This is a genomic window from Gallicola sp. Sow4_E12, from assembly GCF_052116305.1.
Classification (GTDB): Bacteria; Bacillota; Clostridia; order Tissierellales; family Peptoniphilaceae; genus JBQKLI01.
On record NZ_JBQKLI010000016.1, the window covers coordinates 1 to 47,337 of the forward strand.

Here is a 47,337-nt window from a genome sequence, read left to right on the forward strand (position 1 = left end):
GAATCTTTAAAAGTTATGAAGAATTAAAAAGGGAAATAGAAAAGTATATACGCTATTACAATTACGAACGAATAAAAGAAAAACTGGGCTGGAAAAGCCCAGTAGAATATAGAGAGCAATTAATGGCTGCCTAAAGATTTTCTCCTTTCGGATTTTATCCGTCAAGAGTCGCTACGCTTCTGCTCTTGACAGCCAAAACCAGAAAGGAGTTAAATAAAATAGCAGCAAACTAATTTAATTGTTTTCGAAAACCAAGTCCAACTTTTGGGGGTCACTATACTTCCGTATTTTCACTCTCTCACTCTACTTCTCAAATATCTTCCACTTTTTCTTTAAAGCTCTCCAACAAAAGAACATCTTTAAAATCTGCATGAATGAACAAACGAACTCCTGACCCTCTATTTAAATGAGAACAGAGAAATTACAGTAGAAACATAAAAATTGTTTCTTTTATAAAAAAATCTCCGATATTCCGATATCTCGTTTCTTGCCTCCAAAAAATAGCCTTATATTCTATGAAGAAAAATGAATGTAGTTTTTCATTTTTTCTCCATAACTCCACTCTCCCACTCTCTCACTCTCCACACTTCTTTTTATAAGGGAGCGTGGATTTTCTAAAATAATTTTCGGAAACAGAAGTTTAATCATTATCCGTCGCCCTTGCTCCTTTATTCTTAAGCATTTGATCCATGCCCGGAGTTGAAACTGTACTATTATCTTTTAAATACCATAATACGTCTATCCCAGCTTTTTCAGCCAAGGCTTTTCCTTCTTCCATGGGAAGGAGAAACAGAGTTGTGGATATAAAATCAGCTGTCCCGCTATCATCTGCCACGACAGTAACTGCTCTATAATAATCTCCAGGCATTAAGGTATCTGGATCGATTATATGATGATACCGCTGACCATCTACCGTATAGTATCTTTGATAATCTCCGCTGGTTACAACTGCCTTATTGTTTGCAAACACCACATCAAAAAGTTTTTCCGCAGTTTCATCTTCAACAGCAATCGGATTTTGAAGTCCGATTCCCCACTTCTCTCTATCACTATCTAAAGGCTTGCCTATAGCTTCGACATTTCCTCCTGCTGATATAATTGCAGAGTCAACACCTTCTTTTTTTAAATGGTCTACAACAATTTGTGTTGCATACCCTTTCGCAGTAGCTCCCAAATCTAGGGACATTTCTTTCTCTTCTAAATAGACCGTCTTTTTGTCTTCATCGATAATCACCTTCGATAAATCTGTATGCTTTTTCGCTTCTTCTAAAGCTTCCATAGAAGGAAGCACTGCTTTTTCCGGTTCTTTGATCCCTTCTGTTCTTGTTTCATGCCACAGTTTTAATACAGGACCCATGGCTATATTTGTCTTATTTGAATATTTTTCCGCTTCCTCTTTTGAGAATTTAATCAAATCGATGATTTCTTGATCGACTTCCACAGGTGCAATGCCCGCTTGGTCATTAATAGTTTTAATATTATTTACACCTTCATAATCATTGTATAGGTCATATAATTTGTGAAGTCTTGTAAAATCATCTTTTACTATTTTAAAATAATTCTTAAACTCATCCTCTGATTTTGTGTAGGCACTAAAAATTATATGAGTATCAAAAGTATCGTAAAATTCACCGTCTCTTTTTGTATATTCTTCTTGTCCGCAAGATGAGACGAGAATCATAACTGCTGCTAATACTATATAGAATAAGGATTTCTTTTTCATATTTTTCCCCCTTTTTCTGCTAGTATAAAGTTTTAAGAAATAAAAAGCAAATAAAAAAGACCAGTCAGCTGATCTTTTTTATTCTATCTTGGAACTAGATTCTTTCTTCTTCTGTAACAACTTCTCTTTTAACGGCTTCAGTGCTTGCCCCCTCATTATAGAAAAGCTTATACAGTCCAACTGCAATTGCTGCCCCTATGAAAGGCCCTACAATAAACACCCATACCTGATTTAAAGCAGCTGCTCCCTGAAATACAGCAGGTGCTAGAGATCTGGCAGGATTTACAGAAGTCCCTGTTAAAGGAATTCCTAAAATATGAACTGCCGTCAATGCAAACCCGATGATTAATCCATGATTCGGCTTGATTTTCTCATCCTTCGTTACTACTAGAATCGTCAGAATAAATACTGCTGTCAAAATAATTTCAACGACTAGCGCGCCGGCTAATGAAATAAATACAGCACTGCCAGCATCAAAACCGTTCGCTCCAAAACCTGTTATTACTGAACTTTGATTCAAGAAATACACTACTGCCTTTCCTAGAAAAGCTCCGATCACCTGAGATACAAGGTATTTCCCAACTCAGCCCCTTCCATTCTTCCATCCAAAAGCATTGCCAGAGAAACAGCAGGGTTTACCTGGCATCCAGAAACATTGCCGATTGTATAAACCATTAACGTAAGAATAAATCTAAAGGCAAATGCCACCCCTAAAGTATCAGGAGCTGTTGCACCAAAAGCCGCTGCTGTTCCTGTTCCGAACAATACCAAACAAAATGTACCAAAAATTTCTGCAATATATTTTTTCATAAAAACACCTCCTTCATTTACTCCTACCCTTTCTTAAAAAGAAAACCAACTTTAATAACCAATTTACAGAAAAACAACTTTTATGAAAAGGTTTTTCATAATAGGGATTGGGTATAAATTCACTGTCGGAATTATAAATTCACTCCAAAAATACAATCTGAACAAGGAGGTTAAAATGGGAAAATTTACTGAAGACAGTAGAAAACTATTAGAATATATCGGAGGCAAAGAGAATATTCAAGCTGTCACCCATTGTGTGACAAGGATGCGTTTTGTCCTTCACGATCAAAGCAAAGCAGATGTGGAAAAGATTGAAGCTTTGCCATCTGTAAAGGGATCCTTTACTCAAGCCGGTCAGTTTCAAGTGATTATCGGCAATGATGTAGCGGATTTCTATAACGAATTTTCAGCAATATCGGGAATAGAAGGGGTCAGCAAAGACAAAGTAAAAAGCGAGGCGAAAGCCCAGCAGAACCCTCTCCAAAGAGCCATGACAAATCTAGCAGAGATCTTCGCTCCTCTTATTCCTGCAATCGTAGTCGGAGGTTTGATCCTTGGATTTAGAAACATCATCGGCGAAATAAATTTCTTAGAAAATGGTACCATGACCTTAGCCGAATCTTCCCAGTTTTGGCAAGGAACCTTTGATTTTCTTTGGCTGATCGGCGAAGCGATCTTCCATTTCCTTCCAGTAGGGATTACCTGGTCTGTTACAAGAAAAATGGGAACCACCCAAATTCTTGGAATCGTATTAGGTCTTACACTAGTTTCTCCCCAACTTTTAAATGCTTATGGGGTTGCGGAAACAGCTGCAGCAGATATTCCTTTTTGGGATTTCGGATTTTTCCGCATGGAAATGATTGGTTATCAGGCACAGGTTCTTCCAGCAATCTTCGCAGGATTTACCCTTGTCTATCTGGAGAAATTCTTTAAAAAGATTATACCAACCGTTGTACAAATGATCTTTGTACCATTCTTCTCCTTGATTTTAGCCGTTATCGTGGCCCATGCAATTCTTGGACCTATCGGCTGGGTAATCGGATCTTGGATTGGAAACATTGTCTATGCAGGACTTACTTCTGCATTCAGCTGGTTGTTCTCAGCAGTATTCGGATTCTTGTATGCTCCCCTTGTTATTACAGGGCTGCATCATATGTCCAATGCAATTGATCTTCAGCTGATAGCTGAATTTAACGGAACAAATTTATGGCCTATGATCGCCCTTTCTAATATTGCGCAAGGTTCTGCAGTATTGGGCATGATAATTCTTCAAAGAAAAAACGAAAGAGCACAACAGGTTAATATTCCTGCATGCATATCTTGTTATCTAGGTGTTACAGAACCGGCGATGTTCGGGGTCAATATTAAATACGGCTTCCCCTTCATCTGTGCAATGATCGGTTCAGCGATTGCAGCAGTATTTTCTAATCTAATGGGTGTTATGGCAAACTCTATCGGTGTAGGAGGGCTTCCTGGTTTCTTATCTATCCAAACCCGATATATCCTTCCATTTATTATCGCAATGGGAATCGCTATAGCTGTCCCATTGGTATTAACACTTATTGTAGGCAAGAAGAGAGGTATCAACAATGAAATTTAAAGATATGGCAATTTATCAAATCTATCCAAAATCTTTTCAAGACACGGATGGAGATGGTATAGGAGACCTGAACGGAATCCGAAAGCATTTGTCATATTTAGAAAAATTAGGGGTGGATTGTCTTTGGATCACCCCTTTTTTTCCATCTCATCAATATGACAACGGCTACGACGTAGACGATTACTGCGCAGTCAATCCGGATTTTGGCACCATGGAGATCTTCGAAGATCTCGTAAAGGAAGCAGAAGAACATAATCTGTCTATTATGCTGGATATGGTCTTTAACCACACCTCCGTTTTCCATGAATGGTTTCAAAAAGCTCTGGCAGGCGATAAATACTATCAGGATTTCTACTATTTTAGAAAAGGAAAAGAGGGAGGTCCTCCTACAAATTGGATCTCAAAATTCGGAGGAAATGCATGGGAATATGTAGAAGATCTAGATCTTTATTATCTTCATCTTTTCCATAAAAACCAAGCAGATTTAAACTGGCATAATCCCAATGTCCGAAACGTACTCAAAAAAGTCATCGAATTTTGGATCGATAAAGGAGTCAAAGGATTCCGCTTCGATGTCATCAACTTAATTGGAAAACCAAAAGGAGAATTCCAAGACGACTTCGAAGGAGACGGACGCAGATTTTACACAGACGGACCTTATGTCAACGATTTTCTAAAAGAACTTGTACGAGATACAAGACTGCCCGAAATGATCACTGTAGGTGAAATGTCTTCTACCAGTCCCGAAGCCTGCATCCAGTATACCAATCCTTCAGAAGGAGAACTGAATATGGTTTTCAGTTTTCATCATCTTAAAGTCGATTATCCTGGCGGTGCTAAATGGAGGCTTATGGATCCGGATATTAAAAAACTCGAAGAAATTTTTACCGAATGGCAGGTAAAACTTCAGGATGGCGGCGGGTGGTCCGCATGGTTTTGGAATAACCACGACCAGCCTCGTGCTGTATCCAGGTTTGGCGATGACCAAAAATTCCATAACCGTTCCGGAAAAATGCTTGCCAATGTGGTCCATTTCCTTCGAGGAACCCCCTATATCTATCAGGGAGAAGAGTTCGGTATGACCAATGGCGATTTTCAAAGTATAGAAGACTTTAACGATGTAGAAAGTATTAACTATTATGACATCCTCCAAGAGGAAGGAATCTCCCCTGATGAAGCCCTTCATATCATAAAGGAACGCTCTCGAGACAACGGCCGGACACCTGTCCAGTGGAACGGAGATAAGAACGCAGGTTTTACCACAGGAAAACCTTGGGTCAAGGTAAACGAAAACTATAGAGAAATCAATGCAGAAAAAGCATTGGAAGATCCGGATTCTCTCTTTTATCATTATCAAAAATTAATCCGTCTTCGAAAAAAATATCCTGTGATTTCGGAAGGATTGTATATCCCAGCAGACACTAAAACGAAAAATATATTTACTCATAGAAGAAAATATAAAGAACAAGAAATACTAGCTATTCACAATTTTAGCAAAGAACAATTAGAAATAGAATTCGACGAGGAAAACAGCACCCTTTTTAAAGATGCAAAAGTCCTTATTTCAAATATCGATCGAAAATTCTTTGAGAAAAAATTTGTCCTAGAACCCTTTGAATCTAGTATTTTTATAAAAGCACATTAATCAAAAAGCTTCTGGAAAATCCCAGAAGCTTTTTTTCAGCAAGACCTTCTACTATTGGTTTATTTCTTTTAAAAAAATGCTTTGTTCAAAAAACAGAGGAACGAACAAAACGAACACCTGACCCCATTCTAATGAGGAAACACGTTCCATGTTTCCACCTCAACTCCCCTCTCCCCTCTTTCACATTCCACCCTTCTTTTAAGCACTATTTCCCTTGTTTTCTAAATTGATATTTTTAATAGGTTATGGTATCATTTATAACTGAGGTGAGGAAAATGAAAGTGTCTACAAAGGGACGTTATGCCCTTAGAATGCTGGTTGATCTCTGCGAGCATGAATGCGAAGGCTATATTCCACTTAAGGAAGTAGCAGATCGTCAAGAGATATCGAAAAAATACTTAGAACAAATCATTCCCCTTTTCAATAGCACGGATATCCTCATTTCAGCAAGAGGAAATCAAGGCGGCTATCGATTGGGACGTCTTCCAAAAGATGTATCCGTCGGCGAAGTCTTAACCATCGCAGAAGGAAGCATCAGTCCTGTGTCCTGTGTTGATGAGGAAATGGACTGCGAGAGGCTTAAAAACTGCCCTACAAGAAAAGTCTGGCAGAATTTAGATACTGTAATCAAAGATTATCTCTATCATGTAAGTCTTCAAGATATTCTAAACGATAAAACAAAATAACAAGCTCTGATAAAAGCTTCTATATTATAAAAAAACCCATGAAGGAAACATCCTTTCATGGGTTTTTGTGTTATAAGTCTACTGTTTCATTTGTATTTTCGCCGGATTTTACAGAATCATTGCCCACCACTTTTTTAAAGAAATTTGCAATAGATTTTGTCGTATTTCCTGTCTCCCAATATTCGGCAGTATCTGCTTCTACTTTAATCAATACAAGAATCGGATCATCATAGCTTAAGTCGAACATTTTTTCATAAGCCTTATTCCAAAATTCTTTTTTTCTTTCCTTATCATCGATAAAAACGGCCTTGCCGCTGATAGACGCATAGGAATCTCCTGCTACAGCAACATTTACCATCGGATTTGCTTTGATTTCTTCGTACTTCTCCGTATCTTTTCTTGTAATAAACCATAAATCGCCGTCAAATTCTATTTCTTGAGCCTGCATCGGTCGTGTTACAATCTTTCCTTCTTTTGATAGAGTATTCAACATCATTACTTTTGCGTCTTTTAAAATATCAACTAATACTTCTTGAGTTTTTTCATTCTGATTCTTCTTTAGATTCGTCATAATACCACTCTCCTTTTTTTAGTTGCTCTGATTATAACAGAATTCAAAAAACTTATCAAATGATAAGTTTTTTCTGAAATGTTTTGGAAAATAGTTATCTATATGTTTACTTTTTATTTACGATATCTCTACAATTTAACTACAATTCTGCTTTAGTTCTAGGAAAACCTCTTTATTCCCTAAACTATCTTTATCCCGTGCACTATGCATCTCTTGACTAATATACATAAATATATATATGATAAGTACATCCTTTTGCTGCTTGTGAAAGTGTTTACGATCTTTTTAATATAAAGTATTGTTACATCCCTGAAGATATCTCGTTTTGAAATTTATCCTATACATAGAGAAAATATAAAAATTTAATACAAAAGGAAATGAAATATGATCATTCTTAAAAATAATCATGGTTTTCCATGGACAAAACGAAACAACATTTACATAAAGGGATATTTCTATAATGAGAATCGCGAAATTCCTGTAGAAGAAATTTTTTCTCTTATCGAAAAGAATATAGATTCTTTAGAAGATCTTTACCCTAAAATTCGAGGAAATTTTCTCATCGTCGTAGAAAAAGAGGAAAAGGAATATACAATTCTTGCAGATAAACTTCGTTCTTTTCCTCTACTCTATTCTTTTGACAAAGAATGGATTCTTTCTGATACAGCACTCTCTTTAAAAGAAGAACTCGAGAGCAGAGAAATCCTCCTGACTGTAAATCAAGAAGCTTTGAGAGAGTTTAAAATGTGCAGCTTTACCTTGGGCCATCACACCCTTTATGAAAATATCAGCGGTATAAACTCCTGTTCTGTATTGAACTTAAAAGAAGACGGATCTTCTAAAGAAAAGCGATTCAGAGAAATTTTTGATTTGTGCGAAGATCATAAGTGTCTTGAAGAAGAAATCGATGAAATTCCTAAGATTTTGGAAAAGATTTTAAAAAGGATTATCGCTACTGCAAAATCCCGCAACAAACAATTAATCGTCCCCTTAAGCGGGGGACAGGATTCCCGTCTTATTATTCATACATTAGCGCAGTTACAGGCAGAAAATATCCTCTGCTATACTTATGGAACGAAATCCTCCCCTGAAGTGCAGATTTCGAAAAAGATCGCTGAATTCTATAACTATCCATGGAAATTTGTGGAATACACACCTGATAAATGGAAAAACTTTATCGCAAGGGATGATTTTAAAGAACTCTTAGCTGCAGCAAATCAGTTTATATCCACTCCCCATATTCAAGAATATATGGCGTTAAAAGAACTTCTTCGTCAAGGATATTTGGAAAAAGGAGGCATTATTCTTCCAGGTTTTTCCGGAGATTTTCTTCAAGACAGCAATATCCCGCCTTATTTTATCGTAGAAGAAAATATTTCATGGAAGAATTTTTACGAAGAAGTCAAAGGCCAATATTTCAGCCATATCCTTTGGGACGAAGATATGAAATCCCATGAGGATGAAATAAGAGAACGTATTCGAAAAAAGTCTGAGTTTATCACTTCTTCTCTTCCTTGGCGGGAAGCCTTAAACCGCTATGAACGATTCGGTTTTGAAGACCGTAAACCTAAATTTATCGTCAACAGCTGCCGAGTCTATGAACTGTTTGGTTTAGAATGGAGAACACCTCTTTGGAACGAAGAATATTTTCACTTCTGGAAAGGCGTTCCTGAAAAAAGATACGCCAGAGAGCTTCATTATTTATATACACAAAAATATCAAAAAGAATTACAAGAATACTTAGGATCAGCACCTAAACATCCAGCTTTGCCAAAAGCTGATCTTACCCACTTTATCAGGAAATATTTCCCTAATGTTTTCCAAAATATAAAACGCAAAAAGAACCACAGAGAACTCCTTAAAAAATATAAAGCAGATCCCTACGGCTGGTTCTCGATTTGTGATGATAGAGAATGGGAAAAATATAAAAATAAAGTATATTCCGTAAATTCTATTGTCAGCTTAAAGACATTGGATACCTTAGGTATCCAATATTAGTTTTTAATATCCTTTGTTTCTCAAAATCAGCAAAGAAAAGGCCCCTTGAAAAGAGATCAAGTTCTCTTTTCAAGGGGCCTTTTCTTCAATTCTATAGCCGGCAAAACAAAAATTATAATAGAAAACAAGCGGAAAATTTTATTCTGTCTCATCCATTTCAAAAACTTCATGATAGTGGTGTTTGTCCACCGTAATAAATGTATAGTAGCGAGGATTGGCTACTATAATTCTATTGTTGATCTCTTCTACAATTTCTTCCGGATCCATTTCCATTTTCGGCGACATTTCCACATCGAAAATGACATTCGTTCTATTATAACTTTCTACCATTCTGAAATCATGGATGGATAATCTTTCATCGACTTCTTTTACAATGCCTTCTATTTTCTCTAAAGCTGCATTAATTTTGGGATCATCCAATATAAGCGGATCCATATGAATTGTCAGCTGTATGCCCAACTCTTCGATAATCTCATTTTCGATTCTGTCGCAGAGCTCATGGCTTTTCATTATATCTTCCTTTGCATCTATTTCTGCATGTACCGTGGCAAAAACATGTCCCGGACCATAATCATGAACAATTAAATCGTGTATTCCGTGTATTCCTTCATATCCTAATATAAATTCCTTGACCTTGCCTTCATATTCTTCTGAAATCTCTTCCCCGACAAGTTTGCTGATCATATCGGATAGAATATCCCATCCGGCTTTAATAATGAGAATACCTACGATTATTCCCATATAACCGTCGAGATTAATACCGATCAGCGGACTTACAACGAGAGAGATTAAAACAACAGAAGTACTGACTACATCGGCAATACTGTCTGTTGCAGTCGCCTTTACAATATCCGAGTCGATTTTTCTGCTGATCTTTGTATAGAAGAAATAAAGCCATAGTTTTAATACAATAGATACCAGAAGAATTCCCGCTGTCCGCATCGTAAAAAAGACTTCTTCTGCATTTCTAATTTTAAAAATCGACTCTAAAACCAGCTGCGCACCTACAAAAATAATCACAACTCCTACCAAGGTTGAAAATAAATATTCCATTCTCGCATGGCCGAAGGGGTGTTCTTTATCCGCAGGCCTTGAAGACAATTTAAAGCTAACGATCATAATAAGAGAAGATCCGGCATCGGACAAGTTGTTCACCGCATCCGCAATAATCGCTACCGACTTTGTCAGCAAGCCTGCAATAAGCTTTATCGAAAACAAAAGCAGATTAATACATATTCCCACACCGCTTGCCAGATTGCCATAAGAATTTCTCGTATCGATATTATTTACTTTTTCGGGATTTCTTACAAATTTACTTATTAAAAAATCGATCATACTACTCTCCTTTGAAGACAATATCTAAATTATAACACAGAAAAAGAAAGGCATAGAATCTTTCAAAAACTAAGATTCTATGCCTTTCACAATTTATCTCGCACTCATAATAATTTCAACTTCATCTTCGTTTAGACCGACCATTGCTTCTCCAAGCCCCTTGGATACTTCTGCAATGACTGCCGGATCCCTATAGTATTCTACCGCTTCTACGATTGCTTTCGCTCTTAACACAGGATCACCTGATTTGAAAATACCGCTTCCTACAAAGATCCCTTCTGCTCCAAGCTGCATCATTAAACAAGCATCCGCCGGTGTTGCCACTCCCCCTGCTGAAAAGTTCGGTACTGGAAGTTTTCCAGTTTCTCTCACCTCTTTTAGCAATTTGTAAGATACGCCCATGTCTTTGGCTGCATGGTAAAGCTCTTCGCTTCTAAGACCCTGTACTTTAGAAATTTCTCCTGAAATCTGTCTCATATGGGTTACCGCTTGGGAAACATCTCCGGTTCCAGCCTCTCCCTTTGTGCGGATCATCGCAGCACCTTCTTCGATACGTCGTAATGCTTCCCCTAGATTTCTTGCCCCGCATACAAAAGGTACCTTGAAATCGTTTTTATCGATATGTAAAAGATTATCCGCAGGAGTCAGAACTTCAGACTCGTCCACCATATCTACTCCTATATGCTCCAGCACTTGTGCTTCCACGAAATGTCCGATACGCACCTTCGCCATAACCGGGATAGACACTATTTTCATAATTTCCTCGATCATTTCAGGATCGCTCATTCTAGAAACGCCCCCTGCAGCTCTGATATCAGCTGGTACCCTCTCTAGAGCCATAACTGCCACCGCTCCTGCTTCCTCGGCAATCTTTGCCTGCTCCACATTGATCACGTCCATAATAACGCCGCCCTTTAAACTCTCTGCCAATTCTCTATTAAATTCCATGTATATCTTCCTCCTAATTTTTATTCTATAATTATCATACTGTGATTCTGATGTTTTTAAAAGTATCATATTTAGAATATTTGAAGGTATCAGATTAGAAGAAACAAAAAACCGTTTAGAATCATTTTGTTCTAAACGGTTTTTTCTTATTCAAATTTTAAATCCACAGTTTCCTCTTTATCTCCTCTAAAGACTTTGACTTTGACTTCATCGCCTTTTTTATGGGTAATAAGAGCTTTTTTAAGCTGATTCATATTTGGTGTTTTATAGTCGTCTATCGATATGATAATATCGCCTCTTTGAATCCCAGCCTTACCTGCGGCAGCTTGAGCCTCAACTTCCATAACTACGACTCCTTCATCTACAGGAAGCTCTTGGCCTACAGCCATTTTATAACGCCGCGCATCGATTCCTGAAATTCCGAGAAGTACGGGTTCATAGGCTCCTGTTTGAACGATCTGTTCTACAATCGGCATAGCAAGATTAATCGGTATTGCAAATCCGATTCCTTCCCCTTCGCCGGCTTTCGCCGTATTGATTCCGATCAGTTTTCCTTCTGCATTTAAAAGAGCCCCCCCGCTGTTTCCCGGGTTGATCGCTGCATCTGTCTGAATAAATCCATCCATCTGCAAGCCGTTTTCCAAAGTTATACTTCTATTAAGACCGGAAATATAGCCTGAAGTCAATGTAGACTGCAGATCCATTCCTAATGGATTTCCTATAGCAATGGCCTTGTCTCCCACATTTACTTTTTCTGAATCTCCGATTTCTACAGGTGTAAGACCTTTTTTATCCGCCTTGATAACAGCAAGGTCTAATGTTGCATCATTCCACAACAGTTCAGCCTTTGCTTTTTCTCCGTCATTAAATACTACTTCGATAGAATCTGCCTTTCCATCTCGAACTACATGGGAATTCGTTAAGATATAACCGTCTTCGCTGACAATTACACCGGATCCGATCCCTTCGCTTACAGATTCTCCCTGCTGGAATAGAATATTTTCTTCCACAGCTAATGTTGTAATCCCCACAACAGATGGCGTTGTTTTTTGAGCTACTGCATTTTCAACATTGGTTTCTCCATCCACTTGAATCGTCTGAGCTGCAGGAGAATTTCCAGAAAGGACTCCCGTCCTTTGTCCTCGGTTCATAAAGGCTGCTGTTGCACCGCCTCCTAATAAAGCCGCCACAAGCATCAATGCGATTACTCGAAGCCAAGGAAATTTTGATTTCTTTTTATAATTTTCATCTCTTACAATCCTTCGGATGTCATTTTCAGATAATGAATTCCTGCCTGCTTCCCCTTCGAGAGAATCTCTTGAAATTCTGTTTCGATAATCAAATTCTTCGTTCATACTTTACCCCTTTCTCTATTTATCATTTCTGAACTTATAGTAACAGTAAAATATGTTACGATTATGTTTTCAAAAAAACAGCTGTCCAAGATAACTCTTGTTCAGCTGTTTTCATTCTTTTAAGCAGGATCTACTTTAGATTTCGCTGCGATTTCTTTTGCTAATTGTCTTAATTCTTCATTTTCTTTATCTGTTAATGCACCCTTTGACTCAACGATGGTTTCGCAATTATCGAACTGCTGAGAATCCATGAATTCTTTCAGCCCTTTTACGGCTCCTCCGCTCCATCCAAAGTTTCCGAAAACACCTAAAGCGTGATTTTTGATCTTATTCATTCTTAGAATATTTACGAAATTGTCCATATTCGGATAGATACCGTTATTATAGGTACAGCTTCCTAAAACAAGTCCTTTGTACTTCCATACTTCAGACAATAGATAAGAAGCATGTGTTTTCGATACATCGAATACTTTTACGTTTCGAATGCCTTCTTCTGCTACATAGCGGGCTAATACGTCTGCCATATTTTCAGTAGTGCCGTACATAGAACCATAGATAATGATCACGCCGCCATCTACTTCCTGAAAAGCCCATTTCGCATAATCGCCGATAATTTTTGCAGGATTTTTTCTCCATACACAGCCGTGAACAGGACAGATAATGTCGATATCTAATTTCTCTACCTTTTGTAGGGCACGGATCGCCATTTGAGAATACTTTCCTACAATATTTGAATAATATCTTCTGTATTCGTCCACAAAGAAATCATAGTTCATCTGATCGTCGAAAATCGTACCGTTTAATGTTCCGTATCCTCCGAAAATATCTTGTGAGAATAGTACTTTTCCTGTAGATTCATAGGTTACCATAGACTCCGGCCAGTGAACCATCGGTGTCATCGCAAAGTTTAAAACACGCTCCCCAAGCTCTATCGTGTCCCCTTCTTTTACTACAATAAAGCGGTCATTTCCTGGCGTAAGCTCTAAATAGCTTTCAAGCATTTGTCTTGTTTTTGCGTTTCCGATAAAAGTAAGATTCGGATATTTTTCCAATACCGGCTTGATACTTCCGGAATGATCCGGCTCAATGTGATTGACTACAAGATAGTCCAAGTCTCTTCCGTCCAGTACTTCCTCCAAGCCTTCCATAAAACCGTCTGTTTTGTTCACTCGAACGGTATCTAAAAGACAAGTTTTTTCGTCAAGAATCAAATAAGCATTGTATGCAACCCCTTTTGGCAAAGGCCACATATTTTCAAACAAACGGGTATCTCTGTCATTTACACCAAGATAGTAAAGTCCTTCTTGGATTTTCGCGGTCAACGTATTCATTATATAATCCACTCCTTTTAATACTTAGTAATCTGCTCCATTATTTATATCTTATCACAGATATATTCTTTTTAATACTAAGAACCTTTATAAATCCGACTTGCCGTAGCCGTCTAAAAAGAAATACTTTTCTTTCCCTTCTTCATATCCTAAAACCCTTGAAATATCTACATTCTGAGAAGATCGGAAGATGGATTTTTTTACATTTGCAAAGTCTTCCTCTTCTAAGAATTCTATCAATTTTTTAATTCTTTTTCTCATAGATCCTGTTTTTTTCGCCGCTACCATACAGGCGCAATTTAATGGAGTAAGCCCTGTATATTCCATCCATCGTATAATAGACTTTTCTTCTACGAGATAAAGAGGTCTGATAATTTCCATGCCTTCGAAGTTTTGAGCATGAAGCTTCGGCATCATTGTTTTATAATTTCCTGCACAAAGAACGTTTAAAAGTATCGTTTCTATAACATCGTCGAAATGATGCCCTAGGGCTAGCTTATTGCAGCCGAGTTCTTGGGCTTTAGCATATAGAGCACCCCGTCTCATTCTCGCACAGATATAGCAGGGATTATCCTTTGCTATTTCTTCTGCAACGTCGAATATATTTGCAGGGAAAATTTTCCCTGGGATCTCAAGATGTGCTAGATTCTCCTCTAAAAGTTTCCGGATCTCAGGATGATACCCTGGATCCATTGCGATAAATTCCAGTTCAAAATTATTATGTCCATTTTTCTTAAGCTCTTGAAAAAGCTTCGCTAAAAGAAGACTGTCCTTTCCTCCAGAGATGGCTACCGCTATTTTATCCCCCTCTTGGATCAGATCGTATTCTTTGATTCCTTTTATAAATTTAGACCAGAGATATTTTCGATACCTTTTTATGAGAGATCTTTCTATTTCCTTTATATCTTTCAACTCTTCCGTCGGAGTCATCCGTTCGCAGGCATATTCAAATTCTTCTCCCATACCGCCACTTCCTTTCCTTATTCTAGGGTGTATTATATCATATGAAACCTTTGAATTCTCTATTAAAACCCGCTTTTACTACCTTTTGCCGGATACGTCCAGCCCTTTTTCTGCTATAATCAATATAATAATTATTTTAGGAGGAAAGGTTATGAAATGCAAAATGTGCGGAAACGACGTTCATGACGGGGACAAATTCTGCAAACACTGCGGTCAAAGTGTCTCCAATGATACTACCGGAAAATATCACCGCTGCGAAAACTGCGGAGCCTTAATGGATCCAGAGGATGTCTACTGTCTAAACTGCGGAGAAAGAAGAGATCTTGTTCAAAAGAAGAATACGATTTCTTCTTATCGAAAAACAGAGGAACAACCGGTTCCGTCCCATAAATCTGCTCCAGAAAATAAGGGCACAGGAAAATATATTGCACTGGGCGTTTTTGGAATCGCAGCACTGATACTTCTTTTCGTTGGATGGAATTATTACAGCTATCATTCAAAATTGGATCAGGCGGATCGTCTCTTTAACGGCGGAGAATACGCCTTAGCTCAAGACGCTTATCAGCAGCTGGCCGATAAAGATGCAAAACCGGAGGTTCTTCGAAAATTAAAAGAGTCCAAGGCTTATTCTCAGGCTCAAAGCAATTACGACAACGCCCTCAACAGTATTCAAAAGGGACAGTACCAGCAGGCGTTGGAGCTTTTAGCAGCCATTCCCGAAGAAGCAAAAGAGATAAAAACTTTAGCCAATGAAGAAATCGGGAAAATGGAAACGGCTGTGTTGGAATTTGCCAAGTCTTCTATTGAAGATATGGACTACAGTTCCGCAGAAAAAGTTCTGACTGCTTATGCCGCACAAGATCCGAACAATGAAGAAATAAAGAAAGCAAAAGAGGATTTATCTGCCGCTAAGAACAAGAGTCAAACCGCTGCTTCTGGAAAGGAAAATACAAATCAAGCTCTCTCTTCCAGCCAGACAGACCAATCTCGTAAAACGGCAGAGCAGAAAGCTGCTGCATCTCAAGCAAGAGGTGTACAAGATGCTGCATACTCTCAAGCCTATCTAAACGGACTGATCGGCTTGAATACTACAGTTACCAGCGCTAAAGCTAATCTTAGAAGCGCTCCGGATATTAACGCATCGGTAATTACCTATGTCTCTAGAGGCGCCGAAGTATATATTTATGATATTGTACCGGACGGAACGGAAAGAATCTGGTGCCGTGCAGTTGTTACAAGTATTGTTACAGGAAACACTTATGACGCATGGATCTCCAGCAGAAATTTAGATTACTCCTTATAAGAAAAGCTGATGAATCTCATCAGCTTTTTAACCTTTAAAAGATCATTTAAAAAGAGGAATATTATGATTTATACTGTTACACTTAACCCTGCCGTGGACCTACTCCTTTATATAAAGGATCTAGACCCTGGAAAAACCCACCGCGCTCATAAAGAATATATCTTTCCCGGAGGAAAAGGAATTAATGTCAGCCGAATTCTCAACCGCTTTCACATTCCCTCTACAGCTCTAGGATTCGCAGGGGGATTTACGGGAGATCACCTTGCGGATAGGTTAAACCGAGAAGGCATCCAGACAAGATTTATTAAAACCGCTGAAAACACAAGAATCAATATAAAAATAAAAAACGAAGCAGAAACTCAAATCAACGGCCCCGGTCCAAATCTCTCTGAAAAACAGATTCTGGATTTTCTTGCTGCATTCGATAACATTGATGAAAATGACTGGGTTGTTCTATCCGGCAGCAAACCGGCTTCTCTTCCCGAAGACTTTTATCAGACACTCGTGGAAAAACTCCATAGAAAACAGACTCCTTTTATACTGGATACTTCCGGAGAAGAACTCCGAAATGGAATTCTCAAAAAACCCTTTCTAATCAAACCGAACCAGGAAGAGCTGGAGGAGCTCTTCGGAAAAAAACACAATACTATGGAAGATTATCTTCATTCTGGCAGAAAACTTCTCGAAATGGGCGCTCAAAATGCCCTTATTTCCCTTGGACAGGAAGGATCTCTCTTTTTTGCAGATGACAATATCTATAAAGCCCGGGTGCCTAAAGGCAAAGCCGTCAACAGTGTCGGTTCGGGAGATTCGATGATCGGGGGCTTTTTAGCGAAGTATCTCGAAAAGAAAGATCTTTTAGAATCCTTCCGATATGGAAATATGGCAGGGGCCGCTACTGCTTTCACAGAAGACCTGGCAAGCTGTGAGGAAATTCTCTCCTTCAAAAAAGATATTACAATAGAAAAAATAAAATAAGAGGGCATTGCCCTCTTATTTAGTCTTTATTTTTAGCATCATACAAAAGCTTGCCGATAATAACCCCTATAAGCATCCCGATAGCAGGATGATCCCATAAGAGTCCTGCAGCGAACCCGATAATGGCACCTAGTATAATATAGGAATTTTTATCCTCTTTTTTCGGACGCTTTTCTCTTGGAAAGGTTTCGTCTTGTTTTTCTCTCATGATAGACCCTCCTTATGATCTCAAATATAAAAGCTGTCTATAGGATATCATTTTTTTGAAATTATTTTAAATATTGATAGAAAAAACCATGACGGCTGCAGTACCAGTATAAGACACCTCTGCTTAATTTTGGAAGTCTCGTTTTGAGATCCCATTCGGGATAGAGCTTTCTTATAATGGCAGTATCTCCATTGACAAAGGCTATAAAGGAAACAAAATGATCCTTTTTCATCTCATGGCTGGAGGAAATATAGTATTCGTTATCGATAATTTCCACCTTCAGCTTGTCATTTTCTTCTGCTTTTACCGCTTTAAGGTCTTCTAGTTTTCTGCCGCAGCAGGAGATCTCTCCTTCCCCTGTAGAGGTCAAAACACTTCCGCATTGCGGACAAGTATAAAAACGTATATTTTTCATTGCATCTCCCATTCTTTCTGCCCTGTCTATTTCGCCAGACATAATACTTTCGACAGGTATTTGGAAAATCCGGGATAATTCTGTTAATAAAGATATATCCGGATATCCAAGTCCCCGTTCCCATTTCGAAACGGCTTTATCGCTCACATAGAGAAGATCTCCCAATTCTCTTTGTGTTAAATTCTTTTCTTTTCGAAGCTTGCAGATAAGCTCTCCTATTTTTCGACTATCCATTTTTTCACCTCTTTTTTATCTTATCAGCCTATTCTTCTCGGCACAATCAACTCTTAGTAGAGTTTCCAGAATCCCTGAAACCAGTACTGGTTTTCAAGTACTTTTCATAAAGTCCTTGCTTTTTCTAAATTTCTCCATATTTTATTTTCCTTATGCTATAATGAAAAAATCAGAGGGAATATTCAAAATTTGATAGGGGGAATCTATGTATTCAATTAAAAAAATGGTACAACCGGACAACTTCGACGAAGCATGGGAACTGCTTCAGAAATCTCCCAGAAACGTCATTTTAGGCGGAGGTCTCTTTCTCAAGCTCGGCGAGAAATCGATCAACAAAGCTGTCGACCTGACCCATCTAGGGCTCGATTTCATCGAAAAAGTCGATGATTCTATTCGAATCGGGTCCATGGTTTCTTTTGGACGGCTGGAAGAGCATAAACTGCTCAACGATGAAACAGGAGGGATTATACGCAAATCGCTGGAGACTATAGTTTCAAAACAGATCCGAAATATGGCAACCCTTGGCGGGTCCATTATAACTCGATTCGGTTTTTCCGATTTTCTGCCAGGTCTTCTTCTTTTAAACCCTACTTTATATTTTTATAAATACGGGAAAATTACGTTAGAAGAATATTTTGCCTTGGAAAAACCGCTGACAAAGGATATTTTAATGGAAATTTCGATCCCTCTAAAAAAAGGAATCGGCGTCTACTGTACCCAGAAGAAAACCTACGGCGATTTTCCTATGCTTAATATGGCTTTGTTTTATACTGAAGGTCAGTACAAAATCGCTGTTGGAGCAAGGCCTGGACGAGCGATGATCGCTGAAAAAACTTCTAAATATCTTTCAGCCCATGAACTGGGCCCCTCGATACTTCAAGAAAGCCAGAAAATATTATTGGATGAAATTCCTCTTAGTACAAACGGCAAAGCCTCTAAACGCTATCGCGAACTTTTAGCAAAAGGCCTCCTCGAGAAATGTTTAAAGGAAATAAAAAATGAAAATCGATATAGTTGTTAACAAATCCCTATTATCCACCCATGTTGACCCGGATGAAACTTTATTAGAAGTGCTGCGAAAAAAAGGCTATACCAGTGTAAAACAAGGCTGCGATACCTCAAACTGCGGACTGTGTACCGTATGGCTTGATGGAACTCCTATTCTCTCCTGCTCTTATCTAGCTGTTAGAGCAGAGGGAAAAGAAGTCACAACCTTGGAAGGAATAAAGGAAGAAGCTCAAAAGTTCGGTGCATTTCTTTCCGAAGAAGGGGGCGAGCAGTGCGGCTTCTGCAGTCCTGGGCTGATTATGAATGTGGTGTATTTAAAAAAGAATTTCACGAATCCTTCAGAAGATGAAATCAACACCTTCCTAGCAGGCAATTTGTGCCGCTGTACCGGTTATTCTTCCCAAATGAGAGCTATAAAAAAATATTGCGAGTGTGATTATGACAACATTTAAATCAAAGATATCCGCCGAAAATATCGAAACCAAAAACAAAAATTTTAATTCAAAAAAAATAGGTTTAGACTATTCCCAAAAGAAGCTGGATGCCGACTCCATTATTCTGGGACAGGCAAAATATACCGACGACTTAACAGATCGCAATACTTTGATTATAAAAATCTTAAGAAGTCCTTATGCTTCAGCAGAAATTAAGAATATCGATACATCCCAAGCACTTAAAATTGACGGCATCGTAGACATCTATACCTATGAAGATGTACCGAAGTCTAGATTTACCCTCGCAGGCCAATCCTATCCGGAAGCCTCCGCTTATGACCGTTTAATTCTCGATAAAGAGCTGCGTTATGTAGGAGATCCGGTCTGTCTTGTCGTAGGGAAGAACGAAAAAGCCTGCAATCAGGCCTTAAAAAGAATCAAAGTAGTATACGATATTAAAGAACCTGTCCTCGACTATAAAACAGCTCAAGACCATCAAAACATCATTCACGACAAGGATGGAACATTCTTCAAACTACCGCAGAAAGTCAGCGGCTGCGATATCACACGAAATCTTACTGCTGATTTTGAAAGAAGTTTCGGCGAAGATCCAGAGGAAGTTTTTTCAAAATGCGATCATGTTATCGAGCGAACATACGAATGCCAGGCACAAGCCCACTGCATGATGGAAACTTACCGCTCCTATGCTTATATGGATCAGTGGAATCGTCTAACTGTAGTCTCCTCAACCCAGGTCCCTTTCCATATAAAAAGACAGCTTGCCATCGCCCTAGACATTCCCGCTTCCAGAATCCGAATAATAAAGCCCCGTGTAGGGGGAGGATTCGGAGGGAAACAGTCCTCCGTTACAGAAACCTATGCAGGTTTTGTCACCTTGATGACAGGAAGAGCTTCCAAAATTGTCTTGTCTAGAAAAGAGACCTTTGCTGCCACAAACACCCGACACGCTATGGAGCTTACTGTAAAAATGGGCGCCTCCAAAGAAGGGAGGATTGAGGCCATTGATATGACTGTCCTCTCCGATCAGGGCGCTTACGGCGAACATTCTTATACCACCTTAAATGCTGTAGGAGAAAAATCACTTCCTCTTTATAATAAAGTCCGTTCTGTCCGTTTCCGAGGGAAAGCCGTCTATACCAACAAAGTTCCCGGAGGAGCTTTTCGGGGATACGGTGCTACCCAAGGAATTTATGCACTGGAGTGCTGTGTCAACGAGATGGCAAAAGAGCTTGATATGGATCCTATAGAACTCCGCCTTTTAAATATCAGCGGCGAAGGCGAAACAACTTTAGCTTACGGAAAAACTATAAACAGTTCAAAGTTGAAAGAATGTATTCTAAAAGGTAGAGAAATGATCCGATGGGATGAAAAGTACCCATCCTATACTGCCAAAGAAGGCAAGATCCGTTCCATCGGAATGGCCATCGCTATGCAGGGTTCCGGTATTGCAAATATCGACAGCGCTTCTGCTGAAATCCGACTAAACGAAACAGGAGATTACACCCTTTTAATGAGCGATACAGACTGCGGTACAGGATCGGATACAATACTGACCCAGATGGCCGCCGAGGAATTGGGCTGCGAGATCGAAAAGATTACCCCGATCACTGCGGATACCGATACAACGCCTTTCGATCCCGGCTGCTACGCTTCCAGCGGAACCTATGTCACAGGAAACGCCGTTAAAAATGCATGTGAAAACTTAAAAGAAAACATTTTGAAAGAAGCTTCTGAACGATATAGCGTCTCTTTAGAAAAACTGACATTATCCGAAGAAAACATCTATCATGAAGACAGCCTTCTCTGTACAGTAGCTGAAATGGCTGCAGAGCTTACAAAAGGTGTTAACGGCAAACTTCTAAACGGCATCGGAAGCTTCGGCTCCTCCATCTCCCCTTCTCCTTATATGGCAGGATTTGTAGAAACGGAACTGGATCCTTTGACAGGGGAAGTAAAGGTAATCGACTACAAAGCTGTTATCGACTGCGGAACCGTGATTAACAAAAACTTAGCCGTAGTCCAAACAGAAGGCGGTATTATGCAGGGCATCGGTTTTGCTCTCTATGAAGAAGTCCGATACGATGACAAAGGAAAGCTTCTAACAAGAGACTTTTCCTCTTATAATCTTCCTACCAGAAAAGAAAGCACCTCTATCGAAACAGCCTTTGAAGAAAGCTACGAACCTACAGGACCCTATGGGGCAAAATCCATCGGAGAACTGGTGATGAACACCCCTGCTCCTGCGATTACCCAAGCAGTCTATAACGCAACAGGAGCCGTTTTTAGAAAACTTCCCATCACAAGCGAAGAAATACTGTTAACCTTGGATGAAATGAAAAATAAAGAATAAAAAGGCAAAAGGCTTGAAGAAAATCTTCAAGCCTTTTACCTTTTAATAGAAAACGCTAGTTAGGTCTAGCTCATGCCACTCATTTCCTAATGACGGTGAATTTCCGTTCTTGGTTAGAAATGATCGTCCACCCTTCTTTTCTAGAGCTCTCCATATTTTTTCCAAGCTCTCTAAATTATTTATGATAGTTCTCGTTATTGTTGATTTTACAAACACGATAGATCTGTTCTAATAAAACGATCCGCATCAGCTGATGAGGCAGTGTCATCTTTGAAAAAGAAAGATTTAAATCGCCTCTTTCTTTTACGTCTGGATGAAGTCCATGGGAAGATCCGATAATAAAAGAGAACCCTCCGTAGCCGTCTACTTCTTTTTCTTTTACAAATTTTGCCAAAGCCTCGCTGGCAAACTGTTTCCCTTCTACGGCTAGTACGATGCAAAAATCTTTATCGATCTTTTCCAGAATCTTTCGGCTCTCTTTTTCTAAAGCCTGCTCGATTTCTTTTTCTGAAGGATTCTGTCCCAGATTCTCCTCTTTTATCTCTATAATTTCTATCTTTCCGTAGCCTGAAAGCCTCTTTCCATATTCTTTCTGGGCTTCAACAAGATATTTTTCTTTCAAGTTTCCTACTGTAATAATCTTATTATTCATCTTCTACTCCAATTCAATAATCCCGCTGGCATAAGACCGATTGGCCACGGTCATATCGATATCTCTTTCTGTATCCAGCCCTAAAGACAAAAGATAATTGTTTACCGTATTAAATGCAACTCTTGGAGAATTGTTTTCGCTGCTCAAGTGTGCTAAAAAAACTTTCTCTCCACTTCCCTGAAGCACATCTCCTAAAAGCCTTCCACAGTCATCATTGGAAAGATGGCCTTTTGACGAAAGGATTCTTTGCTTAAGCCGATAAGGATATATTCCATTTTTAAGCATGGCGATATCGTGATTGGATTCCACAAAAAAGATATCCGATCCTCGTATCGAGTCCATCATCTCTGTATTATAAAGACCTGTATCTGTAAGGAGACTGATCTTTTTCTCCCCTTTTTGAATGATATATCCGCAGGCTTCTGCACTGTCGTGAGAGGTGGTAACCGGAAGTATGTCTAAATCCCTAAGACCGAAATACAGATCGTTTTTAAAGATTAGAATATTATCTTCATCAATCTTGCCTATTTTATTTGTCATGGCACACCATGTGCCTTCATTTGCTATGACAGGGATACGATAACGTCTGCTCAAGACCCCCACACCTTTAATATGGTCTGAATGTTCATGAGTTACGAGTATCGCATCCAGTTCAGAAGGATCCACATCGATGGAATCAAGCAGCTTCTCCACCTGCTTGCCGCTGAAGCCTGCATCGATTAAAATTTTTGACCGGTCGCTCTCAACATAAATACAGTTCCCGCTGGAACCGCTGGAAAGCGAACAAAAACGTAAACTCATTTTTCCCTCCCTAATATAGAAACATATTTTAATGTCGTAGTTTTATTGTATACCCTTTTTAACCTAGTTAAAAGCAGTATAATGAATTCTCTATAAAAAAAGCACCGTACCCGACGATGCTTTTAAATCTTTAGTTTATAACTTGCTCTTTTCTTCTTCACTGTAAACAACTTTTCCCTTGCAGCTTTTCACCACCACAGGAATATTATTCCGGCTCAAAACCCTCGCATCTGCTTTTTCTTCCATCGGGTACAGCTTTCCCATGGATATTGCAAAAACAAAATAGATAAAAGCTGTCTGGTGCCAGAATATCGTCACATCCACCATACCGTGGATAATAATAACCGCTGTTAAAAACAAGATTACAGTATAATAAGGAGATTTTTTTGCATGATGAACCTCATCTCGTATTCTCTTCGCAAAAGGAAAAATCAACGCTATTCCCATTACTCCGAAATTTACAAGCCCGTCTAAAATAATATTATGGCTGTGATGAACCACCCGAGAACCGATGCTGTGCACTTCACTGTGTATCCCTAAAGGGCCAACCCCTGTAAGCCAGTTCTGGTCAATAATATGAAGCGCTTCTCTCCAGATTTTTTCTCTAAGACCTACTGCATGCTCCATCGTTCCAAAACGAGGAAACAGTCCTGTTTCTCCGATGATATTAATCCCGATAAAAAGGGCAATCCCCACTTCGATCCAGCCGATCTTTGTTTTTGTCAGTTTTAAATTCATTAAAACCAATAACAGCACAGCTGTTGCAAGTCCCGACCTGGATCCTGTTAAAATAAGCGCCCCGAATGCTAATATCGTTAAACAGATATACAGAACTCTATGAATCTTTTTCTTAGATTTGTGAGCCAAATAGCCTGTTACGATAATCATCATCTCGCAGACCATGGCATAATAATTAGAATTAAAATAGTTTGAAATCTCTCTATTTTCTGCAGAATACTCCGCCAATGCCATTAAAGACATATCGTTTTGCAGAAATAGAATTCCATATTTTGCTATTGTCGCTATAAAAGTAAGACCCGTCATAATAACGATCACTCGAATCGAATCTTTAAATAAAGTCTTTGTTAATTTGTTTCGGTAAAACAAGAAAAACATACAAAAGATCAAAATCCCAATACTTGCCATAAGTCCATAGCTATTTTGGTGAATAACAGACACAACGATGGAATAGACGATAAACACAAAAAGAAACTTTGTGCGGGCTATTTCCTTTACTATTTTTCCTATTTGATTTGTATATATATAATAGAATAGATTAAAAGCCAAAAATGCAAAACCTATATAAAAAGGCAGATACATTGCAATACAGGTAATGATAATCAGTTTTTCATCCATATCATAATTTTTAAACCGCTCTAACATAATCTGTCCTCGCTCAAGTTTTATGTTCCTTTGAATAGATGGCAATATTAATAGTACAATATTATATTATACACAATTCTTCATGCAATTGAAATAAAAAGTTCACATTATCTTCATATTTCTTCATATTTTACACCAGATTATTTCCCTCTTAAACAGCATTGATGCAAAAGCAGGTTTTCCTTAGAGCTGCATAAAACTTTGAATATCTCTTTTTAATTCCTTTTCGGCCTTCTCTTTATCTCCATTTTTCAATAACTCTATTAAGCTGTCATGCTGATGGCTGTATAGATTAAAAACCGATTTATCCCAATGATTCCAATAAAACTGGGCAAAAATAATCATCTGCTTTGTCATAGCTGTTTTTAAAGTCTCGTAAAAGAATTCATCATGATAAAAAGACGCCAGCTTAAGATGGAAATCTTGATTGGCTTTCCAATAATTTTCGATTTGGGATTTATCGACATCCGACGTTGTTGAATGGTGAAGTTCTTCCAAATTCTGAATATCTTCCAATTGAATCCGATCCCAGTATTTTTTTAGATATTCAATTTCCACAACTTCCCTAAATTGGATAATACTTTTTAAATATTCATCGGAATATTGAACAATGGTATAGCCGTATCTCGGAACGCTCTTTAAAACCCCTTCATTGCACAACTCAATCAAGGCATCTCGAATAGGTGCTTTGCTTACTTCGTATTTTGCCATAAGCTCCTTTTCATTGATACGGTCATATATATTATATTTACCCCGAATAAGGTCTTTTTTAATATTTTCATACACTTTAATTCTTAAATTTTTCTCTGCCATTTTTTCCTCTTTTCGTTGACAATTAAAGCTTTTGCTGATATGATCAGTAATATCATTAGTAGTCTTATCAGTTTAAATCTTTTATCTATTATATCACAGGAGGTTCCTATGGATAAAATCACCCAATATCAAATGAAAAATATCCTTCTTCAAGAAGTAATGCCTGCCTTAGGCTGTACAGAGCCTATCGCCATTGCATTAGCCGCAGCAAAAGCCAGAGAAGTTCTAGGGGAGCTTCCTGAAAAAGCTACTATTCTCTGCAGCGGCAATATTATAAAAAACGCAAAATCTGTTATCGTACCAAATGCAGAAGGCCTGCACGGCATTGAAATCGCAGCTTCTTTAGGAATACTAGGCGGCGATTCTTCTAAAGGACTTAAGGTTCTAGAAAACATTACCCATGAAATGATCCTAGAAGCAAAGAAACTTATCTTCGAAAACAAAATCAAAGTTCAGTTTGTAGAAGGAATTGAAGGTCTTTATATCGTGGCAAATCTTGTCAAAGACAAAGATCAAGCCATCGTAGAATTAAAAGATGACCACAGCTCTTTTTATTCTATTCAAAAAGACGGAGAATATCTATTGGCTCCCCCTGAAAATGAAGGAGAAAAGAATTCGACTGATTCGGATTTGGAAATTTTATCCATTGGATCTATCTTAGAATTTGCAGATACCGTTGATTTAAATGAAAACAAAGAGTTGACAACTCTTCTTGATATGCAGATTGAATACAATACAGCCATCGCTGAAGAAGGCCTCGCTAAAGAATACGGTTCATCCATCGGGAAAACTCTTTTAGAATACAACGACGAAAATGTTTTGAAAATAAAAGCAAGAGCTATGACTGCTGCAGGAAGCGACGCCAGAATGGGCGGCTGCAGCAAGCCGGTCATGATAAACTCTGGCTCCGGCAATCAGGGAATGACCGTATCGATTCCTGTTATCGTTTATGCCAAGGAATTAAAAAAAGAAAAAGAAGATCTGTATCGAGCACTTATATTATCAAATCTGATCAGTATTTATCAAAAAAGATATATTGGTAAACTTTCCGCTTTCTGCGGTGTGGTAACAGCAGCTGCCGCAAGCGGCGCCGGTATCGGCTATCTTTTAGGATTTACAAAAGAAAAAATCGAGAAAATTATTATCAACACCGTTGCCACTACAGGAGGCATGGTATGCGACGGAGCAAAACCCTCCTGCGCCTCTAAAATCTCCTTGGCTGTAGAAAATGCCATCTCTGCAGTTCAAATGGCGGACAAAGGCGTTTCCTTTTCTTCCGGCGAAGGAATCGTCGGAGAAAGCGCTGACGAAACCATAAAAAATATAGGACAAATGGCAAAGTTGGGCATGAGAACAACGGATGTGGAGATTTTGAATATTATGCTTTCAAAACATTGATAAAGAGAAGGCAGGATTCCTACGGAACCTAGGCGAGATTCCTGGGGAACTCAGGCAGGCTCCCTTCGGGACCCAGGCAGGATCGCTACGCGACCTAGGAAATATCAGCGGATAGTTTATAAAATAGTGTCAAATCTTCCAATTTTAAGAATCTCCCTCTCTGATAACTAAAAAATACCCTGCAAAAAGTATGAGCCATCATTTTCTAATACAAAAAGGCGGCATTGCGTTGCAAACAGGCAGGATTCCCGCGGAACCTTGGCGAGATTCCTGGGGAACTCAGGCGGGCTCCCTTCGGGACCCAGGCAGGATCCCTTTGCGACCTAGGAAATGGCAGCGGAGAGTTTATAAGAAAGTTAAAGTCTTTCAAATTTCATAATCACCCTCTCTGATAACTAAAAGAAGGAAAGTGAATAACATCACTTTCCTTTTTTATTACAATACATTCCGAAATTCAGACTATTTCTTACATGCTGCTACACTCTTTTTTAAAAAAGTACTCATGCCGTTGGCATGAGTACTTAAGTTAAAAAAGAAAAGAAACACGCTCCTGTTTCTACCTTCCCTAACCCCTACAACCTATAACCTATTCCCTATCTCTTCTCTCTTTCCTCTAGGCCGCAAAGCAGTCCTGCCTAAAGCCTAGGTGCCATAGGCATCCTGCCTGGATTGCGCAGCAATCCCGCCTAAAGCCTCTATCTCCCTATCGTCGCAACCATTACAGCTTTTATCGTATGCATTCTATTTTCTGCTTGGTCGAACACTTTAGAGTGAGGGCTTCTGAAGACTTCATCTGTTACTTCCATTTCTTCCAGTCCGTACTCTTCATGGATTTGTTTTCCGATTTCTGTATTTAAATCGTGGAAGCTTGGAAGGCAGTGCAAAAATACGACTTTATCGTTTTCGCATTTTTTGATCATTTCCATATTTACTTGATAGTCTTTTAAAAGATCGATTCTTTCTTTAAACTGATCTTCTTCTCCCATAGAAACCCAAACATCTGTATAAAGCACATCGGCTCCTTTTACAGCGTTGATGTCTTCTGTGATCTCAATTTTTCCGCCTGTTTCCTTGCAGACTTCTCTCATCTCTTCTACAAGCTCTTTTCCAGGCCATAAGGATTTTGGCGCAATAATATGGATTTCCATTCCTACCTTTGCAGCTCCGATCATTAAAGAGTTTGCCATATTATTTCTGCCGTCTCCGATATAGCAGAATTTCACATCTCTCAAAGGTTTTGCCACATGTTCTTTTACAGTTAAGAAGTCAGCTAATATTTGTGTTGGATGGTAAAGATCAGTCAATCCATTCCACACAGGCACATTAGAATGCTCTGCCAATTCTTCTACCCTCTCATGGGAGAATCCTCTAAATTCGATTCCGTCATAGAAACGGGCTAACACTTTAGCCGTATCTTCCACAGACTCTTTTTTTCCAAACTGGCTGTCTTTTGAGCCTAAGAATGTAACTTGGCCTCCTTCATCAAAACAAGCTACTTCGAAAGCAGTTCTTGTTCTTGTAGATGCTTTTTCAAAAAGCAGAACAATGCTTTTTCCTTCTAATAAATCCCCTTTGTTACCTGCACGTTTTTTCGCTTTTAAATCAGCGGACAGATTTAACAAGTATTCTATCTCTTCTGATGTAAAGTCTTTTAATGTTAAAAAATCTCTTCCTTTCAAATTAAACATTAACTGCCTCCTTAGAATTCTGTATATATGTAGTATTCGTAAGTTCATTATAAAGTAAAAAGGATCTTAATTGCAATAAAGTTTTATGGTAAAAATTTCATAATTTAAAAGCAAGTAAATGTCTTTTTATAAAAAGAAAGCACACTCTAATGTGTGCTTTCTTGCATATTAACTATAAATTATCTTTTCAAATCATTATCGAGATCTAAACGTTTTCTCTCATCATCAGTCAATAGATCGTCATCATCTCTTCTAATGTTTCCATCTACATTTCCGCGAATATCAGCATCCCCATCTACTTCAATATCTTCATGGCGTACTGTTTCCGTAATATTTTCTGTATCTTGATGCTTTACTTTTTTGATGGATATTTCGTCATCAACGACTGTTTTTTTATTTACTTCTACGCGTTCTTCACTGATAGGAATATGAATTTCATCATTTTCATCCCAAACGCCATCTCCTAGATCTCCATCTCGTACTTCTTTTCCATCTCCGCGGCGTCTTTCGATGATAATTTCTTCTTTTTCCACTGGAACTTCAATGTTTTGAGTTTCTTCCTTTACAACTTTTCTAACATTGACTTCCCCAGTTTCGACTCTATCTTTATCTATATTTAATTTTTCTTTTTTAAGCTCTAATACTTCTTCTTCTGTAGTATTGCGCTCTCGATCATAATCATCACGTAGTCTATTTCTATCATCTAAATCAGTATCTCTTTCGTAAGCTGTTCCTGCTAGATTATCTTTGTCGGTATAAGCTGCGTTTCTGCCTGCGACAGTCGTATCCGCATCATCCTCAACCAAGACCACACTTTGTCCAGCTTGAAGATCGTTTCTATATTCCTCTACTACTCTTCTGTCGTCATCTGCTATATCTCTGTCCCAATAATCGTCGCTATATTGATCATAAGTGAAGGCGCCTTTTATTTTTTCCCAAAGGCTTAAATCATTGTCGGCATCGCCGTCATGTCTTGCATCTAAATTGCTGCTTAGGTCTTCGTTGGAAATAACTTTAATCTGATCTTTTGTGTAGCCTCTCTCTAACAGTTCCTCTACTGCTCTTCTTGCTTCTGTTGCAGATGCATATTTACCATATACTCGTTTTATAATTTCCTCCTAATTTAATTTAGATAAAAAGCCATAATAAGGTCGGGAATTTTTACCTGTCTTATCTATACCCAAACAGAAAATAAATATTCAAACAGGACTAATTTTGTATTAATATTAAAACATTATAATAATATATGACTTAATCGAATTTTATGATATGTCTTGAGACAGATCTCGATATAAAAATCATCCATTATTCTTATCCTTCTGTTACAATAGTTTATGGAGGTTGCTATGAAAAAAGCTAATGAAAACAGAATGGGATTTGAACCTGTCCTTCCTTTGCTTTTAAGGATGTCATCGCCGGTGATTTTTTCCATGTTTATTTCAAGTTTATACAATGTGGTAGACAGTTATTTTGTTGCCCAAATCAGCGAAAAAGCGCTGCGTGCTGTCTCTTTAAGCTACCCGATACAGTTAGTCCTTATCGCTTTTGGCGTAGGAACAGGAGTCGGCATTAATTCTTACGCTGCAAGACTTCTTGGCCAAAGAGAAGAAGAAAAAGCATCGAATGTAGCAAGCCACGGTCTTCTTTTAGCTATCGCGACTTCTTTCGTCTTTATGCTTTTTGGGCTTTTCGGAGTAGAAAGCCTTTTTTCTACCTTTACAAATGATCCAGAAGTGTACGCCATGGGAGTACAATACAGCCGCCTTATTTCTATTTTTTCCATCGGTTCTATTGTGCAGATCTCTCAAGAAAAAACGATACAAAGCACAGGCAGGATGTTTGTGCCCATGCTTTCTCAGCTTATCGGTTCTCTTTTAAATATCGTTCTAGACCCGATTTTTATCTTCGGTTTTTTCGGTATTCCTGCTATGGGCGTTACAGGTGCTGCTGTGGCCACTTTGATCGGTCAGTTTGTAGGAGCTTATATCTGTATTCATTATCTTCTCATCTATGACGGAGAACTTAAAATCACGAAAAAACACTATTCCTTTGATTGGGACATTATAAAAGAAATCTATAAAGTAGGACTGCCTTCGATTATTATGCAGTCTATCGGCGCCTTGCTGAATATGGGCTTTAACTACATACTCATTCCTATTTCAGAAATCGCCGTTTCCGTGCTGGGAATCTATTATAAGCTTCAAAGCTTTATCTTCCTGCCGGTTTTCGGCTTGACTCAGGGAGTTCTGCCCCTTATAGCCTATAACTACGGCGCAAAGAAGAAAACAAGAATCGATGAATCTATGAACTACGGCTTTAAGATTGCCGCTCTTATGATGGGAATCGGAACAGCCATTTTTCTGCTCTTTCCCGAAGAACTGCTGCAGATTTTTAACAGCACCCCAGAGATGATCCAAATCGGTGTCCCTATGCTTCAGATCACTTCACTTTGTTTTATACCAGCCGCCCTTGGTATTATGTACTCCACCTTCTTCCAAGCTTTAGGCTATGGAATATACAGTCTACAAATGTCGATCTTAAGGCAAATGATTGTAATCCTTCCTTTAGCAAAACTTTTAAGCTATATTAGTTTAGAAAGCATCTGGCTTTCTTATCCCATAGCAGAAATTTTTGCACTGGCTTATGGCTATTATCTTTATAAGAAAATCTATACGAATAAAATTCTATTATTGAAGGAGAATTAGGGAAAGATAGGCTCTAAGCTGTAGGCTTTAGGCGGGATGCCTACGGCACCCAGGCGGCACGCCTTACGGCGGCTAGGGAAAAGATAGGATAAAGATAAGAAATAGGTTATAGGTTGTAGGGGTTAGGGAATGTAGAAACAGGAGCGTGTTTCATTTGTTTATCTAAATATACTCTTGCCTGTTTCTAAGAGATCCTTTGTTAAAAATAAATTTAATTCTATTCATTTAGTATGAAAGGACTGGCGGTTTGGAGAAGGCTTTGAACTGGCAGTTTTTTTGATGTTTATTTAGATAATAAAATCAAAATAGACACTTTTCAAAAAAGAAAAAGCCCTTTATAATACACTCAATCTCTATCTGACGCAATGTAGAAGAAGTCCGAGTCAAAGAGATTAAAGAAAAATTCAAATGGATTATTTTGAGCTGACCTTCCTAAGAAAACAGATTTTAAATATATGAAAGAAGCGAACATTGTTTCTGCAGCTAGCCACGGAAATAATATCCCTAGAAAGTCTTTACGTCACAAGACCATGCTAGAAGTATTTATGTAACCCTGTCTCGATTAACTTGAATATTCTGATATAGTATTCCTGATATAACCGCAAAAGAGTCCACTGGGTCTTGACTATCCAACACCCAGTGGACTACATCTAGCTAAGGCTGTGCAAAAAAATATCGGCCTTACCCTGTTCTGGAAAGCCGATACACAAAATGTTTCATACACCTTATTCCTTTAAACGGTCCATTTCCTTTACCGGTTGTTATTTCTCGTTTCAATTAATGCCTTTGAACTAGAAAGCCCAAACCCGATTAAGGAGATTGTAATAAGTAGATAATATAACCTATTCTCCATTTGAGTAAAACCTAATGCAAATATAATTACGGATAGCCCCATAACAGCATTCCATTAATTAGGCTTTTCCAGGTATGGATCCAGAACAATACACAGTAGTACAATACGAATAATTCAAATAAAAACGAGCTTACCTGCATTCGCAGCGGCTCGTTTTTTATCTTTTATTCTTCAATAAATCCCATTAACGATTTTCTTTCCTTAATATCCCCGCTACAACCTCCCTTAATTCCGGCACAACTTCTTCTTCAAACCAAGGGTTTTTTTTATGCCATCTAAAATTAAGGGGAGAAGGATGGACAAGGGGAAAGTATTTTGGCAGATAGTTTTTATAATTTCGTACTGTTTCCGTGAGATTCTTCTCTTTTTCTTCTTTTAGATAAAAATCTATGGCATATTTTCCGACTAATAAAACAAGTTCTATCTTATCCATTTCTTTTAAAAATAAGGGATGCCATTTCTTTGCAAAGTCTTTGCGGGGCTTATTATCGCCGCTTTTTCCTTTTCCCGGATAATAGAAATCCATGGGAAGTATCGCAAAGTTTTCAGGATTTCGAAACTCCTTTTCGCTTATCCCCAGCCATTCTAAAAGCTTTTCGCCGCTTTTATCATTAAAAGCTGTCATAGATTCCTGTGCCTTTACTCCCGGAGCCTGCCCGACGATTAAAATTCTCGATTCTTTATCCGCAACAAACAAAGGCATAATATCCTTATCGGTATATTTTTTATTCTCTGTATCTTCTATGATTTCTTTTTTTATTCTTTCTATCATAGTCTCCCTTTCTTTCACTCTAAGATAAACCTCTTCCCTTTGAATCAGAGGATATCAGCCTTATTCAAAGAAAAATTTGCCCTTCTTTCTCTAAAACCTTACTTTTTTACCTCTTATATAAACCTCACTGGGCAGTATCTTATGAAGCTCTTCTTCCGGGAGTGTTTCTAAGTCTTCCTCTAGCAGCATAAAGTCCGCAGAATATCCTTCTTGAAGTTTTCCGATATTCTTCATATCATTGATCATGGCTCCATTGATAGTATAAAGAATAAGAGCATCTTTTAAGCTTAGTTTTTCTTTTTGATTGATATCTGCTTTTTCTGTTAAGGAACGTCTGGTTACGGTAGGTTCGATTCCCAGCCATGGGTTGGCCGGCTCTGGGTGGTAAGTTGAAGGAGCATCGTTGCTTAGCGCTACATAGGGATATTTTATTCCCTCTGGGTCATAGAGGCTTTTTAATCTGTTGATCTGAAGAAATCTTTCTTCATCGAGATATTTTGAATAGGGCTCGTATTCTGCATAGAAGAAGATACTTTGTCCCGAGACTCCGATTCCCAGTTCGTGGATTTTTTTGATTTGATCGTCTCGAAGGGTTGTCCCGTGTTCAATCCGAATACTCGGCGCTCCTTCGATCCAGTTCCCCAACTCTTCAGCTAGTTCGATAATAATATCTGCAGAATGATCCCCCATAGCATGGGTTTTTACTTGAAGTCCTTTTTCTTTTGCGAACTTCATAATCTCCCGCAGTTCTTCTTTGTTCCCTGTCATAAGGCCTTTTGTAAGCTCCCTGTTCTTGTCTTCTTCCGAAGGGGTATTTCCGTCTCGTTTTACATAGAGACTGTCTTCGATCTTCGGAAACTCTTTTGTCATGCCTGCTGAACCGTTGCTGATGGTTCCGTCGAGAAAGTATTTTAAACCGCTGAGTTTCACCTTGGCGCCAGTGGAAGCGGTATAGCCTTCTTTTCTTTTATCAATTTCTTCTTGAGATAAAGAAGATACGGTGTCGTTCCATAGATAATATACAGCCACGTCCTGCAAGAATCCTTTTTCCATGGATTTCAAATATAGATCCATCATATCTCCCTCTTCATCGATAATGCCAAGGGTTTCCGATACAGATCCAATTCCGTATTTTGCAAGCTCTAGAGATGTGGCTACCATTTTTCTGATCTTTTCTTCTTCCGATTTTATAGCGAAGATTTCTCCCGGCAAAAAGGCCGCCTTTTCCGACAAAAGTCCTGTCGGCGCTCCCTGTTCATCCCGATGGATAATGCCACCTGCAGGATCTGGATAATCTTTGTCAATTCCTGCAAATTCCAAAGCTAAAGAATTTACAACGCAGTTGTGAAGGTCCGACCGCTGAATCCGAACCGACTTTTCTGTACTGACCTTGTCCAGATCATATCTCGTTGGAGATCTTCCTTCTTCAAATTTTGTTTCGTCGTATCCCCATCCTTCAATAGTAGAAGCTTCCGGATTTGCTGCGTCTATTTCTCGAAGTTTCTCGATCATCTCCTCAATACTATTGACTTCTGGAGCCATAATAGAAAGCTTTCCTACAAGCTCCGTTAAAATCGTCGGATGGATATGAGTTTCTACAAAGGCCGGAAGAACCGTTTTTCCTTTAAGATCTACACATTCTTCCCCTTCGGGAATCTCCTCTTTCCTTCCTGTCCATATTATCTTTCCATCGTCCACTTTCATGGAATCTATATTTTTATTTAAAAGAAATTTTCCATTACTATAATACATAATTACCTCCATTTTCTCGCTAATTATATATACCCAAGAAAACATAGTGCGAATGTGATAGAGAAAGAAGGAGTGGATGTTGAAAAGCTGATCTTTACTTCTTTATATAAATCATACTATCGAATTTATTAACTCTTTAAAACTTACAATACTTAGACTATAACAAGAAACACGTCTCTTGTTTCTTCTTCAGCTCCCCTCTTTCACACTTCACGCTTAATATAATCCTATTTTTCTCAAAAAAAGAAGAGCCCAGCATTTATACTGTTCTCTTCTCTAGATTTGAGATTTACTTTAAGTCGTATTTCTTTTCAAGCTCTTCTAAAAGAGCTGTGTATTTTTCTCGTACTTCTGTATTTTTATCATTGAAAACTCTTGTTTCTTCTTCTACCTTTTCAAGCACTTCCGCTGGCAGATTTTTCACAGCGAAGGGATAGACTACGTCGTTTTCTTTATCGATATGGGAGCGAAGCTGTCTTCTGTATCCTAAAGCATTTGTCATGATCTCAAGTTTGCCTTCTTCTGTAGGATTTGTTTCGTATTCATTTAAGGCAGCTTCCAAGTCTAGGACAAGGGCACGGCCTTGATCATGTTCAACATACATTCCGCTTCGTACTAATTTTTCTGCAACAGGTCCTAAATGTTCAAGCATATAGCTGAAAAGAATTTCTTCTTCTTTTCCATGGTGATATGCATCTCCATAGTCCCGGATAAACTCCACCATTTTTCTTAAATCTTCTACAGGTACTTCTTCTCCGTGAAGGATCTTTAAGGAAATAGCTTGAATGACATCATTTACACGATTGATATTCTCATGTTCCAACTCTAATTGATCTATGCTATACATTTTTTCTCCTTACAGTATACTGATTGTCCTTACGGGAATATTCTAATCCTTCTCCAGCTAAGCCTGTGATATAGGCATCTCTAAGCTGATAATAAAGTTCCCGGTCTAACCCTTCTTCTTCGAAAAATCCTCCGTGAAGATCACTTGTTCTCTCCCACTGGATGCTGTCGGCTGAGTTTTCTACTACTGCATTGACACGGTCGCAGGGCATTCCGTCTAAACAAGAGTCGTTTACTTTTTGATAAACTTCTTCTGGCGAAGAAGATCTTTCCATGCCGGCTCCGCCCTTATAGAAGATTTCTTCTAATTCTTCAGTCGAGATCCCTTTTTCTTTCGCAAGAGAAACAGCCTTTGCAAGTCTTTTCTCCGATTCTTCAATTTGACCTTGAAGCCATCCGTGGATATTTCCCGTATCGATATGATCTTCTAAAGATCCTTCTGGAAGGGAACCTCTTTCTTTATAAAAAGTTTCTTTATCCGCTCCGCTTTTTTCTAATAATGTTTTGATGATTTCTTCTTGTATTTCGATCTTCTTGTACAGCCAAAAATGAATCGGCGCTAAAAACTTACTCATCTCTATCTTCTCCCTTTTTCAATAAATATACGATCTTGCCCCTAACATCGATAAGACCTTCTTTTTTCATTTTATTAATCTCTCTGGACACGGAAGGTCTGGTTGTTCCTAAATAGTCCGCTAATTCTTCTCGATTATATTTTAATATTACTTTTCCATTCTGCTCGTTCTGCTGGAAAAACCGCATTAGTTTTTGTCTTAGTGTCAATTCTGATAGAATAAGATTTTTTGTATTCAGATAAAAAGCCTTTTGGCTTAATACATTGATCATATTTCGTATCATCACTTTTACGAAAGGTTCATCCCAATTTTTGTAATCCAGAAACTCTTCTTTCGGTATTTCTAAAACAACAGAATCTTTTAATGCTACACAGGAATAATCATACATCCGATTTTCCATAAACACATAGACTTCCCCAAAAACGGTGCCGCTTTCTTTAAAAATATTAACAATCGTTCTTTTTCCGTCCTCTTCGATATTAGAAACTGCTACGGAGCCTTCTACTAAAACATATAATTTTTCCGGATAATCTTCTTGGACAAATAAATACGAATCTTTTTCATAGAATTTTTTTACGGCTCCTACAGCAGCTAATTGTACTTCGATTTCTTCTTTTTCTAAATTTTTGAAAAGAGGACTTTTATCTATATATTCCATATTCTCCTCCTTCCAGAGTAGATTACCATATGATTTATCGAAATAACTGTAACTGATGTTACTATCCCTATGCTTTTACTAAACTTTCTGCCAAGGCTTCAATTTGGACATCGATCTCGTCTGTAGGATTATAAAGGGATTTCACTTCCTCATCCACTACTTCAAAACCAGAATTTGTTAATATCTCTCTTAACTTCTTGTTTCCTTCACCGCTCCATCCGTAGCATCCGAATACACCGGCTTTTTTATCTTTAAACTTCATTTCATGAAGGAATGCAAGCCATCCTGATACAGAGGATAATAATGCATTTCCTACTGTGGGAGATCCCACTGCAATCGCCTTGGATTTAAAGACTTCTGTGATAATATCATTTTTGTCATAAAGTGAAATATTATAGACTTTAACAACAGTATCCGGAGATTTTTCTCGGATTTCTTTGGCTAGTTTATGAGCCAATTTCTTTGTTCCATCCCACATAGTGTCGTAGATAACAGTAATTTGATCTTCTTTATAAGCATCTGCCCAAGCAATATATTTTTCGATAATCTGAGTTGGATTGTCTCTCCAAATCGCTCCATGGGACGGGGCGATAATATCAAAGGTAAGATTCAAATCGCCGATTTCTTTTAATTTTCTTTTTGCAAAGCTGGAATAGGGAGTTAAAATATTTGCATAATATTTTAAAGCTTCTTCATCCATACTGCATTGATCTGCTTTGTCGTTAAACAACTCTTCCACTGCATAATGCTGTCCGAAAGCATCGTTTGAAAAGAGAACATTGTCTCCCGTCATAAACGTCGCCATACTGTCTGGCCAGTGGAGCATTTTCATTTCTACGAAAACAAGGCTTTTCCCGTTTCCGATATCAATACTGTCTCCCGTTTTTACTACATTATAGTTCCATTCTGGATGATGATACATTCCAGTCAAGGATTTCACCGCTGCCTGAGTACAATAGATGGGAAGACCCGGTACTTCTTCTAATAAGGCAGGAAGAGCCCCGCTGTGATCCACTTCCCCGTGGTTGATTACGATAAAATCCAAGTCTTTTAAGTCGATTTCTTTTTTTAAATTGTCTAGAAATTCGTTTTTATGGGGTTCCCAAACAGTATCCACTAAAAATGTTTTTTCTTCCTGAACTAAATAAGCATTCTGGCTGGAACCGTTATGGATCGAATAATCCGCTCCGTGAAACTCTCTTAATTCCCAGTCTATTTTCCCAACCCAATATATATTATTCTTGACTTGTTTTTTCATTAGCTTCTCCTTTTAATTTTTCGAATAAGATGGAGTTTTCTTTAAAGATATGGATAAATACATCTTCTACTAAAGTATGAAGTGTTTCGAAGGTTCTGTTGTAAGTGAAGCATGCATCTTCCGGCACTTCAAAATGATCTGTAAGGTCGATCATCTCTTTAATTACCGCACCGGCTCCTTCATGATCTTCTTCTAATTCTTCAACTTTCTTAAGGGTTTCCTTCGTAATATTTCCGTCTTTATAATCCTTTAAGATCATTGGAAAAGTGATTTTTTCCTCTTTTACGAAATGTTCTTCTAATTCTTTCTTTAAGTCGGCAAACAGGCTGTGGAGCTTTAATAATAATTCTCCATGATGTTCAAAGTGAACAATCAGAATTTTATTTAAATCTTCATCGACTTGTTTTAAATAGGCTCTTTCTTCTACGTGATGTGTTATTTCAAGATGATCAATCAGTTCATCTATTTTCATATCGTAAACATTCAGTTCGCCTTTTTCTTTTCGTTCTTCTTTCGCTTTTTCTATAAATACATCCATTCTTTCTAAGAAAGGTTTCGTCTCTTTCTTTTTATCTTCGAGGGCTTTGCCTAAAGTATCGGCGCCTCCGCAGCAGTAATCTATTCCTTCGTCATTAAAAAAGTCTACTAATATTGTATTTTCCGCTACTAAATCCTTTAATTGTCTATCTAGATTATTCATAATACCCTCCAAGAGTTTTAATGTTTTATTTGATGATCTTATTATAAGGGCAAATGTTACATAAAAATATGATCTAGATCAACTTTCGTAATTTCTCATAGAAAATTCATCGAGTATCCTTATTTTCTTTTTACCGTAGATATCAATCCAGCCTCTTTTCTGAAGCTCCGAAAGTTTTCGATTGACCGTTTCTTTCGTCAGGTAAATTGCATTACCGATTTCTTCCTGAGTCATTTTAATTTCCGGACTGCCCAGTCTCCTGTTTCTGTCCAATAAAAAGAGAATAATTCTTTGAAGAGCATCCTTTGTTCCTACGATTTTCAACGTATCTCGATAATCCGTCATCTTGTCATTTAAATATTCCATAATATCAAAGGCCATCTGAGGATTGTCTATGATTTCCTTTTTTAACGACTCTGCCTGAATGGTACATGTTTCAACCTCCTCTAAGGCAATCCCTGTTTCTGTATATTTTGACTGGCTAAAAAGCTGATCGCCTCCGCAGATATCTCCTGGTAGAAGAATGTCTAACAGATATTCGCTTCCATCTTCTCCGAAGCGTACAAGCTTTACTCTTCCTTTCCTTAAAATAAGCATTCTACCGACTGGATCTCCTTCATGAAATATGACCTCTTGAGACGAAAAATTTCTTTGTTCGATTAACCTGCTTATTTTATGAACTTCTTTCTCTTTTAAGTTCCTAAATATCGGTACGTTTTTTACACAAGTTTGATGTTCGCAACATTGACTGCTCATATTTTCACCTCTTCATTCTTATCTATTATATGCCCTTTTCTCTTAAGTTTAAGCAACATAATACTTATATAATATTTTTATATAAAGCTTTTCTAAAATAGAAATAGCATGTAATGGGTATCTATAAAGAAAGAATGTAATAAGGAGAATCAAATTATGATTAAAGTTGAGAAGGATTTCGAAAAACGTTTAATAGAATTTCGCCATCATCTGCATAAATTTCCAGAGCTCTCTTATCATGAGTTCAAAACAACAGAAGAGATCATTGGATGGTTCGAAAGATTAGGACTTCCACCTGTAAATTTAGATCTGGAGACAGGAGCTGTTTTCGATATTGTAGGGGAACATCCAGGTCCAGTAATCGCTCTTCGAGCTGATATCGACGCTCTTCCAATGCAGGAAGACAATGTCTCCCCTTACCGCTCCTCTGTTGACGGTGTTATGCATGCCTGCGGACACGATATGCATACCACAGCCCTTCTAGGCGCAGGAGCACTGCTTCTAAAAAACAGAGATCTTATTAAAGGTACTGTGCGTCTTCTTTTCCAGCCTGCGGAAGAAGTTGCTACTGGAGCGAAATATGTCTGTGAAAAAGGAGCCTTGGATGGTGTGGATGCGATCTTCGGTTTTCATAATATCCCAACACTTCCCTTGGGAACCATCGGTATTAAATCCGGAGGTCTTATGGCGGGAGTAGATCGTTTCGAAGTTATATTTCACGGCCGGGGAGGTCATGCAGGAGTACCCCATAAAACTATCGACCCGATTATTATCGCTGCAGAATATGTAACAAATATCCAGTCTATTATTGCAAGACGGATTAACCTTTTTGATAACGCAGCGATCAGTGTGACTCATATCGAAGGGGGCAGCACCTGGAATATTATTCCAGATCACGCGACCATCGAGGGAACCGTTCGTACGTTTCAGAAGGGCTCTCGAAAAATCATTCCTCTGATGATGAAAAAATACTCCTACGGGATTGCAGAAGCAAATGACGGCTATGCGGATTTCCACTGGGAAGGACTGCATCCTGTTGTAGATAACGATCCGTCGTTCCGAAAACCTCTAGAAGATCTCACCCTAGAGCTCGGATATAAACCGGTAGAAGCAAAACCAAGCTCTGGTGGAGAAGATTTCTCCTTCTATCAAGAACAGATCCCGGGATTCTTCGTTTTTGTAGGGGTAGAAGGCAGCGAACCTTGGCATTCCCCTATTTATAATATGAAAGACAGCGCTCTTAAAATTGCTGTGGAGTTTTTAGCGAATGTTCCCCTTGCTATCAGCAACCATGAAATGTTCCGAGATAAAATAAATATAGAATAATTGTTTTAAACTTTATGGGTATAATCAGTATTAAGCAATTAATTTTTATAAATAATATAATGAGGTGAACAGAATGAAAAGAATATTAATACCTGTCGATGGAAGCGAGAGAAGTCTCCATTCACTAGACTGGGCCATAACGATACTAGGTCCTCACGAAGCGAGTTTCTATGTCATTACTGTAATGGATAAACAAGACGAAGTCCGCTACGCTGAACAGCACGGAAAAAGAAAACCGATTCCGGAAGAAATTCTTGCTCCTGCAAAGCAGAAACTTCGAGAATACAATTATCATACAGAAGTCCGTTACGGCGCTCCCGCCAAAGAAATCTTAAAATACGCAGAAGAAGCTCAGATAGATCAGATTATCATGACAAAATCCACCAAAAAAGACTGGACCCGAATCATCGGCTCCGTAACTACTTATGTAGTTCAGCATGCAAAACATATTGTAACCATTGTACCGGAGTAAAAAGCCTAAAAAAGAAAGTGTGAAGTGTGAAAGAGTGAGAGAGGGGAGTTTGTGGTGGAAAATGAAGAATACATTCATTTTTCTACATAGGATATAAAGATTTTTTAATTAAAGACATTCTCCATAGAAAAAACCTTGTTTTCTACAAAACAAGGTTTTTTCTGTCTTTTTCGATAGCCTGGCCGCCTTTGGTGAGCCGCCTAAGTGCCGCAGGCATCTCGTCTATCTCTTCTTTAATAAGCTGTCCAGCCGCCATCGACTACTATTGTTGTTCCGTTTATAAAAGACGCTTCATCCGAAGCTAAGAAAACATACACTTCTGCCAGTTGATCCGGTGTTCCTACTTTTGGAAATATCTGAACGCCTGCCATAAGTTTGTTAAGCATTCTTTCATCCGGATCTTTTACTGAGCTGCCGATCTCTGTCGATACACTTCCCGGTGCTACGGCTATACAGCGGATTCCTTCATCTGCATAAGAATAACCGATGTTTTTTGTCATTCCCACAACAGCATGTTTCGAAGCAACGTAGGCAAGACCGCCCCTCATTCCATGAAGGCCTCCTACCGATGCAGTATTAAGTATTACACCAGCTTTTTTCTCTAGCATGGATGGAAGCACTTTTCTTGACATTCTCATAATTCCGCCGGCATTGATATCCATAACCTTATTCCAAATCTCGTCTGTAATCGTTTCAGCAGATTTGTACTCGTCTAAAACTCCCGCATTATTTACTAAAACATCAATTTTCCCCTGTTCTTCCAAGGCTTTTTCTACCGCATTGTCGATGTCTTCTTCTTTCACAACATCTCCTGCCACAGGAATAATTTCACCTGGAAGATCTTTAGAATCTTCTTTTAGACCTTCCAACTTTTCCATCCTGCGCGCCATCGCATAGACTACAGCTCCTTCTTTTGCAAAGGCTTTTCCAATAGCGTAACCGATTCCCGAACTTGCTCCGGTTAAAAGCACAACTTTGTTTTCCAGTTTCATAACGTCCTCCTTTGATATATATTTATAATATATATACCCTTTCTTTCGGAATTTAACTGGAAAACCCTTATCTACTCAATTTCATTAATGACAGTAAATTTCCCGAGATCTTCTATATATTCCAACACCTCTCCTGTCCCGATATCATAATACCAGCCGTGAATATCGATCTCGCCTCTTTCTTCTCTCTCTTTGATTTCAGGAAAGGTTCTTAGATTTTCAAGCTGGGCTAAAATATTTGCCTCTTCCATCATTACTTCTTGAATTAAAGGTTCTTTTTCTAAAGCCACAACTTTTTCTCTTACTTCATCTAATAACTCAAGCCATCTTTGTGTATGGGGAAGGTCCATTTTTTCTGCAGTCTGGTGAAGACTTGCAGAACAGCCGCCGCAGTTGGAATGTCCGCATATGATAATATGCTTTACTTTAAGAGCTTTTACTGCATATTCTATGGCTGATGTAGTAGCAACATACTCATCTGTTACTCGATAAGGAGGAACAATATTTGCTACATTTCGAACGACAAACAACTCCCCCGGGTTTGTTCCTGTGATTCTGCTTGGCAAAATTCTAGAATCAGAGCAGGTAATAAACAGGGTGTGGGGATGCTGCTCTCTTCTTAAACTTTCATAAAAATCTTCCTGTTCTTCTAAAACTTCCAAACGAAATTTTTTGATTCCGCTTAATAATCGATCCATTTCTCACTCCTCCTTAAATTCCTATAAAAGAAAAAGACGAGAAGGCTCCCGTCTTTCGATTCATTTTAATATTTTTATTATACCTTTAAAAAGTCCCGCTATCTAGTTTTATTTGTCCCTTCCATAAAATTGTTTTTAATAGCACCATCCCAATAACAGCTCCTGCTAGAGAACTGGATATAAAAGGAATGACAAAGCCGAATAATGCCGCTTCTTTATTCCCCATTATGAAAAGCGCGATTGGATAGGAACAAACTGCCCCGATAATCCCCGTGCCAAGGACTTCCCCTAGAAAAGCAGTGAGCAGTCTCCTATGATATTTATATAAATATCCGCTTAAAAACGCTCCAAAAATACTCCCTGGAAAAGCTAATAAACTTCCTGTTCCTATCAGTATCCGTATTAATGAAGTGCCAAAAGCTATCGCTAAAGCGTAAAAAGGTCCTAGTAAAACTCCTCCAACGATGTTGATCAAATGCTGTACTGGAAACACCTTCGCTACTCCAACCGGTATAGAAAAGGCTGAAAACACTACAGCTATGGCAATAAATATTCCCGACAAAGCGAGTTTTTTTGTATTTTGATTCATAATAATCTCCTTTTTTATTAAAAATGTTTATAAGTCTATTAAGTGGTGTATATATAATACAAGCGAGTTGCAAATTTTTGCAAGTAGTGCTAAGATGTATTTACTAATGTAATAATTCTAACTTTGGATTGATTGCATTTATCATGGTAATAAATAGTTAAACTTAACAGGAGGCGAATAAAAATGGTAAAAATCGGTAAAGTAGCTCCGGATTTCACATTACCTGCATATCATCAAGGTAAATTCAAGGATGTTACACTTTCTGAAAACAAAGGAAAATGGACCTTATTATTCTTCTATCCTGGCGATTTCACCTTTGTCTGAACTACTGAAGTCTCAGCAGTTGCTGATAGATATGATGAATTCCAGGAATTAGATACAGAAGTTATTTCTGTAAGTGTGGACAGTGTTTTCGTTCACAAAATGTGGAATGATAAAGAATTAGTAGAGCTTTTAGACAAAGACGTTCCTTATCCAATGGCATCCGATCAAAAAGGTGAAGTTTCTAAAGAATATTTAGTCTATGACGACGACAGCGGCACTTGTATCCGCGGAAGCTTTATTATCGACCCGGACGGAATTGTTCAAACTGCAGAAGTATTAACTCCTCCAGTAGGAAGAAGCATTGATGAACTTATTAGACAAATTAAAGCTGCTCAAGAAGTACGCAAGTCTAACGGTACTCAAGCTATGCCTGCAGGATGGGATACAGGCAAAAAAACATTAACTCCTAGCGAAGACCTAGTAGGAAATGTATGGAAAGAGATCAAAGAAAATAAATAAAACTCAAAAGCATCCCTCAGGGGTGCTTTTTTAATTTCAACCGAATCTCTTTTGAACAACCAACTCATTTTTACAAAAAAATAATTTCTAAAGCTTAAACTATAGAAAATTGTTTTAGCTGAAAAAGTCGTTCCCATCAGCGGACTATAGAAGTTCAAAAAACTTCATTTATACTCAGATCCTCAACTTTGGAGCCAAAGGCTCAAAAATTCTCAACCCCTATAACCTATTTTCTACTTTCTACTCCCTATTTTTTACCCCCTTTAATCTATCAGTTTACTATGTTATAATTCTTGTAGCAAAATGAAAGGAGCTAACAATGAAAGAAAAAGTCATACTCGGTATGTCCGGCGGTGTTGATTCATCTGTATCCGCTTATCTTCTTCAAAAAGATTACGATGTTTTAGGCGTTCATATGACTATGTGCAATGACGATCCTGAAAAAGAAGCAATAGCTGTTAAAGATGGAGCTGCCGTAGCCGAACAATTAGGTGTTCCTTATGAAACGATAGATGTTCAAAAGGACTTCCATAAAAATGTCATAGATTATTTTATCAGCGAATATAAAGCAGGCCGTACTCCAAACCCTTGCGTAGAATGCAACCGTTCAATGAAATGGAAAAAACTTTTCCGCTACGCCGATGAAAAAGGTGCAAAATACGTTGCCACCGGCCATTACGGAAATGTATTGAACCTTCCCAACGGCAGACTTACCATCGAATGTGCAGACCATCCGGAAAAAGATCAGTCTTATGTGCTTTATCAGTTGGAACAAGATGAAATCGAGCGGATTGTGCTTCCCCTAGGGGCTTATGAAAAACCCCGCATTCGTGAAATCGCTGAAGAAATCGGACTATCTGTTTCCAACAAGCCGGAAAGCCAAGACATCTGCTTTATTCCAGATGGAGATTATGGTGCTTTTATAAAAGAACGCACTGATATTCCTCCGAAAGGAAATTTTGTAGATACAAAGGGTAATATTCTCGGCGAACACAAAGGGATCATCCACTATACAATCGGTCAAAGAAAAGGACTGGGTCTTGCTTTAGGATATCCAGCCTATGTTCTTGAAATTCGTCCTCAAACCAACGAAGTCGTCATCGGCAAAGACGAAGAAGGCCTTCATAACGGAATTCTTGTGAAGGATCTTAATTTTCTTGCCATTGAAGACCTAACAGAAGAGATGAGAGTTCTTGTAAGAATCCGCTACAACCATAAAGGAACTTATGGAACCATAAAAAAAACAGGAACGGATGAAGTAACTGTCCTTCTAGAAGAACCCTTACGAGGCATCACCCCCGGCCAGTCTGCAGTATTTTATGTAGATAACTATCTCTTAGGCGGAGGAACCATTGTATCTAGTAAGGACTTTTAGAAGGAGCTAGACAGTTGGGATTAAGGTAAGAAGAGAATGGGCTTTTCCCATTCTCCACCATCCCAAACCACTAATCACCAATCACTAATCCCTAACCACTACTCCCTAACCCCTATCTTTTTTACCCGACTAGATAAGCATTTCATAAGTGAGATGAAGAACCTTTTTTTCCCCTTCTTCTACATAGGCTTCCCAGATCTTTGCCCGTGTTCCATCCCATAGTTCAATAACCTGGTTATTCACATCTTTTAGATATTTTTTTAATTCCGGGACTTCTTCGGCTTCCCATTCCTGTTCTACTGTCCACAAGACCTCGTAGACCTTCCCAGGATCTCAAGCTAAACAGGAGGTAAATCGTTTTTGATTAAAATCCTCTTCGATAAATTCCAAAAACTTTTCCATATTGATTCCTTTCCGTAAATATGAATATTCATTCTAAAATATCCATGTAATTCTTTTCGACGACCTCATATAAAAGATTCTACAATAAATTTCCCCATTTAGATAGGTCGAAAAAAGCTGCTGCAATTTTTCTATTCTTTCACTATCAAATTGACTTCGCTTGAATCACAAGGAAGAAAAGATGGTGGTCTTCCCCTTTTCCACCCTCTCTTACTCTCCTCTTTTTTTCAGGGTATCTATGCCATATGATTTAGAGGACCTCGTCCTTTTCCTAAATTTAAATCATCTGCTAATATTTTAGACAAATAATCTTTTGCCCTTTGAATACTTTCTTCTAAAGAATATGCAAGAGCCAAGTTGCTCGCTATAGCCGAAGATAAAGTACAGCCAGTTCCATGGGTGTTTTCATTCTCGATTCTTTGTCCCTTAAACCATTGGAGTTTCCCACCATAGGCTAAAAGATCATTTGCATCATTTGTTCCATGTCCCCCTTTTACCAAAACTGCTGTATTCAGGTCCCGGCTTAGTGTTAAGCCTGCTTTTTCCATATCTTCTTTACCCTGTATGGAAATGTCGGATAAAGCCTCTGCTTCTGGAATATTTGGAGTAACCAATGACGCGATTTTACAAAGTTCTTTCAAATTTTCCAGTCCCTCTTCTTCCAGCAAAACTCCGCCGCTTGTAGCAACCATCACAGGATCTACTACGATATTCTCTGCTTTCCATTCTTTTAAAGACTGGATAATCGTCTGGATAAGCTCCGCTCCTGAAACCATACCAATCTTAACACTATCGGGAAAAATATCTGAAAACACCGAGTCCAGCTGCTGCTTTAAAAATTCCGGTGTACTATTGAATATCCCCTGTACACCAACTGTGTTTTGCGCCGTTAATGCTGTAATAGCGCTCATCCCGAACACGCCGTGTACGGTCATCGTTTTTAGATCTGCTTGAATACCTGCTCCTCCGCTGGAGTCGCTTCCTGCTATTGTCAAAACTTTTTTCATAAAACTCTCCTTTGCTCCTCTATCACGATTTTCTTCTTAAATAAATCTTTTTCTGCAGATGAATTGTCAATTCAAATGCAACACCTAATGTGAGCTACTAAAAAGGACTTCCTTAGGTGTTTTGAATTCTATGCATTTTCTTGGTCTGCCATTTAGTTTAAGTAAAT

45 protein-coding genes and 1 pseudogene are annotated in these 47,337 nt (G+C 38.4%); 16 read left to right on the forward strand and 30 right to left on the reverse strand.

Features of this window, described 5'->3' with window-relative positions; all coding sequences use genetic code 11:
* The first annotated feature begins 2 nt into the window (after window positions 1-2).
* Window positions 3-134 carry an IS3 family transposase gene (locus ACTQ46_RS08700; protein WP_441749126.1) on the forward strand — a complete coding sequence of 44 codons (132 nt, stop codon included), beginning with the start codon at window positions 3-5 and terminating at the stop codon, window positions 132-134.
* A 506-nt stretch (window positions 135-640) separates the two neighbouring features.
* On the opposite strand, the gene ACTQ46_RS08705 is transcribed toward ACTQ46_RS08700, so the two are convergent.
* From ACTQ46_RS08705 to ACTQ46_RS08715, 3 genes are all read right to left on the reverse strand, one after another.
* A complete protein-coding gene (locus ACTQ46_RS08705) occupies window positions 641-1,723 on the reverse strand; it encodes an FAD:protein FMN transferase (protein WP_441749043.1) in 1,083 nt (360 codons plus the stop codon).
* Between the two features lie 94 nt (window positions 1,724-1,817).
* Complete coding sequence (locus ACTQ46_RS08710; protein WP_441749045.1) at window positions 1,818-2,252, reverse strand: MIP/aquaporin family protein; 435 nt, start codon at window positions 2,250-2,252, stop codon at window positions 1,818-1,820.
* 26 nt (window positions 2,253-2,278) lie between these two features.
* Window positions 2,279-2,533, reverse strand: a complete 255-nt coding sequence (locus tag ACTQ46_RS08715) for an aquaporin (protein ID WP_441749047.1) — start codon at window positions 2,531-2,533, stop codon at window positions 2,279-2,281.
* A 175-nt stretch (window positions 2,534-2,708) separates the two neighbouring features.
* Between ACTQ46_RS08715 and treP the strand changes: the two genes are divergently transcribed.
* From treP to ACTQ46_RS08730, 3 genes are all read left to right on the forward strand, one after another.
* On the forward strand, window positions 2,709-4,133 hold the full coding sequence (gene treP / locus ACTQ46_RS08720) for a PTS system trehalose-specific EIIBC component (protein WP_441749049.1): 1,425 nt from the start codon (window positions 2,709-2,711) through the stop codon (window positions 4,131-4,133).
* Window positions 4,123-5,778 (forward strand): alpha,alpha-phosphotrehalase, encoded by a 1,656-nt coding sequence (locus tag ACTQ46_RS08725; RefSeq protein ID WP_441749050.1) that lies wholly within the window; start codon window positions 4,123-4,125, stop codon window positions 5,776-5,778. Before treP ends, ACTQ46_RS08725 begins: the two co-directional genes overlap by 11 nt.
* Before the next feature lie 275 nt (window positions 5,779-6,053).
* The gene (locus ACTQ46_RS08730; RefSeq protein ID WP_441749052.1) at window positions 6,054-6,464 is read left to right on the forward strand and encodes an RrF2 family transcriptional regulator; all 411 of its coding nucleotides are present in this window, start codon (window positions 6,054-6,056) and stop codon (window positions 6,462-6,464) included.
* A 70-nt stretch (window positions 6,465-6,534) separates the two neighbouring features.
* On the opposite strand, the gene ACTQ46_RS08735 is transcribed toward ACTQ46_RS08730, so the two are convergent.
* Window positions 6,535-7,035, reverse strand: a complete 501-nt coding sequence (locus ACTQ46_RS08735; protein WP_441749054.1) for a pyridoxamine 5'-phosphate oxidase family protein — start codon at window positions 7,033-7,035, stop codon at window positions 6,535-6,537.
* Between the two features lie 384 nt (window positions 7,036-7,419).
* Here ACTQ46_RS08735 and ACTQ46_RS08740 point away from each other — a divergent pair, with 384 nt between their 5' ends.
* Window positions 7,420-9,033, forward strand: coding sequence for an asparagine synthase-related protein (locus tag ACTQ46_RS08740; RefSeq protein ID WP_441749057.1), 1,614 nt, complete (start codon window positions 7,420-7,422; stop codon window positions 9,031-9,033).
* A gap of 138 nt (window positions 9,034-9,171) precedes the next feature.
* Here ACTQ46_RS08740 and ACTQ46_RS08745 read toward each other — a convergent pair whose 3' ends face one another.
* The 5 genes from ACTQ46_RS08745 to ACTQ46_RS08765 all read right to left on the reverse strand — a co-directional run bounded on the left by ACTQ46_RS08745 (window position 9,172) and on the right by ACTQ46_RS08765 (window position 14,932).
* Window positions 9,172-10,368, reverse strand: coding sequence for a cation diffusion facilitator family transporter (locus tag ACTQ46_RS08745; RefSeq protein ID WP_441749059.1), 1,197 nt, complete (start codon window positions 10,366-10,368; stop codon window positions 9,172-9,174).
* Window positions 10,369-10,461: 93 nt separating this feature from the next.
* Complete coding sequence (pdxS, locus tag ACTQ46_RS08750) at window positions 10,462-11,316, reverse strand: pyridoxal 5'-phosphate synthase lyase subunit PdxS (RefSeq protein WP_441749061.1); 855 nt, start codon at window positions 11,314-11,316, stop codon at window positions 10,462-10,464.
* A gap of 146 nt (window positions 11,317-11,462) precedes the next feature.
* Window positions 11,463-12,671: a S1C family serine protease gene (locus ACTQ46_RS08755; protein ID WP_441749063.1), complete on the reverse strand. Its 1,209-nt coding sequence runs from the start codon at window positions 12,669-12,671 to the stop codon at window positions 11,463-11,465.
* A gap of 119 nt (window positions 12,672-12,790) precedes the next feature.
* Window positions 12,791-14,002, reverse strand: coding sequence for an FprA family A-type flavoprotein (locus ACTQ46_RS08760; RefSeq protein ID WP_441749064.1), 1,212 nt, complete (start codon window positions 14,000-14,002; stop codon window positions 12,791-12,793).
* 87 nt (window positions 14,003-14,089) lie between these two features.
* A complete protein-coding gene (locus ACTQ46_RS08765) occupies window positions 14,090-14,932 on the reverse strand; it encodes a tRNA 2-thiocytidine biosynthesis TtcA family protein (protein WP_441749127.1) in 843 nt (280 codons plus the stop codon).
* A gap of 184 nt (window positions 14,933-15,116) precedes the next feature.
* On the opposite strand from ACTQ46_RS08765, the gene ACTQ46_RS08770 reads away from it, so the two are divergent.
* Window positions 15,117-16,268 (forward strand): double zinc ribbon domain-containing protein, encoded by a 1,152-nt coding sequence (locus ACTQ46_RS08770; RefSeq protein WP_441749066.1) that lies wholly within the window; start codon window positions 15,117-15,119, stop codon window positions 16,266-16,268.
* 63 nt (window positions 16,269-16,331) lie between these two features.
* On the forward strand, window positions 16,332-17,246 hold the full coding sequence (gene pfkB / locus ACTQ46_RS08775) for a 1-phosphofructokinase (RefSeq protein ID WP_441749068.1): 915 nt from the start codon (window positions 16,332-16,334) through the stop codon (window positions 17,244-17,246).
* Window positions 17,247-17,265: 19 nt separating this feature from the next.
* Here pfkB and ACTQ46_RS08780 read toward each other — a convergent pair whose 3' ends face one another.
* Both ACTQ46_RS08780 and ACTQ46_RS08785 read right to left on the reverse strand, forming a co-directional pair.
* Window positions 17,266-17,454, reverse strand: a complete 189-nt coding sequence (locus ACTQ46_RS08780; protein WP_441749070.1) for a hypothetical protein — start codon at window positions 17,452-17,454, stop codon at window positions 17,266-17,268.
* A 61-nt stretch (window positions 17,455-17,515) separates the two neighbouring features.
* On the reverse strand, window positions 17,516-18,103 hold the full coding sequence (locus ACTQ46_RS08785) for a helix-turn-helix domain-containing protein (RefSeq protein WP_441749072.1): 588 nt from the start codon (window positions 18,101-18,103) through the stop codon (window positions 17,516-17,518).
* Between the two features lie 205 nt (window positions 18,104-18,308).
* Between ACTQ46_RS08785 and ACTQ46_RS08790 the strand changes: the two genes are divergently transcribed.
* The 3 genes from ACTQ46_RS08790 to ACTQ46_RS08800 are packed head-to-tail and all read left to right on the forward strand — an operon-like array spanning window position 18,309 to window position 21,916.
* Window positions 18,309-19,124, forward strand: coding sequence for an FAD binding domain-containing protein (locus ACTQ46_RS08790; protein WP_441749074.1), 816 nt, complete (start codon window positions 18,309-18,311; stop codon window positions 19,122-19,124).
* Window positions 19,102-19,563: a (2Fe-2S)-binding protein gene (locus ACTQ46_RS08795; protein ID WP_441749076.1), complete on the forward strand. Its 462-nt coding sequence runs from the start codon at window positions 19,102-19,104 to the stop codon at window positions 19,561-19,563. Before ACTQ46_RS08790 ends, ACTQ46_RS08795 begins: the two co-directional genes overlap by 23 nt.
* Window positions 19,550-21,916 (forward strand): xanthine dehydrogenase family protein molybdopterin-binding subunit, encoded by a 2,367-nt coding sequence (locus ACTQ46_RS08800; RefSeq protein WP_441749078.1) that lies wholly within the window; start codon window positions 19,550-19,552, stop codon window positions 21,914-21,916. The genes ACTQ46_RS08795 and ACTQ46_RS08800 overlap by 14 nt, the downstream gene beginning before the upstream one ends.
* 175 nt (window positions 21,917-22,091) lie before the next feature.
* Here the strand turns inward: ACTQ46_RS08800 and rlmH are convergent, their stop codons facing one another.
* The 4 genes from rlmH to ACTQ46_RS08820 all read right to left on the reverse strand — a co-directional run bounded on the left by rlmH (window position 22,092) and on the right by ACTQ46_RS08820 (window position 25,565).
* Window positions 22,092-22,568: a 23S rRNA (pseudouridine(1915)-N(3))-methyltransferase RlmH gene (rlmH, locus tag ACTQ46_RS08805; protein WP_441749080.1), complete on the reverse strand. Its 477-nt coding sequence runs from the start codon at window positions 22,566-22,568 to the stop codon at window positions 22,092-22,094.
* A 3-nt stretch (window positions 22,569-22,571) separates the two neighbouring features.
* Window positions 22,572-23,369, reverse strand: coding sequence for an MBL fold metallo-hydrolase (locus ACTQ46_RS08810; RefSeq protein WP_441749082.1), 798 nt, complete (start codon window positions 23,367-23,369; stop codon window positions 22,572-22,574).
* A 135-nt stretch (window positions 23,370-23,504) separates the two neighbouring features.
* Window positions 23,505-24,752 (reverse strand): O-antigen ligase family protein, encoded by a 1,248-nt coding sequence (locus tag ACTQ46_RS08815; RefSeq protein ID WP_441749084.1) that lies wholly within the window; start codon window positions 24,750-24,752, stop codon window positions 23,505-23,507.
* 183 nt (window positions 24,753-24,935) lie between these two features.
* Entirely contained in the window at window positions 24,936-25,565 is a 630-nt protein-coding gene (locus tag ACTQ46_RS08820) for a GntR family transcriptional regulator (RefSeq protein WP_441749086.1), read from the reverse strand.
* Window positions 25,566-25,673: 108 nt separating this feature from the next.
* Here ACTQ46_RS08820 and ACTQ46_RS08825 point away from each other — a divergent pair, with 108 nt between their 5' ends.
* Window positions 25,674-26,963: an L-cysteine desulfidase family protein gene (locus tag ACTQ46_RS08825; RefSeq protein ID WP_441749088.1), complete on the forward strand. Its 1,290-nt coding sequence runs from the start codon at window positions 25,674-25,676 to the stop codon at window positions 26,961-26,963.
* A gap of 695 nt (window positions 26,964-27,658) precedes the next feature.
* On the opposite strand, the gene argF is transcribed toward ACTQ46_RS08825, so the two are convergent.
* Together argF and ACTQ46_RS08835 are read right to left on the reverse strand one after the other, a co-directional pair.
* Window positions 27,659-28,651: an ornithine carbamoyltransferase gene (gene argF / locus ACTQ46_RS08830; protein WP_441749090.1), complete on the reverse strand. Its 993-nt coding sequence runs from the start codon at window positions 28,649-28,651 to the stop codon at window positions 27,659-27,661.
* A 179-nt stretch (window positions 28,652-28,830) separates the two neighbouring features.
* On the reverse strand, window positions 28,831-29,463 hold the full coding sequence (locus ACTQ46_RS08835; protein WP_441749092.1) for a YsnF/AvaK domain-containing protein: 633 nt from the start codon (window positions 29,461-29,463) through the stop codon (window positions 28,831-28,833).
* A gap of 534 nt (window positions 29,464-29,997) precedes the next feature.
* Between ACTQ46_RS08835 and ACTQ46_RS08840 the strand changes: the two genes are divergently transcribed.
* Complete coding sequence (locus ACTQ46_RS08840; protein ID WP_441749093.1) at window positions 29,998-31,356, forward strand: MATE family efflux transporter; 1,359 nt, start codon at window positions 29,998-30,000, stop codon at window positions 31,354-31,356.
* Between the two features lie 1,037 nt (window positions 31,357-32,393).
* Here the strand turns inward: ACTQ46_RS08840 and ACTQ46_RS08845 are convergent.
* The 8 genes from ACTQ46_RS08845 to ACTQ46_RS08880 form a co-directional block, all read right to left on the reverse strand.
* Window positions 32,394-32,981: a uracil-DNA glycosylase family protein gene (locus tag ACTQ46_RS08845; protein ID WP_441749095.1), complete on the reverse strand. Its 588-nt coding sequence runs from the start codon at window positions 32,979-32,981 to the stop codon at window positions 32,394-32,396.
* Between the two features lie 90 nt (window positions 32,982-33,071).
* Complete coding sequence (locus ACTQ46_RS08850) at window positions 33,072-34,733, reverse strand: amidohydrolase (RefSeq protein ID WP_441749097.1); 1,662 nt, start codon at window positions 34,731-34,733, stop codon at window positions 33,072-33,074.
* Window positions 34,734-35,022: 289 nt separating this feature from the next.
* Window positions 35,023-35,580, reverse strand: coding sequence for a hemerythrin domain-containing protein (locus tag ACTQ46_RS08855; RefSeq protein ID WP_441749099.1), 558 nt, complete (start codon window positions 35,578-35,580; stop codon window positions 35,023-35,025).
* Window positions 35,573-36,154, reverse strand: a complete 582-nt coding sequence (locus ACTQ46_RS08860) for a hypothetical protein (protein WP_441749101.1) — start codon at window positions 36,152-36,154, stop codon at window positions 35,573-35,575. Before ACTQ46_RS08860 ends, ACTQ46_RS08855 begins: the two co-directional genes overlap by 8 nt.
* On the reverse strand, window positions 36,147-36,812 hold the full coding sequence (locus tag ACTQ46_RS08865; protein WP_441749103.1) for a Crp/Fnr family transcriptional regulator: 666 nt from the start codon (window positions 36,810-36,812) through the stop codon (window positions 36,147-36,149). The genes ACTQ46_RS08860 and ACTQ46_RS08865 overlap by 8 nt, the downstream gene beginning before the upstream one ends.
* 67 nt (window positions 36,813-36,879) lie before the next feature.
* Complete coding sequence (locus ACTQ46_RS08870; protein ID WP_441749105.1) at window positions 36,880-38,070, reverse strand: MBL fold metallo-hydrolase; 1,191 nt, start codon at window positions 38,068-38,070, stop codon at window positions 36,880-36,882.
* Window positions 38,048-38,770, reverse strand: a complete 723-nt coding sequence (locus ACTQ46_RS08875) for a DUF542 domain-containing protein (protein ID WP_441749107.1) — start codon at window positions 38,768-38,770, stop codon at window positions 38,048-38,050. Before ACTQ46_RS08875 ends, ACTQ46_RS08870 begins: the two co-directional genes overlap by 23 nt.
* Window positions 38,771-38,848: 78 nt before the next feature.
* A complete protein-coding gene (locus ACTQ46_RS08880; protein WP_441749109.1) occupies window positions 38,849-39,526 on the reverse strand; it encodes a Crp/Fnr family transcriptional regulator in 678 nt (225 codons plus the stop codon).
* A gap of 156 nt (window positions 39,527-39,682) precedes the next feature.
* On the opposite strand from ACTQ46_RS08880, the gene ACTQ46_RS08885 reads away from it, so the two are divergent.
* Together ACTQ46_RS08885 and ACTQ46_RS08890 are read left to right on the forward strand one after the other, a co-directional pair.
* The gene (locus ACTQ46_RS08885; RefSeq protein WP_441749111.1) at window positions 39,683-40,852 is read left to right on the forward strand and encodes an amidohydrolase; all 1,170 of its coding nucleotides are present in this window, start codon (window positions 39,683-39,685) and stop codon (window positions 40,850-40,852) included.
* A 73-nt stretch (window positions 40,853-40,925) separates the two neighbouring features.
* Entirely contained in the window at window positions 40,926-41,324 is a 399-nt protein-coding gene (locus ACTQ46_RS08890; RefSeq protein ID WP_441749113.1) for a universal stress protein, read from the forward strand.
* Between the two features lie 233 nt (window positions 41,325-41,557).
* Here the strand turns inward: ACTQ46_RS08890 and ACTQ46_RS08895 are convergent, their stop codons facing one another.
* The 3 genes from ACTQ46_RS08895 to thiW all read right to left on the reverse strand — a co-directional run bounded on the left by ACTQ46_RS08895 (window position 41,558) and on the right by thiW (window position 43,603).
* Window positions 41,558-42,316: an SDR family oxidoreductase gene (locus tag ACTQ46_RS08895; protein ID WP_441749115.1), complete on the reverse strand. Its 759-nt coding sequence runs from the start codon at window positions 42,314-42,316 to the stop codon at window positions 41,558-41,560.
* A 71-nt stretch (window positions 42,317-42,387) separates the two neighbouring features.
* On the reverse strand, window positions 42,388-43,014 hold the full coding sequence (locus ACTQ46_RS08900; protein ID WP_441749116.1) for a carbonic anhydrase: 627 nt from the start codon (window positions 43,012-43,014) through the stop codon (window positions 42,388-42,390).
* A gap of 85 nt (window positions 43,015-43,099) precedes the next feature.
* Complete coding sequence (gene thiW, locus ACTQ46_RS08905; protein WP_441749118.1) at window positions 43,100-43,603, reverse strand: energy coupling factor transporter S component ThiW; 504 nt, start codon at window positions 43,601-43,603, stop codon at window positions 43,100-43,102.
* Window positions 43,604-43,786: 183 nt separating this feature from the next.
* On the opposite strand from thiW, the pseudogene prxU reads away from it, so the two are divergent.
* Together prxU and mnmA are read left to right on the forward strand one after the other, a co-directional pair.
* Window positions 43,787-44,386 (forward strand): annotated as a pseudogene (gene prxU, locus ACTQ46_RS08910) (thioredoxin-dependent peroxiredoxin); the annotation flags it as partial.
* A 319-nt stretch (window positions 44,387-44,705) separates the two neighbouring features.
* Complete coding sequence (mnmA, locus tag ACTQ46_RS08915; RefSeq protein ID WP_441749120.1) at window positions 44,706-45,761, forward strand: tRNA 2-thiouridine(34) synthase MnmA; 1,056 nt, start codon at window positions 44,706-44,708, stop codon at window positions 45,759-45,761.
* A gap of 129 nt (window positions 45,762-45,890) precedes the next feature.
* Here mnmA and ACTQ46_RS08920 read toward each other — a convergent pair whose 3' ends face one another.
* Together ACTQ46_RS08920 and thiD are read right to left on the reverse strand one after the other, a co-directional pair.
* A complete protein-coding gene (locus ACTQ46_RS08920; RefSeq protein ID WP_441749122.1) occupies window positions 45,891-46,070 on the reverse strand; it encodes a hypothetical protein in 180 nt (59 codons plus the stop codon).
* 329 nt (window positions 46,071-46,399) lie between these two features.
* A complete protein-coding gene (gene thiD / locus ACTQ46_RS08925) occupies window positions 46,400-47,170 on the reverse strand; it encodes a bifunctional hydroxymethylpyrimidine kinase/phosphomethylpyrimidine kinase (RefSeq protein WP_441749124.1) in 771 nt (256 codons plus the stop codon).
* Window positions 47,171-47,337 lie beyond the last annotated feature (167 nt).

What these genes read in the sequence shown, in the direction of transcription:
- ACTQ46_RS08840 (WP_441749093.1), top strand. Translation starts at nt 29,998, where the DNA reads ATGAAAAAAGCTAATGAAAACAGAATGGGATTTGAACCTGTCCTTCCT.
- ACTQ46_RS08815 (WP_441749084.1), bottom strand. Translation starts at nt 24,752, where the DNA reads ATGTTAGAGCGGTTTAAAAATTATGATATGGATGAAAAACTGATTATC.
- ACTQ46_RS08850 (WP_441749097.1), bottom strand. Translation starts at nt 34,733, where the DNA reads ATGTATTATAGTAATGGAAAATTTCTTTTAAATAAAAATATAGATTCC.
- treP (WP_441749049.1), top strand. Translation starts at nt 2,709, where the DNA reads ATGGGAAAATTTACTGAAGACAGTAGAAAACTATTAGAATATATCGGA.
- ACTQ46_RS08770 (WP_441749066.1), top strand. Translation starts at nt 15,117, where the DNA reads ATGAAATGCAAAATGTGCGGAAACGACGTTCATGACGGGGACAAATTC.
- ACTQ46_RS08820 (WP_441749086.1), bottom strand. Translation starts at nt 25,565, where the DNA reads ATGGCAGAGAAAAATTTAAGAATTAAAGTGTATGAAAATATTAAAAAA.
- ACTQ46_RS08725 (WP_441749050.1), top strand. Translation starts at nt 4,123, where the DNA reads ATGAAATTTAAAGATATGGCAATTTATCAAATCTATCCAAAATCTTTT.
- ACTQ46_RS08855 (WP_441749099.1), bottom strand. Translation starts at nt 35,580, where the DNA reads ATGTATAGCATAGATCAATTAGAGTTGGAACATGAGAATATCAATCGT.
- ACTQ46_RS08825 (WP_441749088.1), top strand. Translation starts at nt 25,674, where the DNA reads ATGGATAAAATCACCCAATATCAAATGAAAAATATCCTTCTTCAAGAA.
- ACTQ46_RS08740 (WP_441749057.1), top strand. Translation starts at nt 7,420, where the DNA reads ATGATCATTCTTAAAAATAATCATGGTTTTCCATGGACAAAACGAAAC.
- ACTQ46_RS08745 (WP_441749059.1), bottom strand. Translation starts at nt 10,368, where the DNA reads ATGATCGATTTTTTAATAAGTAAATTTGTAAGAAATCCCGAAAAAGTA.
- ACTQ46_RS08755 (WP_441749063.1), bottom strand. Translation starts at nt 12,671, where the DNA reads ATGAACGAAGAATTTGATTATCGAAACAGAATTTCAAGAGATTCTCTC.
- ACTQ46_RS08730 (WP_441749052.1), top strand. Translation starts at nt 6,054, where the DNA reads ATGAAAGTGTCTACAAAGGGACGTTATGCCCTTAGAATGCTGGTTGAT.
- ACTQ46_RS08865 (WP_441749103.1), bottom strand. Translation starts at nt 36,812, where the DNA reads ATGGAATATATAGATAAAAGTCCTCTTTTCAAAAATTTAGAAAAAGAA.
- ACTQ46_RS08785 (WP_441749072.1), bottom strand. Translation starts at nt 18,103, where the DNA reads ATGGATAGTCGAAAAATAGGAGAGCTTATCTGCAAGCTTCGAAAAGAA.
- thiD (WP_441749124.1), bottom strand. Translation starts at nt 47,170, where the DNA reads ATGAAAAAAGTTTTGACAATAGCAGGAAGCGACTCCAGCGGAGGAGCA.
- ACTQ46_RS08705 (WP_441749043.1), bottom strand. Translation starts at nt 1,723, where the DNA reads ATGAAAAAGAAATCCTTATTCTATATAGTATTAGCAGCAGTTATGATT.
- ACTQ46_RS08860 (WP_441749101.1), bottom strand. Translation starts at nt 36,154, where the DNA reads ATGAGTAAGTTTTTAGCGCCGATTCATTTTTGGCTGTACAAGAAGATC.
- ACTQ46_RS08800 (WP_441749078.1), top strand. Translation starts at nt 19,550, where the DNA reads ATGACAACATTTAAATCAAAGATATCCGCCGAAAATATCGAAACCAAA.
- ACTQ46_RS08765 (WP_441749127.1), bottom strand. Translation starts at nt 14,932, where the DNA reads ATGACTCCGACGGAAGAGTTGAAAGATATAAAGGAAATAGAAAGATCT.
- thiW (WP_441749118.1), bottom strand. Translation starts at nt 43,603, where the DNA reads ATGAATCAAAATACAAAAAAACTCGCTTTGTCGGGAATATTTATTGCC.
- ACTQ46_RS08895 (WP_441749115.1), bottom strand. Translation starts at nt 42,316, where the DNA reads ATGAAACTGGAAAACAAAGTTGTGCTTTTAACCGGAGCAAGTTCGGGA.
- mnmA (WP_441749120.1), top strand. Translation starts at nt 44,706, where the DNA reads ATGAAAGAAAAAGTCATACTCGGTATGTCCGGCGGTGTTGATTCATCT.
- ACTQ46_RS08870 (WP_441749105.1), bottom strand. Translation starts at nt 38,070, where the DNA reads ATGAAAAAACAAGTCAAGAATAATATATATTGGGTTGGGAAAATAGAC.
- ACTQ46_RS08780 (WP_441749070.1), bottom strand. Translation starts at nt 17,454, where the DNA reads ATGAGAGAAAAACAAGACGAAACCTTTCCAAGAGAAAAGCGTCCGAAA.
- argF (WP_441749090.1), bottom strand. Translation starts at nt 28,651, where the DNA reads ATGTTTAATTTGAAAGGAAGAGATTTTTTAACATTAAAAGACTTTACA.
- ACTQ46_RS08900 (WP_441749116.1), bottom strand. Translation starts at nt 43,014, where the DNA reads ATGGATCGATTATTAAGCGGAATCAAAAAATTTCGTTTGGAAGTTTTA.
- ACTQ46_RS08760 (WP_441749064.1), bottom strand. Translation starts at nt 14,002, where the DNA reads ATGAATACGTTGACCGCGAAAATCCAAGAAGGACTTTACTATCTTGGT.
- pfkB (WP_441749068.1), top strand. Translation starts at nt 16,332, where the DNA reads ATGATTTATACTGTTACACTTAACCCTGCCGTGGACCTACTCCTTTAT.
- ACTQ46_RS08885 (WP_441749111.1), top strand. Translation starts at nt 39,683, where the DNA reads ATGATTAAAGTTGAGAAGGATTTCGAAAAACGTTTAATAGAATTTCGC.
- rlmH (WP_441749080.1), bottom strand. Translation starts at nt 22,568, where the DNA reads ATGAATAATAAGATTATTACAGTAGGAAACTTGAAAGAAAAATATCTT.
- ACTQ46_RS08880 (WP_441749109.1), bottom strand. Translation starts at nt 39,526, where the DNA reads ATGAGCAGTCAATGTTGCGAACATCAAACTTGTGTAAAAAACGTACCG.
- ACTQ46_RS08810 (WP_441749082.1), bottom strand. Translation starts at nt 23,369, where the DNA reads ATGAGTTTACGTTTTTGTTCGCTTTCCAGCGGTTCCAGCGGGAACTGT.
- ACTQ46_RS08875 (WP_441749107.1), bottom strand. Translation starts at nt 38,770, where the DNA reads ATGAATAATCTAGATAGACAATTAAAGGATTTAGTAGCGGAAAATACA.
- ACTQ46_RS08845 (WP_441749095.1), bottom strand. Translation starts at nt 32,981, where the DNA reads ATGATAGAAAGAATAAAAAAAGAAATCATAGAAGATACAGAGAATAAA.
- ACTQ46_RS08890 (WP_441749113.1), top strand. Translation starts at nt 40,926, where the DNA reads ATGAAAAGAATATTAATACCTGTCGATGGAAGCGAGAGAAGTCTCCAT.
- ACTQ46_RS08735 (WP_441749054.1), bottom strand. Translation starts at nt 7,035, where the DNA reads ATGACGAATCTAAAGAAGAATCAGAATGAAAAAACTCAAGAAGTATTA.
- ACTQ46_RS08790 (WP_441749074.1), top strand. Translation starts at nt 18,309, where the DNA reads ATGTATTCAATTAAAAAAATGGTACAACCGGACAACTTCGACGAAGCA.
- ACTQ46_RS08715 (WP_441749047.1), bottom strand. Translation starts at nt 2,533, where the DNA reads ATGAAAAAATATATTGCAGAAATTTTTGGTACATTTTGTTTGGTATTG.
- ACTQ46_RS08795 (WP_441749076.1), top strand. Translation starts at nt 19,102, where the DNA reads ATGAAAATCGATATAGTTGTTAACAAATCCCTATTATCCACCCATGTT.
- pdxS (WP_441749061.1), bottom strand. Translation starts at nt 11,316, where the DNA reads ATGGAATTTAATAGAGAATTGGCAGAGAGTTTAAAGGGCGGCGTTATT.